We start from the raw sequence: 42,769 nt of genomic DNA, 5'->3' as shown, positions 1-42,769 counted from the left end.
CATTACGAATAAAGTTTTTTTGCACAATTCGGCAAAAATAATTACCTCTTGATGTTTACAAGCTCGTTAAGGATCGCATCTGCCGTAGTTATACTTCTTGAATTTGCTTGGAATCCTCTTTGAGCGATAATCATGTTGGTGAATTCTTCTGCCAAATCCACATTCGACATTTCTAAAGCCCCTGGATTAATACTTCCTCTTCCTCCAACACCAGAGACACCTACTTGTGGAAGTCCACTGTTTGAGCTCATAGCGTACATAGAGTTTCCTGTAGCTGATAAACCTTCAGGGTTGTTAAAAGTGGCTAAGGCTACTTGCCCCAATGGGGCGGTTAAACCGTTTGTGAAAGATCCTATAATCTGTCCATTGGTGTTTATGGCAAAAGAATCTAAGGTTCCTTGAGCGTTTCCATCTTGTTCGGTAACCGCTATGGAATTTTCTGCAAAAAACTGAGAAAGTTCTTGAAAATTAATCGAAACGTTAACAGGGCCTGCACCAGCCGCTGATTGAGGGTCCACGCTTGGATTTAAAGCAGCGCCCAACTCGGCTGGGTCGAACCAGAAACCTGCTGCTCCATCGTCACCATCTCCGATAGTTTGATCTATGGTACCGTCAGGATTGATTTTCCATTGAGTTGCAGCTATGTTACCGTTTGAATCAAAAGCTATTACTCCTTCTGCGGGATCATCGAGTAATTGACCATCGGCGGTAGTTTTATACAATGGGGTGCCGTCTTCTAACTCTGCCTTCCAATACCAAGTGTTAGCATCTATTTTTGTGAATTTTAAATAGACATTGTAAGGGTTACCTAGAGAATCGTATACTACTGTTGATGTTGTAACAGATGGGCTGATATAGTTAGCTTCTGAAAAGTTGGTTGGGTTGTTAAGGTCGGTGAATCTTATAGCTCCACCTGAAGGTGGTTGGACTACCTCTCTGACGGACTGTAAGTTAAGAGGCGTAGTCGTATCATCAATAGTATCAGCATCAGAGGCACCGGTTAAACGTAACCCTGTGAGGGTATGTCCAGACCCATCATCTATTCCCGTTGTTAGTAAATTGTTGAATTCACCAACTGTACTTGCAGGTCCAGTAAAATTTACTGGTGTACCATCGATATTCAAAGTTATTGTTGGATTTCCGGAAGCATCAAAACTAATATCAATATCTTCCGGATCATAATAAACTGCTTCTCCCGCTGAGTCTGTAACCCTAATACTTCCTGTGAGGGTAGCAGTACCTGCCCCTGCATTGATATCTACAGTAACAGAATCACCATATTGATCCACTATTTCACCGTTTATGTCGTATATAGAAATTTTATTTTCTGCTAAAGGATCTCCGTTTCCATTGTAATTAACCCAACTAATTACATTTCCCGTATCGTCAAGCTCTACTTTTCCACTAATTTGGTTAGTTGAAGTTAAATTACCTGAACCATCGTCAACTGCAAATTTGTACTCAGAACCAACTACACTTGCCGTCCAATTATAAACATTTTTATCCTTGTTTTCTTCGCTCATATCCCTTTTGAAAGAGAATTTTACGGGTATATTTTCACCTGTTGTACTCTTAACCACAATTGTCGTGTCCTGAATACCCGCACCTGCGTTTAAATTATGTGCAAGTCTTATAAAAGATGTTTGTTTTGCCGCCATTACTTGTCCGCTTGATATTTGGATATCTCCTATAGGATCGTTGGTGTCAATGGTCCTATTTCCTTCTTGATCAATTTTTGCTGTCCAACCTTGCAATTTCATACCAGATGCAGGATCTACAAAGAATCCGTTGTAATCTCTAGTGAAGTTGCCAGCCCGTGTATAGTATTGACCTATTCCATCTGAGAGAATAAAAAACCCTTCTCCTTGAATCATAAGATCTGTAGCTTTACCTGTAGACATAGGAGAACCTTGTGTCATTAATTTGTCTATAGAAGCTAATTGAGATCCTAATCCAATTTGCATAGGATTTGTTCCACCTAGTTGGTTTTGTGGTGCATTTCCTGCACTTAATGTTTGAAAAAGAGTTGTTTGAAATGTTGCCCTTGAACCTTTGTAACCTACGGTATTAACGTTAGCGATATTGTTTGCAACTATGTCGAGTTGATCCTGAAAGTTCCTTAAACCTGTGATTCCAGAGTACATTGATCTGAGCATGTTATACTCCTCCTATCTAGATCGTATTGATAATCAGAATTTAGGCGCTAATCTCGTTCACTACTGAATAAGGATACATTTCACCATTGATAAGTAGGTAAAGTTCGTTGTCTAAGAACTTCACTGCTTCGACAGTTCCACTTTTTACACCGGTATTTGCTACCATTTGGCCATTTTCTACAGTGTAAATTCCATAAAGATACTCTCCATCAGGCATCATAGTTCCATCGTTGTTTCTTCCGCTCCAAACATATGAGTGTAACCCTGCTTCCTGCACACCCAAATCTTCTGTGTAAACTACTTGTCCCTTTGAATCATAAATCTCTAAATATACTTGGGAGCCGTTGTCTAATCCATAGTTTAGTCCTTCTGCTACCCCACTTTGCAAGTCAACGGTGTTGTCATTCACCACAACGGTTTTTCCTATCAAGCTTGCAGCTTGCAATTTATTGAGCGACATTTGGGAGTTAACCATTTCTTGAATTGCTTGGCTCATATTGGTTATTTGTTCAGTGGAAGATAGTTGAGAAAGCTGAGCTACAAGATCTTTGTTTTCCATCGGTTGAGTCGGATCTTGATTTTGTAATTCTGTAACCAACAGTTCTAAAAAAGCTTCTTTGTCTAATTCTTTTTTTATTTCTCTGTCTTTTTTTGCATCATACGTACTTTGATATATAGAATCCATCGATACTGAGTTAAGCATTCAAATCACTCCTTAAATAATCATCAAAGGTGTAGTAAGTTCCTTCTTCTGGCTGATCGTCATTCTGATCTTCTTCACCGTATTTTTTTTGCTCTTGATCTTGTTGATGTTGTTGATTTTGATCGGCTAAATAATGTTCTTCTTGTGTGACATTCACTTTTATACTGATGGGTTGGTATCCTTCATCTCTTAAATTTCCAACTAAAGACTGTAATGTTTTCGATATAATATTTTTTGCATTTTCGGTTTCTGTTGATATGTTAACAGTTACAGCTTGTCCGTTTTTTAATATTTGAATATCGACTTTTCCTAAGTCTGGAGGAGATATTTTCACTGAGAAACTTTCGTTTAGAAAAGTTTGAGTGTTTTTAGAAATAATTACTTCCTTTATTTGAGCATTTAAATCTTTTAGATTGGTTGTAGGGATACCGTCTTGTATATTATTTTTGTTGATTTGTAGGGATTTTAAACCTATTTCATTAGTGCTTGGATCGGTTTTTAATTGTTCGATATTTAAATTCTTGCTAATGTTTTCTAAATTACTGGTTGGTGCAAGTTTTACTGTATTATCTTTTTGTAATTCAGAGTTTTTATCTTTGCTGACGTTATTTTTTCTGGTTTCATAAGGGTCAAAATACACATTCTTACCAAAGTTGTTTTTTGTATTTAAAAGATCCGCTTTTGGATCAAATTGCATTGCTTTTATAGAATCATTATTCTCATTTTTATTATTCTTTGTTTTATCGATGTTTCCCTTAATCAAGGAATTGGTTATGAGATTTGTTTCTTCAATTATGCTTGATAAAGAGTTTCCCATCTTTGAATTATTGGTGTTAATTATATCCATAGCAGTTTTAATTATATTTAATTCGTCAGGTGTAAATTCTGTTTTAAAAGATGAGAGTATTTTTTGAGCTTGCTCTAATGTATTGATTTCATCTGTGCTTTCTATACTTTTTGAGCCTTTTTCTATTAATTGTAATAATTTTTGAATATCAGCTTGAACAATCTGATTCGTTCCTTGTGAATCTTTTGAATGCAGATTGTTTTGTGACAGAGTGGAGGGACTTTTTTCTATGGGTTTAGAATGCTTAATCAAACCTTCTGAAGATATTTCACTTGTACTCTCTTTATTCTCTTGGCTTTCTTTTATGATAATGTTAAAAGCTTTTTGTAATACCTCTTTATCTTCTTCTGTGAGTTGGGTTTTAGAAGAAGATAATATTTTCTTTGCTTGCTCTAATGTATTGATTTCATTTTTGTTTTTTGTACTTTTTAAGATTTCTTCTATTCTAGAAGATAATTTTTGGATATCAGAGTTGACAATCTGATTGACTTCTTGTGAACCTTTTGAATGGAGGCTGTTTTGTAACATAATATTGGGACTTTCTTCTATGGAATTAGAATACTTGATTAAACCTTTTAAAGGTATTTCACTATTACTACCATTTCTTTCTTTTATAATAACGCTAAAAGCTTTTTGTAATACTTCTATGTCATTCTTTGTAAACTCTGTTTTAGGGGAAGACAAAATTTTTTGAGCTTGAATTAATAATTCCTTTTCATCGATGCCTTTGGCGTTTTTGGTAGAAACTTCTATGAGTAGGAGTAATTGATCGACGTCCAAATGGATATTTTTTGTTTTTTTAGTATTTGAAATTAATAAATCTTTCGAATCAATAGTATTCAGTGTGACCGATAACTTATTATTTGTCACTTCTTTTTCTGGCATAGGAGATTTTTTAAAACCAAGGCTGTCTTCTTCTACATTGTTAAAAATATCTTGAAATTTTTGATCAAAGGATTCTAATTTAGCATTAGATGCATTCGGGGTAAAATTATTAATATTATTAGATTTAGGTAAATTTGTTATAAGATCAGTTAAGGCAACATTCAAAATTATTCGCTCCTTTTTTCTCCCATTTTGGCTATTACTTCAGCAGCTTTTTGTGGGTTAACAAGCGCAAGAGCTTGCAGTATTTCAGCGGCTGATTTTGATTCAAGCGTTGCGAGTGCATCAACTAGTAACTCCACACTTACTTCTTCTCTACTTAAAGCGTTGGCTATTTGTTGAGGGGTTGATCTAGCCAGCCAATTAGCTAGGGTATTTATTCTGGTGTTGTAATCGTTGTATTGGTCAATTTTTTGTTGATATTCTTGATTAAGTTTTTCTAATTCTTCTCTTTGAGCCATTAATTTAGTACTTTCTTGTGAAATTTGGTCTAAAAGTTTTTGTAATTGATTTTGTTCGGCAATTAATTTTTCTCTTTCGTCTTGTATAGCTTTGAGTTTAGTATCTAACAGTTCCTTTTGCAAATAGAAAGGATCTGAAATCTCCAGATATTCATAATTAGATAAATTTCTTAATCCTGGTATAAAATCGATTAAATATGCCATATAACTTCTCCAACTGTTTTGAAGATTCAAATTGAGATACGAAAGCCTATTATATTCGAAGTAGATGTAACCAACTCCAAGTAGAAAAATAGCCACAATCAAGGAAATTAGAATAATTCTTAAGAATTTTTTCCCCGATCTTTTTTTTGGTTTCGGATTTTCTTCTTGTTTTTTTTGCATTGGAAATTTCCTCCTTACACTAATATTTTTCTTTATAATAGTCAATTTTCCTAAACACAAACATCAAAAAATATTTTAGCGCCCCTTCGCCCCGCAGCCCGCCCATTTAAGGAATGTTAGATAATGGTTTCGCCCCGCTCCCCACCCTACATATGGCTGTAAAATTAAGAAAGGCGGTTTACACCGCCTCTTTAAAATGTTCCACAATTTAAATATTTTCTTTGTTTTGTGTTATTTCATTGGGGACTTCTTTTATGTGAAGGTCTAATTGGTTAAAAGGTATTTCAACTTTATTTTCTTCGAATTTTTGTTTAATTGATTTTGCTACATCCATCGACGAATTTATAAAATTTTCTTGTTTTGCCCAGAACCTTACAATGAAGTTTATTGAAGAATCGGCGTAACCATCAAAAACGATTAGCGGTTGATGGTCATCATCTATGTGCACTAATTCGGCTGATCGTACTGCTTCATCTATTACGTTTATTACCTTGTTTAGATCGGATGAGTAAGATACTCCAACTTTTACCTCGTTTCTTCTTATGTTTGTAGGCCAATAATGAATGATCTTGCTTGACCAAACTTCTCTACTGGGAAGGTTGACTCTTCTTCCATCCCATGTTCTTATGACCACATGATTAACGTTTATCTCTTCTACTGATCCAGATATTCCATTTATTTCGACAGCTTCACCATCTACTACAAGATGGTTCAACATTATTAAAAATCCACAGATTAAGTTACCAAGAGGTTCTTGTACTGCAAAAGCGACTATTATACCACCTATTCCTAATCCAGCAAGAAATGCGCTAAGGTTGGTAAAAATTACAGAAATAATGATAAAACCACCTAAGGTATACATAGCTATGTTCAATATCGTCATTAAAGATTTCTTGTATTGAAGCGTTACTCTTCCGCTTTTTTCTGCTGTGTTTATTATGATTCTATAGATAAATTTTGCTAAATACCTCGCGATAAAGAGAATTGCAACACTGATACCAATTCTTATTAGATAATTGATAGTTGTTTGGAGCCATTCTGGCATTTTGAACCCCCCCCTTATTAAATAAATAACCTGTTGTATTCATAGTTAATGATACTCATTGCATATATAGCAGAAGTTTCAAAACGAAAGATACTTTTACCCAAATTAACAGTTTTGAATTCGTTTGTAGAAAAAAAGTCTTTTTCTCTTTTTGAAAATCCATATTCTGGGCCAACAACTAAGTTTATTTTCTGTGCACCCTTTAACTCTTTTAAGACTTTTCCTAAATTGTCATTTGTTCCATCTAAGTCTAGTACTATCGTGTCTTTCTTGGGAATTTCCTCAAATTGTACAAAATTAATTTGAGGGATATGGGCAAAAACAGTTTGTTTGGATGTTTCTATTATAGTTCTTTGGAATTTATTCAAATTTGTATAATTTATATCCGATTTTTCCCCGCGGTAAAGGTAAAAACTATTTGCCCTTAATTCAATCATTTTTTCTAATAGTAAGTGCATTCTATCCCATTTACTCATGCCCAAATATACTGATACATATGGTTTGTAATCTTCTTGTTGTTCTTCTTTGTCTATGATTGTAAGGATCGTTTCTTTTTTACCTATTTTTACTATTGTTGCCGTGAATAATAACCCATCACCCGTTATTACTTTTATTGTTTCTCCCTCGACTTTTTTTGTTATTTTTAAGTGTGCAGTTTCTTCTTCGTTTAGAATAATTTTTTCATTTACTTTTTTCCCGTAAAACGTATTTGGCATCTATAATCAACCTATGAACTCTTTTCCCATGTAAGGAATGAGTTTTTCAGGAATTTCTATCTTGCCATTAGCCGTTTGATAATTTTCCATTATAGCTACTAAAGTTCTTCCAACTGCTAATCCTGAACCATTTAGTGTGTGAACAAAATTTAACTTATTTTCTCTATCCCTGTACCTTATGTTTCCTCTTCTTCCTTGAAAATCTTTTGTATTAGAACATGACGATATTTCTTTATAATCATTGTAGCTAGGTAACCATACTTCCAAATCATAAGTCTTGGCTGCTGCAAAACCTAAATCTCCGGTACAGAGAGCAACAACTCTATAAGGTAAATTCAAAAGTTGCAGCACCTTTTCTGCGTGACTTGTTAATTCTTCCAACGCTTGAGAGGATTCTTCAGGAGTTGTATACCAAAATAATTCTACTTTATCGAATTGGTGTTGTCTGATCATTCCTCTTACATCTTTTCCATAACTACCTGCTTCTCTTCTGTAACAAGGTGTATAAGCAACGTATTTTAAGGGGAGTGAATTAAATTCTAAGGTTTCGTTTCTATGTAAACCAGCCAGAGAAACTTCGGCGGTAGAAATAAGGTACATTTGATCCAAAGAAGTTTTATATAAATCGTCTTCGAATTTCGGCAGTTGACCTGAAGAGGTTATAGTTTCTTTTGTAACTAGATGTGGAGGCAGTATAAAGGTGTAACCGTGATCTTTTGTATGTAAATCGATCATAAAGTTGATTAAAGCCAACTCTAAACGGGCTATGTCACCTTTTAAGATGGTGAATCGAGATCCGCTTAGTTTAGCTGCTCTGTCAAAATCTAAGAGGTTTAATTCTGTGCCTAAATCCCAATGAGCTTTTGGTTCAAAATCAAATTCTCGTGGTTTTCCCCATCTTCTTACTTCGAGATTTTCGTTCTCATCCTTTCCAACGGGTACACCGCTGTCAGGAATGTTAGGCACACATAATAATTTATAATTTAAATTGTCTTCAATATTTTTCAAATCTGATTCCAGATTTTTTATTTGTTCAGAGATTTCCTTTCCCTGGATAATTATTTCTTCGGCCTCATCATTTTTCTTTTGGGCTTTTAATTTAGCAACTAATTTTGAATTTTGATTTCTTTGGGCTCTAAGAGTTTCGATTTGTTGCAACAATTTTCTTCTCTCTTCATCGAAAGAGATAATTTCATCTATTATAGAAGTTTCGTTGTTTCTTTTTGTTAAAGCTTCTTTTATTTCTTGTGGATTTTCTCTGATATACTTTAAGTCTAACATTTTACCCTCCCGAAGTGAATGTTTTTAAAAGTATTATGAAAGTTATAATTAGACTATTTACTTAAACTATCTAATAAAGCTGAATTTTTGACTTGTATTTTACCGTTTTCTAATTCTTTTAAGGCGATGCTTACGTAGTCTTTTTTCTCAGTAATCCCTTTCAATTCATCTAAGTTTTTTAGAGTTTCAGCCCTTTTAGCTGCAATAATAGGAATTACATATTTATACTTCGCTTTATTTAATATTCTATCGTAATTTATTCCCAAATTCATTTGATTTCACCTCTTAATTTAAAATTCATAGTTGTTTTTTAAAAAAAAACGGAGTTTTGTCATCGAACCTTTCTCTCTTAAGTTGTTCTGCCACGAGAACTGATATGAGTTGATTTGTTGATTCTTCAATTTCCTGGTTGACAATAACGTAATCGAAATCTTTCATATGAGAAATCTCCCACTGTGCATCTTTTAGCCTTATTTCCAAAGAATCTTTTGATTCGGTACCCCTTTTTTTTAGTCTTTTTTCTAGATCCTCATTTGAGGGAGGTAAAATAAAAATGTATATGGCGTTCTTATAAATTTTTTTAATATTTAAAGCTCCTTGAACATCGACATCTAAAACAAGGCCTCGACTTTCTTTTAACTTTTCCTCAATAAATTTTTTGGAAGTTGCATAATAATTTCCATGAACCTCAGCCCACTCGAGAAATTCTCCATCTTCTTTCATTTTAAAAAAGGTGCTTTTATCAACAAAAAAATAATCTTTTCCGTCAATCTCTCCTGGTCTTTTTTCTCTTGTGGTATAGGAAACAGAAAATGAAAAGCCAATAATTTTGTCTAAAACATTTTTTATCAATGTAGATTTTCCTGCACCTGATGGTCCACTAACGATGTAAAGTAAACCCTCCATTTTTATAGTACTTCCTTGCGTATTTTATCCAAAACTTTTTCTATGTCATAATAGTTCTGCAAAAATCTATTGGTAATTGTTTCTGGTTGGATTGCGCTGGCTATAACATGGCCAGAGTCGGTTATTATAAATGCTCTAGTTTTTCTTCCGTGGTTTACTTCTAATAACTTTCCTTGCTGTTCGGCGATTTCTTTTAATCTTTTTAAAGGTTGAGAAGTAGGAGAAACAATGGCTATAACCCTATCACCAACAACGATATTTCCAAAACCTATGTTAATTAATCCATACATGAAGAACACCTCCACCAACAAAAAGATTTAGCTAAGATCCATCCTTGCCTTAAACACCTTTAAAATGCAATTTACAAGTAGTTTCCTAACATATTATTAAACGCTTACCATAGTTCAATGAATATTTTGAGCCTGCTCTCGAATTTTATTAACCAGGGTTCTCCCTTCCAAGGAAAGGTTAGTTATATCTAAAATTTTTGACTTGGAGGCGATCGTGTTTAATTCCCTATGCATTTCTTGACAGATAAAATCTAGTTCTTGCCCTATACTGTCGTTATTATTTTCATTTTCTAGAAAATTTTTAAACCTTCTAGTGTGACTTTTTAATCTATCCATTTCTTCGCTAATGTCGGCTCTTTCTGCTAATAAGACTATTTCCATTTCTAACCTATTTTCATCGATGCTATCTATATTACTGATCAAAGAATTAACGTTGTGTTTTAACTGTTCTCTATATTTTTCTTTCATTTGCTGAGCATTTTCCTCTATTTTAATAATGATATCTTCAAGTTCAGTCAAATAGCCATCAAGAAAGTCTTTTAGATCTTTCCCTTCTTCCTTTTGATATTTCAATACGGTTTCGATAACCTCTTTTAAAACTTCTTTCGCACCTTCCCAAATATCATCGATAGTTTTTTCATCAATGGAAATTTTAACAATATCTTTAAATTTTAACAGATCTTCTAAATTAACATCATCTGCTAAATGCAGTTCGTTGATCAAACTGTTGAGGGCGTTGTAATAGGCTTTAGCTAGCCCTAAGTCAACATCGATTATGTCGTCTGTTTTCAATAATTTTATATCTACAGAAATTCGCAAGGTTCCTCTTTTGAAGTATTTTTTCACAAGATTTTGAATATGTAATTCTAATGGAGAAAACAAAGGTGAGATTGAAGTGTTGATGTTTAGATTTTTGGAGTTGAGAGATTTTATTTCTACATTATAGCTATAATCGCCAATATTTTTTGTTAATCTCCCATAACCGGTCATACTTCGCATAATTTCGCCCCCTTTATGTTTATTATACATTAAAAAGTCAATAATTCAAAAATTTTAAGACATTTTTTAACTTAATCACGAATAATTCGGCCTCATCGTCGTTATTCAGGTGAGATAAGATAATTCGGACCATCTTACAGCTGACTCAAAAAAGTCAACGTAAAAGTGCTTCCTTTACCTAATTCAGAATAAGCTTTTAATTCAATATCTAATGCATCAGCTAGTTTTTTTGCTATTGATAATCCTAATCCATGGCCTTTATCGCTTCGAGAAGAGTCCACTTTGTAGAACCTTTCAAAGATATTTTTTAATTTAGTTTGTTCAATACCGATACCATGGTCTTGTATACTTATGCTCTTTTGATCTGGGTCTAATTTTATTGTTATCTCTTTTTGATTTGATGAGTATTTTATTGCGTTTTCAATGAAAATTTTGAGGATTAAAGAGAGATATTCGTTAGAGCTGTTCACTGTAAAACTTTTTCCTTGTATATCTATATTGAATTCGTTCAATTCTAATTTAAAAAGGTTCAAAGTTTCTTCTACTACATTTTTAACATCTATAATTTCCTTTTTAATTTGGTAATCGTTCTTAGTGAGAAGCAGAAGTTTATCAACTAGATCCCTTAAATATTCACTTGATGACTCTATACTGTTCAACGATTCTTCCATAATTTTGGGATCGGTTTTCCCCCATCTTTTAAGCATTTTAATGTAACCATTTATAGAAGTTAAAGGTGTTCTTAGCTCATGTGAAACATCAGATACAAATTGATTTTGTATTTCAAAAGCATTTTCAATTCTATCCAACATAGAATTTAATTTTTGTGCGAAGATATCGAATTCTTGTGATTTTTGTTCTGATATCCTCTTATCTATGGTATTGGCATCTATTTCAGATATTTGTTCTGCCATTTTGACTACTGGTTTTAGTGTGCTTTTTGCTAAAAAATAAGATACCAATAGTGATATAAAAAGACCAGTCGTTATTATGACAAAAACGGCTTTTTCAAAGTTTCTCAAAAGAGCTGTTAGCTCAAGAGATGGTCCGCCGACTATTAAAAGAGATGAACCAAATATAGGAACACCTGCAAAGATGTAGTACATTCCATCAGATTCATAAAGATACGGTAACCTAGGAATTTTGAAATTCTCCTTTATCAAACCATAAGGGTCTGAAATCAACTGTCCGTCTAGAATGACGATCCTGTTTGATAATAAACTTCTTCTCAATACACTTGAATCTTGCATAATTTGGTAAAGCAAATCTAGAGGTTCCTGAGGATTGTTAGCATTTCCCCTATTCAGTCCACTTACATTCAATTGTGCAATATACATGTCGTTGTAACTTTGAAGTGTGAATTGTACAAAAACGATCCTCACTATGCCAACAATTGTCAATACTATACTCATAGTAATGGCTGTAAAAACTATTGTTTGTCTAAAAATTGCACTATGTTTTACTTTCTTTCTCCCTAATAACGTAACCAACACCTCGCACAGTTTCTATATTTTGTGTGGAATCTTTCAATTTTTTTCTTAAATAATTGATGTATACTTCAACTAAGTTGTTGTTCTCTTCATCGTAGTATCCCCAAATCTCTTCTAAGATTTTTTCTTTTGAGACAACTATATTTTTATTGATAGCCAGTAACTTTAGTATGTTAAATTCCGTGAGGCTCAAATGAACATTTTTTTTGTTTACAAGAACTTCCATGTTTTGAGGATAAATCTCAATGTCTCCTACTTTTATTAGTTCTTTAGTTTTCCCCATTCTTTTTAACAAAGCCTCTATTCTTGCCAATATTTCTTCTATTTCAAAAGGTTTAACTACATAATCATCGGCATTTTTTAAACCTTTAACCTTGCTTTCCAACTCTCCTTTGGCTGTGATCATTATTATTCCAATATCACTGTCATAGTCTCTAATTGCCTCAGCAACTTCAAATCCATCTCTTATAGGCAACATTATATCCAATAATATTATATCAGGCTTAAAATTTTCATAGAATTTTAAAGCCTCATCTCCATCTTTTGCTATTTTTACGTTGTAGCCGACGTGAGTTAATTCCAACTCTAAAAGTCTTGAGATTGCTTTATCATCTTCTACCACTAGAATTCTAAACATTTGTAATCCTCCCCAAAATTAAAATTAATGTCTTTAAAAACTTTAATAGTGCCCCTAGTTAAAATTCAATTGATAAACTGATAGTGTGTAAGCTTTGATGGTATAAGTACGAAAGCAAAACACTGCTTTGTTGAAAAGTGAAAGTGTACTGAGATCCGAAATTAAGATATATAGATGCTTGATCTTCTTTACTTATTGAGAGACCAAATCCTGGATATAAAGAGAATTCAGAGGTTTGTTTTTCTCCAATGCTATAAATTTTTGCAGCCACTAAATCGTAGCTTAATTCGTTTATATCTACTAAAATACTATTTAGATCTTCTATCTGACTGTTCACCTGAAGTATACCGTATAAAGCAAAATTATTGAAATCTTCGTAATCGTCGAGTAGAAAAGATACATTTATGAGATTTTCTTGATTTTTCAGTATAGCTCCAATGCTTACATTATCATTCAAGGTTGTTTTATAGGTAAATTTAAAGTTGTTATTGAAGTTGGAAGAGATTTTAAAGTAAGACTTGTTGAACTGCAAAGAAATACTGGATATAATCTCGTTAGAATCAAATTGATAACTTACTCCTATCGTAGTTTCTAGATTTGAGACATTGTTTGCTTTTTCATATACTGTTAGGTTTTCTAGATTAAACTTAGAAGTAACTAAAACAATATACTCCCCATCTTTTTCTACCAAATAATAATTATTAATATTTTCTTTAAACTTAACATCTGCTTGATTTACATCAGAGTTCTCATAAAATTCGACTTTTTCTAGATCCGTAAGAATTGAAAAGTTTGATTCTAAAAATCCGATAGCATCCTTGCTTGCAAGTGGAAAGTCGCCATAGCTTTTTTCTAAACCGATTAAATAATCATAGAGTTTTTTTGAGATTTTATGTGAAGATGAATAGGTGATTATTTTGTTATCTCCTGCGTTAGTATCAAGGAAATTGAAAAAATTTAAAATTTGAGATGACAATTCGTCCTTACCAAACACAATTATACTATTAAAGTTAGAGTCTGGGACCTTTCTAACTCTTTGGTTTAAAAGCATCAGAATATTTGATATTTTTGTTATTTCCAGATTTTTGAAGTTAATCTCTGTTGCATTTTGTACAGATCCTTGAATTATTAAATCAAAATCTCCCACTAAATATAAATTATTTCCTACTTTTTTGTATTCATAATCGGTAGAATATAAGAGAATATCTAAAGCGCTTTCTAAATCTAAAGTATTTATTTCTTTCGTAATTTTTCCTGAAGTATTTGCCTTTGTTAAAATAATACTTCCACTAACTTCCTCAAGTTTTTCTAGTGCCTCTTCAAGCGGTGTTTCGTTAAAACTTAAGTGAATATTTGAAAAGTAAAAAGAGGCTGAAACGACGACAATAATTAATAGCAGTACTTTTTTCAACTTTTAACCACCTTTTTTATTTTATCTATCTATATTTAGTGAGTAATTATCAACTTTAATTATCGCATTGGGATCAGTACCCTTACTTGTAACAATCTCTATAAGAATTTTATCCACTCCTAATTCAGTAACTAATTTCTCTGTCAATTCATCAGTTTGTTCAGGTAATAGTAATTGGTTGGATTTTAAGATAATTTCGTTTCCTACCTGATTGTTGGTAACAGAATTCCATTTTCTCATGTAGATATCATAGTTAACAGATGAGTTACCAGTATTTTCTATTTCAAAATTGATTGTTATGTTGTTATAAAAGTCGCTTAAAATATTGTTCTCTTCAATGTATACTTTTGATTCTGAGTTATATACATTATCTCCAAAATCTATTGTCAATGGAATATTGATTTTACTCTGAATCGTTGTTGTTCCATCGTTACTTTCTCCAATTAGAGTTAAGTTAGTGTAATATTCACCGGTTAATTCGACTAAATTTGATCTTCGATAATCTGCTATTAGCTTTGTTTCCATTCTTTGGTATTTGGTTATTGATAATTCCTTAGGTGTTATAGATAAATATTTATCGTTTGTTTTTCTATTATAAGGGTTTTGTTCGTCACCTTCCGATTCAAAATCCAAAAAAACGCTCATATCTAAAAAATCATTATTAACTACATCCACAAATAATTCTATAGGATTGGTTATATACTCCCTAGGGCTCATTTCTTTAGGTATTTTTATATAAATTTGATTTGGATCTGAATTTACGTTAACTACGTTCCTTTCTTTGTTCACGTCCTCTGATATTTTGAATTCTTTCTCATAAACGTATTTTTCTTGAAAATAATCTTTATATCCGTAGTATACCTCTGCTCTAATCTTGTATTCTTCGGGAGCTAAATATTTTTCAATAAAAATATTACCCTCTTTGTTAGTATGAGGCAAAAGATTTATAGATTGGTCTTTAAAAAGGAATTTTTGAAAGATCAATTGTTCGTTATTTAATTTATACAAAGAAAAAGTTCCCCAAACTTCAACTTCCAAATCGCTATTGTTGTATAGTTGTAATGGGAAATAGGTACCTAATTTATCTTTGCTTGAAAGGAATGGGGTATCACAATACATATTTACAGAAATTTGCATATTCGAAGTATTTATATCTACAACTTTTATAATAATTGGAAGGGTAGTTTTAGAAACTTCTGGCTTGACTGGTAAATTATCCCCAGCTGTTACAGAAAAAGCAAGAACATGTGTACCTAGTGAGGTTTTAGAACCTTTAACTAAAAAATCAACTTTTTTTGTTTCGAATGGGAACAAGCTAATTTCACTTGGATAAGACACGTCAAAAAGGGAATTCTCTGAAAGCGAACTAATGTGTATATTAATTTTACTCTCGGAATCGTTAGTGAAGTAAAATGACACAACGTTTTCTTTGTTGTCTAATAACTCTACAGACTTGAACAATGAATCAACGTTTAAAGAAAACAACAAGTTAAAGATGGCCAAAGATATAAAAATTAGAACTATTTTTCGCAAAAGAAATTCTCCTCTCCTAATTTTATTTATTTATCTCTATATTATATCACTTAAATATGATAAGATATTTTGGAATGACAAAAAATAATCAATATTAAAAGGAGTGAATATGTAGTGGAAGTTTCTTCTTTTATGGATTCAACCTTTTTTTCGCTGGTGATTTTTCCCATTATAATTTTTGCCATGAGGCTTTGTGATGTAAGTTTGATGACTATAAGGATCATATTTATCTCGAAAGGTATCAAGTTTTGGGCATCGGTATTAGGATTTTTTGAAGTATCTATATGGCTTATAGCTATTTCACAAGTTATGAATAATTTGGATAACCCTATTTATGCAATAGCCTACGCCTTGGGATTTGCTACTGGAAATTATCTAGGAACGGTTTTGGAAGAGAAAATAGCTATTGGAACAAATTTAGTGCGAGTGATAACCAATAAAGAAGCTCAACCTTTAGTAGATTATTTGAATAAAGAGGGTTTTGGAGTAACTAGTATAGATGCGAAAGGATCTAAAGGACCTGTGAAAATTATATACAGCGTGGTTAGGAGGAAAGATTTAAAAAAGATTATAGACATAGTTAATGAATTCAATCCAAATGCATTTTACTCAATTGAAGAGGTTCGTGGAGTGAACAAGGGGATTTTTCCAGCGCAAAACGTTAATTTCGAATTTAGAAATAGATTCACTAGAAAAGGAAAATGACTGATAAAAGTAGAGTTTGGATAAAGGCATCAGAAGTGTAGTATTTTTATGGTATAATTATAATGTAAATTTTTAAGTTGTTAGTTGTTTTTAAATTATCGTTTGAAGGAGGGATATTGGTATGACTTTAAAAATTTCCTCACCAGTTTTTAAAAATAACGATTATATTCCAAGCACTTACACCTGCGAGGGTAGAAATATCAACCCCACTTTGTTAATCGAAGGAATCCCAGAAAAAGCAAAATCTTTGGCGTTGATAATGGATGACCCAGATGCTCCGATGGGGACCTTCGTGCATTGGGTGGCATGGAACGTTGAATTAGTTGATGAGATTCCTGAAAGGATCCCAAAAGAATATTCAATAACTCATCCTCTTACATTAAATCAAGGGAAGAACAGTGCTCAGCAAACTGGATACATGGGTCCTTGCCCTCCTGTTGGGCATGGGGTTCATCATTACCACTTTAAACTTTACGCATTAGATACAACTTTAGATTTACCTCAAAACACCACAAAAGAAGATTTATTGAAAGCTATGGAAGGGCATATAATAGAAAAAGCTGAAATTGTAGGATTGTATAAAAGAGATTGATTTTTAGAAATTTTTAGCAATTCCTAAAGATACTATTTCAAAAAAAATAATCAGGAGGCGAAAGATGGATTTAAATCTCGATGTTGTACAGTTAGATATTCCCGAAGATACGAATATAATAGTGGGGCAATCGCATTTCATAAAAACCGTCGAAGATATCTATGAAAGTATAGTTACAACGAATCCTTCTTTAAAATTTGGCTTAGCTTTCAACGAAGCGTCTGGTCCACGCCTTGTAAGATACGATGGGAACGATGATGAGTTGATTAAAGTAGCTATCGATAACGCTCAAAAGATAGGAGCAGGTCATTGCTTTGTGTTAATTATTAAAAACGGGTTCCCAATAAACATAAAAAATCAACTATTGAATGTGCAAGAAGTACTCAATATTTTTGCTGCCACAGCAAACCCTTTACAAATAATTGTAGCTGAAAGTGATCAGGGAAGAGGTATATTAGGAGTAATAGACGGATATCCCCCGTTAGATGTAGAAAAAGAAAGCGACAAAGAAAAAAGAAAGACCTTCTTGCGAGAAGTAACAAAATACAAAAGATGGTAAGATCACAATATATTCTATTCATAACTAGGGAGAAAATATGTGGATATTTTTTACAATTTTAGCTTTATTAATATTATATTTACTTTTTTTCTGGATAATTCCTTTTTCGTTGAAGGGTGCAATCTTTGATCCAAGTAGAAAAAGAGACGTTAAAAAAATGGTTGACATAGCAGAAATAAAGGGGGACGAGATATCGGTAGATTTAGGATCGGGAGATGGCCGTGTTGTTATAGCCTTTGCTGAAAAAGGTGCACAAGCTCATGGTTTTGAGATAAATCCTTTTTTAGTTTTGATTTCAAGGATAAATATTAGAAGAGCCGGGCTAAAAGGAAAGGCATTCATTCATTGGAAAAACTTTTGGAAAGCGGATTTATCTAAATTCGATATTATAACAGTTTTTCAAGTGGATTTTGCGATGAATGAATTAGAAAACAAGTTAAAAAAAGAACTCAAGCCGGGTGCAAAAGTAATTTCAAATCAATGGACTTTCCCGAAATGGAAATATTCAAAATATGAAAATGGTATCTATGTTTATGATTCAAGTGAATTGCCAATAAAATAAAGGATGGTTTTATGGATCTAAATCATGAAGAAAAAGAAAGGGCTCTAGATTTTAGACTTCTTTTTTCAGTTATACTAAATTTTGGAATAACTATAACAGAGATATTAGGTGGAATCTTTTCTAATAGTTTAGCTTTATTATCCGATGCCATACATAATCTTAACGATACTACCGCAATTCTTATAAGTTATATAGCAAGAGTTTTGTCAAAAAAGAAACGAGACTCAAAAAGGACATACGGCTATAAAAGGGTGGAGACACTTGCCGCTTTTGTAAATACAGAAATATTAATGGTTATTGCTGTTTATTTACTTATTGAAGGTATAAATAAATTATCAAATCCATCGATCATACAAGGTAACATTATGTTAATAGTTGCTTTCATTGGTTTAGCAGGTAATTTAGCAACTGCATATTTACTGCATTCTGGTTCAAAAACAAATCTAAATGTCAGAGCTACTTTTGTTCATATCCTTAGTGATACCTTTTCGTCTATATTCGTTATCATTGGGGCATTTTTGATCATTTATCAAAAACTTTATATCGTTGATGCTATATTCACTCTTATGATAAGCGGGTATATATTTGTAGAAAGTGTACCACTACTTAAGAACACTGTAAATATATTACTACAAGGAACTCCAACGGATATTGAAATTGAAAAAATAAAAGCAAAATTGGAGAAGTTTGATTTCGTAAAAGATGTTCACCATATCCACATTTGGACAACCGACGGAAAAGACAAATACATGGAAGCTCATATAAGACTTCAAGAAAGTTTGGACCAAAATAATTATGATTTAGATAATTGCATAGATAAATTAAACAAAGTTTTAAAAGAAGATTTTGAAATCGATCATACTACTTTGCAATTTGAAAAAAATAGATGTTTGGAAGGAGAAAAAGTCACATGAGTGTCTTAAAAATTAGAGGGGGGAATATGCATGAGAATAAAACTAGGTGATGTTTTTACCGAACCGTTTAAAATAGTCGGTAAAAATCCAATCATTCTCATACCAGTCTTTATAGGGATTATACTTACTTTACTTTTCGATGCTATAAGATTTATAGGACCCATTGCTAATTTTTTATCTTCTATTGTTATAGGTATAAGTACAATGTTCTTAATCGCTTGGATCGCTATATTATTTGATCAATATAAAAAAGGGGAAAAAATTGATCTTAAAAATAGTTTCTCTCAAGTTAATCAACTTCTATTAGATATAATCGTGCTTTCTATTGTGGTAGGTTTTCTTATATCTCTTGGAACTTTAGCTTATGTTATCCCGGGTTTAATATTAGCCCTTTTCTTAATTTTTTCTCCGTCTGCATTGGTGGTTGACAAGCTTTCGGTTACCGATTCTCTAAAAAGGAGTTTTTCTTTCGTTTTTAACGGAGAAAACTTCTTACAAATATTTCTGCTTTTACTTGTTATTTTTCTTTTGGGAATGATACCTGTTGTTGGACTTTACTTATCAATTATTTTAGAATTTATTCTTTTACCTTACATTTATGTAGAATATTCAAAATAGTTGACTGTTGGTTGTGTGGCAAAGGGTTTCTAAATCAAATGTTAAAGTTTCTATAGGCAATATAAAACAAATAGTTGGAGGTGTTTTCTTTGAATGAAAAAAAGGCTCTTGGTATATTAGAATATTCTTTATCTAAGGAATTAGAAGGAATGCAATTTTACGAATCAAAAGCAAAAACAGTAAAAATTAAACAAGTTAAGGAAACCTTTGAAGATTTAAGCAGCATGGAGAAAGGTCACGCAGATTATATAAGTAGCCTAATAAAAGATGTAAAAAGTCATGATTATGGACATTTCTCACAACCCACTGATGTGGGCAAATCTTTTTCCAAAAGAGCTACCCAAGAAATAGCTTACCAGGGTGATTTTACAGCAGTAAAATCCGATATTCCTGTATTAAGAATGGCGTATCTTATCGAAGAAGATTTCATGAATTTCTATAACAAAGCTGCTGAAAGTGTTGAAGATGAAGAGTTGAAAAAGATATTGAATCATCTAGCAGAATGGGAAAAAGAACATAGAGATAGAATTTATACGCTCTATCAAAAATTATCCAAAGATTATTGGGAACATATGGATGTAGAACCATTGTATTAAAAAAAGTTGAAAGATAAGGGATGCAACTTGCATCCCTTTTTTAGAATTTGGAGGAAGCTATTATGAAATTTGTTCATACTGCGGATTGGCATCTTGGAAAGATAATATATTCCAACTATATGACTTTGGATCAAAAATATATTTTAGATAACTTTTTGGCATATTTATCCAAAACTCCACCGGATGTATTATTGATAGCAGGAGATTTATACGATAGAGGCATTCCTCCATCAGAGGCAGTTAATCTACTGAACGAAGTACTCTCCAAAATTGTACTCGGATTAAAAATTCCCACACTCATAATCTCAGGAAATCACGATAGCGATGAGAGACTTGAGTTCTTGAATGGTATACTCTCTAATATGAATCTTCATATCGAAGGTACTTTGAAAAAAGAAGTTAAAAAAATCACCTTTAATGACGAGTATGGTCCCGTTAATTTTTTTATGCTTCCATACGTTGATTCTCAAAAAGCCGGTGATATATTCGAGACAAATTTTGAGGATAAAACCCAGCTTTTAAAGCACTACTTAGACAGTATCGATTTGGATGAAGATGAAAGGAACGTATTAATAGCCCACGAATACATAAAGGGTGGATTGAATAGTGAATCCGAAAGACCTCTGACAATTGGAGGAAGTGAATATGTGGATCCAGATATCTTTGAAAAATTTGATTACGTTGCCCTTGGACATCTTCACAGACCTCAAAAGATCAAAAATATTTATTATTCCGGTTCTCTTTTAAAGTACTCCTTCAGTGAAGCAGACCATATAAAAGGAATGAACTTAGTAGAAATGAAAGAAAAGGGAAATATAAAAGTTGAAAAATTGAGCTTTAAGACCGCTAAAGATATGAAAATAATAAGAGGATCATTTGATGACATAATGAAAATGGAGAGTTCAGAAGATTATCTTCAAATCATATTAGAAAACACCAAACCCGTTTATGACGCTATAAACAAATTGAGAGCAAAATTCCCAAATGTTCTATCCCTTGATTTCCCCAATTTAAAAACAAACGATGAAATAAAAACAAGGGATTATAATATAAGGAAAATATCGCCAGTGGATCTTTTCAAATTGTTTTACCAAGAAGTCAAAAACCAAGAACTCTCTTTTGAAGAAAAACAGATAGTGACAAGCATTTTCAACGGGCTACAAAAAACAAGCGGTGATGATATATGAAACCAATAAAATTAAAATTCCAGGCATTTGGACCTTTTTTGGAAGAGCAAGAAATAGATTTTAACAAATTAAGAAACGATACTTTATTCTTAATTACAGGTCCAACAGGTGCAGGAAAAACTACTATTTTCGACGCTATCTGTTATGCCTTATACGGAAATGGTTCGATGGATGAAAGAGGAGATGCGATAGCCAGGTCTCATTTTGCAGATGAAAACACCGACACATACGTGGAATTTGAATTTCAATTTAAAGATAAAATAATCGAAGTCTCAAGAACCCCTTCTTACGAAAGATCCAAAAAAGATGGTGAGGGTACCACAAAGCAAAACAGTCAAGCTAGTATAAAAATATATCAAAATGGTGAATTGATATTACACGAAACTGGGGTTAAAAAAGTAAATAGTAAGGTAGAAGAATATTTAGGCCTTAACTATGAACAATTCAAGCAAATAGTGATGATTCCCCAAGGAGAATTCAGAAAGTTTATAACAGCCAATTCAAATGAAAGAGCGGAGATCTTTAAGAAGATATTTGACATAAGTATATATGAGCGCTTCGAACAAAAAATAGACGAGATTTTTAAAAATATAGAAAAAGGATTAAAAGAACAACAACAAAAAGTCAGAAACATATTAGAAACAATAAACCTTGAATCAGAAGAATACAAACAATTGTTGAAAGAAGAAAATATCGATCCTGAAAATCTAATCGATCAATTAACAAAGGAAATTAAGAAAAGGGAAACTTCAAAAGAAGAAACCGAAAAACAAAAATCTCAAAAACAAGACAAACTGCAAAAACTAAATACAAATCTTGAAAAGATAAAAAAAACCAATGAACTAATCGAAAAGAAAGAGACCCTTAAAAAAGAGATTGAAGAACTCCAACAAAATTCCAAGTATATCCAAGAAAGAGAAGAACTCCTTAACAGGTTAAAAAAGGCAAAAGAGATACTTCCATACGAAGAAAGATACGTAGAGTATTTGAAAGAATTAAACGATAAAAAGAACCAACTCAAAGATCAACAAGATATATTAGATAAAAGTATGGAAGAAAAGCAACGAATAGACGAAAAATTACCAGAAATTGAAAAGCAATATCAAAAGATATCCGCAGTTGAAAAAGAAATTGAAGATCTCAATCAAAAATTAGATAAATACGTTGAGTACAAAAACTTAATAAAAGAATACAATACCAAAAAGAAACTCTTGGATGAAAAGGTTAAAGAAAGCCAAGAAAAGGACAAGGAACTTTCGGAAACTCAAGGAAAATTGGAACAAAATGAAAAATATATATCAGAAAACGAAGATATAAACGTTGAAATACTTAAAAACGAAATTAGTACAACTGAAAAATTATTAAATGCAGCCAACGAATTATCCAAAAACTACTCAGAATTGGCACTCTTACACAAAGATTATAAAAAAGTAAAGAAGCAAAAAGAAGAAATAGAGATAGAAATCCAGAACTTAAGGGAAGAACAAAATAAAAAGACTACCGATTTTATAAAATCACATGCATATCATCTTGCAACTACTTTAAAAGAAGGAGAACCGTGTCCCGTTTGTGGATCTCTTGTTCACCCTTCTCCTGCCAAAAGTAGTGGAAAATTAATAACAGAAAAAGAACTAGAGGAAATCAATCAAAAATTAAATGAAAAAGAGAAAGAAAAGGCAATGATACTAAGAAATTACGAAGATGTATCAAACAAATATTCACAAGAGGTATCTTTATTTAAATCGGAATACAAAAGAATCTGTGAAGAACTACAAATCCCCCAAGAAAGCGAGTATATATACACTCATATACAAAATTTAATAAAAATACTCGAAGATAGATTAAACCAACAAAAACAAGAATATGGCCAAAAAATAAAAATATACAATAAAGTCAAATCCCTAAAAAACGATAATAAAAAGATCAAAGAAGAAATTAAAGAGCTAGAAGAACCAAGAGAAAATTTGAGAAAAATTATTGATGAATCGAGATCAAAAATTATAGAACTAGAAACTAAAATCACAAATCTCAAAGAACAATTAGAGAACAAAACTGAAAATGAAATAAAAAGCGAGATACAAGAAAAAAGAAAATTTATCCATAATATCAAAACTACTTACGAACAAAAAAGAGAAGAAGCTAACAGAATCTCAGAAATAATAAACTCTTCAAAAGGAACAATAAAAACATTAACCGAAGACATAACTAAATTAGACGACCAAGTAAAAAATGCTGAACAAAAATTCGATCAAATGGTAGGAAAAATGGGATTTAAGAACCAACAAGAATATCAAAGAATAAAAGAACAAATTAACTTAATAGAAAGTTTAGAAGATGAAGTTCAAAAATATAAAGAAGAATTAAAGAATAAGCAGACTCTTCTCATCGATTTAGAAGAATCCACTAAAAACCTAAAAAAAACTGATGAAACTCCTATAGCAAATGAAATAGATCAATTACAAAAGGAAATTGAAGAATTAATCAAAAATGAAACAAATTTAGAATATGAAATAAAGCATCTTAAAGGCACAAAAACTAATTTAGAAACTGTCATAAAAGAGATAGAAAAACAAGAAAAAGAATACTCAATTATAAAGAACTTAAGAGATGTCAGTAAAGGTGACAACAACACAAGAATCAGCCTTAGTAAATATGTACTAGCATATTATTTTGAAGAAATATTAGCTCAGGCGAATCTAAGATTAAACAAATTAACAGATGGGAGATATCATTTGCATAGATCTTCTAAAGTACTTGATGCAAGAAAGAGCGAAGGTTTAGAAATCATGGTTTTTGATATCTACACTGGAAAAGAAAGAGAAATAAAAACACTTTCAGGAGGAGAAAGTTTTAAAGCTGCACTAGCTCTTGCTTTAGGATTAGCCGATGTGGTGCAAAGCGAAGCTGGTGGTATTTCTTTAGATACGATTTTCATAGACGAAGGATTCGGCAGCCTTGATACAAACTCTCTTGATAGTGCAATTGAAGTATTAACAGAGCTAAACAGCTCTGGAAGAATGGTGGGTATAATATCTCATGTAAGTGAATTGAAAGAAAGAATTAAATCAAAAATCGAGGTAATACCAGGAAAAACTGGTAGCTACATAAAGTTTTGAAAAAAACGCCCTTTAACTTTAAAGGGCGTCTAAGATTTCTAACTTGCATAAGATATGCTTCTTTTTTCTCTAATTACGGTTACTTTGATTACACCAGGATATTGAACCTTTTCCTCTATTTGAACAGATATATCGTGTGCCAATTTTTCTGCGATTTCATCTTCAACTTTATCTGGTTGAACTATTATTCTCAATTCTCTTCCTGCTTGTATTGCATAAGCTTTATCAACGTATCTGAATGATTTTGCGATCTCCTCAAGTTGCTCGATTCTTCGAATGTAATTTTCCAGAGTTTCTTTACGTGCACCAGGTCTGGATGCCGATAACGCATCACTTGCAGCAACTAAAACAGCTTCGGGTGTCATTGGGTCAACTTCGTTATGGTGATACTGTATCGCGTTAACTACTTCTAATTTTTCTCCGTATCTCTTAGCAATTTGCCCTCCAACAATAGCATGTGATCCTTCAACTTCATGATCAACAGCTTTTCCTAAATCATGGAATAAAGCCGCTCTTTTAGCTAGTTCAACATTCAATCCTAATTCGCTTGCCATCATTCCAGCAAATTGTGATACTTCTATTGAATGCTCTAACACATCTTGTCCATAACTGGTTCTAAATTTTAATCTACCTAGAAGTTTGATTATTTCAATGTTCGGCTGTTTTATACCTACTCGCATTACCGCTTCTTTTCCTACTTCTTTTATGTATTCTTGGATTTCATTTTTTGATTTCTCATAGAGCTCTTCTATTCTAGCAGGATGTATTCTTCCATCGGCTACAAGCATTTCAAGTGTTCTTTTTGCTATTTCTCTTCGTAATGGGTTGAACGATGAGATTACAACTATCTCTGGGGTATCATCAATTATCAAATCGGTACCTGTGAGTTTTTCAAAAGTTCTGATGTTTCTTCCCTCTCTACCTATTATTCTTCCTTTCATGTCATCTGTGGGCAAAGCTACGGTTGAGGTTGTTATTTCGTTGGTGACATCTGATGCATATCTTTGAATAGCAGTAGTGATAACCCATCTGGCGTATTTTTTTGATTCTTCTTCGTAATGATCTTTTATTTCTTTGAACTTTTGGGCAATTTCTCTTTCATATTTATCCCTTGCTTCGTTTATTACTACTTGACGTGCTTCTTCTTCGGTCATTTTTGCAATTTCATTTAATTTAGTTTCTAATTCTTTCTCCAATTTCAAGACGTTTTCATGCTGGACTTCCAATTTTTCTTTTAGTTTTTCTAAATTCTCTTCTTTTTTTGCTAAGCTTTCTTCTTTTCTAATTAATCTCTCTTCATTAGCTTTAAGTTCTTCTCTTTGTTGCTTTGCTTCTGAATCAAATTCTTGCCTGAGCCTATGTATCTCTTCTTTTGCCTCAAGTAATTCTTTTTGTTTTAATGCCTTAGCTTCTTCCTCTGCATTTTTTAACATCTTTTCTATTTCTTTTTGTTTGTTTTTTATTTCAACTTCCAATTCTTCTTTTTTGGTTGCTAGTGTGGAGATCATCCTTCTATTTCCAATATTAATTCCAACAAGCAGAGATAAGATAAATATAGCTATGCCTATAATTATATATACCAGAATTTCCAATTTTAATCACCTCGTATGTCTTCAATAACACAGTTTATAATGTCTGGCTCAAAACCTCTTCTATACAAGTAAGCTTTAGTTTTGAGAGTGTCTTGTGTTTTTTCATAATAATTTTTTGCCAATTCTAAAGCAATTGTATTTATATCTACTTCGCTTTTTACTTTTTCGAGTGCCTCGAGAATTAATCTTTCATCTACTCCCAACCGTTTTAATTCATACTGTATAAACATGGGACCTTTATTGTCTAAAGTTAACTTGTCATATGCATATAAATATGCAAAAAGTTTATCATCTATCAAACCGCTCTTCTTGCATTTTTCTACTACTTTAGCAATAACTTCTTCATCAAAGCCTTTTTCTTTTAGACGGCTTGAGAGCTCTTTTTCTGACCTGGCACGGTACTTTATTAAATTCAACGCAGATTTTTCGGCTGCTTTCTCATCTTTTGGATCAATTTTCTTGTAATTCTTCACTTTTTACTTTTTTCCCTTTTGATGAATTAGACTCGAACTTTTCTATCAAATAATCTGGAATAATTAAATTGTGTTTCTTACGAATCGTATATTCTAAATAATCAAGTATGTCAGGATTTTCCATGAGATAACTAACTGAATTGGTTTTACCCTGTCCTAAACTAATTTCTTCACCATTTTCGTTGATAAAAGAGAACCAAGCACCTTTTCTTTGAATTAATTCTTCCTCTACGGCTATGTTAAAGATGTCATTTTCTTTTGGGATACCTCGTCCAAAGATCATGTCTACATTTGCCTGTTTAAATGGTGGAGCAACTTTATTTTTTACGACTTTTAAGGTTGTTTCATTCCCTATCTGATCTTTTCCTTCTCTTATTGGATTGCCCTTTCTTACTTCTACCCTTATAGTAGCATAAAATTTTAGTGCAATTCCTCCAGTGGTAGTTTCTGGGTTACCATACACCACCCCTATTTTCATCCTTACCTGGTTTATAAATATTACTATAGATTTGGATTTGTTTATACTTCCAGCTAGTTTTCTTAGAGCTTGAGACATCAACCTTGCCTGAAGTCCCATGTGAGAATCTCCCATAGCTCCTTCTATTTCTGCTTTCGGTACCAAAGCGGCTACAGAGTCTACTACAATTAGGTCTACTATGTTAGATCTTACCAGCGAGTCTACAATTTCAAGGGCTTGTTCACCATAATCCGGTTGAGAAACTATCAATTTGTCGACATCCACACCTAACTTTCTTGCATATTCAACATCTAAAGCATGTTCGGCATCAACAAAAGCCACTATCCCATTCAATTTTTGAACTTCTGCTAAGGAATGAAGAGCGAGAGTAGTTTTACCTGATGATTCGTTTCCGTATATTTCTATAATTCTTCCTCTTGGATATCCGCCAACTCCTAAAGCTATATCCAGCGATAAACATCCACTTGGGACAACGGCTAGATTGCTATTATCCAATCCCTTACCCATTAACATGACTGATCCTGTTCCATGATTTTTTTCTAACTCTTTAACAAGCTTTTCTAACAATTCTTCTTTATTTGCGTCTTTAGAATCATTTTTAGCCATTAATGATGACGCCTCCTTCAAAGTCGATAGTGTAAAGTTTTTTATATATTGGACCTTTTCTTGTGAGTTCAGAAGAGTATATTCCGATAGAATTTACGTATACTTGGATTTGATCAAAAGTGACAGAATTAATTAGTTCTTTCCAGTGGTTAGGGAACGATTTAACTCTTCCGACTGTAATATGAGGTAAAAAATTGGTATCTTTAACCTCTAATTCTGAAATCTTTAGTACCTTCTTTATTTCTTCGTACAAACCGATTAAGGTATTGTCTTCTTCTATTCCCAGCCATAAGACCTTTGGCTGAGAATCATTTTCAAAGAAGCCCATCTTGTGGATATTAAAATGAAAAGTGGGAAATCCGGATACTCTTTCGCCAATTTTGTAAGCTAATTGAGCTATCTTTTCCATCTTTTGATCCCCAAGGAAAAACAAGGTTAAATGGACATTTTTTGCATTTGTCCAATTTGCTTTAAATCCCATCCTTTGAAACCTTTCGATTAAATCAGTCAACAACCCTTCTAATTTTTCATTAGTTTCAATAGCAATGAAGGATCTTAATTTGTCGGTATTGTGGTTATTTACATTTTTTAGCTGTGTCATATACTAGGACTCCTTTCTTTTTTAGAATTGTTTGGCGGTTTTGACAGTATAATTAACTCCCGATAATAGACTGATTATAACGGTCAAATAGATCAAAGTAGTAATTAGAAAATTCCATAGCATCAAATATATTACAATAATTAAAGCGATTTCTAAGACGGTTTTTAGTTTACCAAACTTATCAGCAGGGACAACGATGTTTTTATTTGCAGCTGCCATCCTTAAACCGCTGACAAAGGTGTCTCTTGATACAATTATTGCAACAAACCAGGCAGGCAAAACCCCAACGCCTAACATCGCAATAAAAACCGAGTTTATAAGTATTTTGTCAGATATTTGATCAAAAAATTTGCCGATATCGGTAACCTGACCAGTCTTTCTGGCGACATAACCGTCTAACCAATCGGTTAAGGAAGCTATAATAAACAAAACCAAGGCTGCGGTATAAAACTGTTCTCCAAAGACAGTTAGGATGAATATTGGAATGGCTAATATTATCCTAGAAAAACTCAATAAATTTGGTATGTTCATTCAACTATTTCTCCTTCCAGATCATATTCGTATGAACCTGTAATTGTGACTTTGACAAAATTCCCAAAAGTTAGTTCTTTGTCACCAAAATTTTTTATATATACATTCCCATCAATCTCTGGAGCGTCTAAAAAGCTTCTTCCGACATAAACGTTGTCTTCTTTTTCTTCCAAAAGAACTTCTAAAGTTTCACCTATATATTTTTCCATGATGTTTTTAGAAATTTCACTTTGAACAGTCATTAGTTCATTTTGCCTTTGTTTTTTTATTTGTTCATCAATTTGTTCTGGTAATGTGAATGACTTGGTGTTTTCTTCTTTTGAGAACATAAAACTGCCCATTCTTTCAAATTTTATCTCTTTTACAAAATCTACTAATTCTTCAAAATCCTCAGTTTTTTCTCCAGGGAATCCTACCATTAACGTGGTTCTTATGACGGAAGGTTCTTTTCTGATTTTCTCAAATAGTTTAATTAATTCATTTCTTTTTTTATGTCTACCCATACTTTGCAAAATTTTATCAGAGATATGTTGAATTGGAACATCGAAATAGTTTAATACTTTTTCATTTCTATGTATGCTTTCTATAATGTCTTCACTTAAGAAATCCGGATGTAAGTACATCACCCTGATCCAAAATTTTCCTTTTATAGTGTTAAGTTTGTCTAGTAAATCTGGTAGTGCCTGCTTTTGGTAATTGTCTATGCCGTACAAGGTATTGTCTTGGGATACGAGAATGATTTCTTTTACACCTTTGGATACCAAAAATTCAACTTCTTCGTTTATTTCTTCGATACTTCTACTTTTTGGTTTCCCTTTGAAGGTGGGTATAGAGCAAAAGGCACAATTTCTACTACATCCGTCCCCAATTTTTACGTATGCGTAATGTGAGTCTGGAATCGCTCTAATTTTACAATCGTACAAAGTTTCAGGAATCTCCCTTTTAAAAAAATATTCTCCATTTTCAATTTTTTCAACTATGGTTTTTGGAGATAACACACCGTATAATCCATCAATCTCAGGGATGTCTTTAAGAATATCGTCGAAATATCTTTGAGTTAGACAACCTATTGGTATAACTTTTAGGTTTTTGTTATTATCTTTTAGGGATACATATTCAAATATAGCTTCGATGCTTTCTTTTTTAGCTTCTACGATGAAACCACATGTATCGATGAAAATATAATTAGCTAATTGAGGATTACTCTCGTATTTATACCCCTTGCTTTGGAGCAACCCTTTGAATATTTCCATATCTGCATCATTTTTTGGACACCCTAATTTTACGATGTGAAACTTTTTCATTCGATTCCTCCGATGATTTCATTATAATATATTTCTTTTAAAATCTAATTATATAGCGCCCCTTCGCCCTGCTCCCCACCCATAAGGATAAAAGAATTTTAACCCATTTGACCCGAAGCCCACCCATCTAAGGAAGGAAGGAGGATTAAAGCTTCACCCGTGTTCTGCACTTTCTTTTTATCTATGAATGTTTAAATAGTTATTTAGATTATATCAGATTTTCTTGAAAAAATGAAAAAATTTTAATAATTTAATTATACATAATTATAATTATCATTTTTGCCAATTTTTTCCGACACTGATATCTACTTTTAAAGGTATATTCAATTTGACCGCATTTTCCATACAATCTTGAACCATTTTTTTGGTTTCTTCTACGATTTTTTCAGGTAATTCTATTACAACTTCATCGTGCACCTGAAGTATCAATTTTGCTTCTTTTGGAAGTTTTTTGTATAAATTGATCATCGCCAATTTCATGATATCTGCAGCACTACCTTGGATAGGGGTATTTATGACTATTCGTTTCAACTCAGATTTGCCTGTTTTTATGTTTTTCAAAAATCTTTTCCTTCCAAATATGGTTTCAACGTAGCCTTTTTGCGTTGCAATCTTTAAACTTGATTCTTGATATTCTTTGACTTTTTGGTAAGTTTTAAAGTATTTTTCCATGAAATCTTTTGCATCTTCGACAGGTATCTTTAAATTCTCGGCTAATCCATACGGAGATGATCCATACACCAGGGAAAAATTAACTACTTTTCCTACCCTTCTCATGTTGTAGTCAACATCGTCGATTTTTACACCGAATATTGCAGATGCGGTTAAAGCATGTATGTCTTCACCATTGTTAAAAGCATTTATTAAAGTTTCATCGTTAGTTAGATGAGCTAAAACCCTCAATTCAATTTGAGAATAATCAGCACTCAGTAGTACATAATCATCTTTTTGTGCCTTAACGGTGCTTCTTATTCTTTCTCCATCTTCTTCTCGTATGGGAAGATTTTGAAGATTGGGATCGCTGCTACTTAATCTACCGGTAGCTGTTCCAGTTTGGTTGAAAGATGTGTGAACCCTTCCAGTTTTTTTGTTAACTAGTTTTGGTATAGCGATTATGTATGTAGATAGAAGTTTTTGGTATTTTCTGTATTCTAAGAGCTTTTCTATTATTGGATGTTCATCTCTTAGGGCTTCTAAAGAATCTGCATCTGTTGAATATGATCCGCTCTTAGTTTTTCTTTTTCCTTTCAATCCTAAGTTTTCAAAAAGTAGTTCTCCAACTTGTTTTGGGGAGTTTGGATTGAAGTCATAACCGACGATTTTTTTCATTTCATACATTAACGAGTTTAACTTTTTGTTATATTCTTCTTCCAATTTTTGTAGTTCTTTTAAATCAAAATACACGCCGTTCATTTCCATTTCTGATAAAACATTTATAGTTGACATTTCGATTTTTTCAAACAATTCAAATAGTTCAAATTCTTCTAATTTAGGCTTTAATACTTCAAATAATCGATAAGCAATATCAGCATCTTCTCCAGCGTACTCAACAACCCTTTTCTTATCGATGTCTCCAAGGGTTAACAGTTTGATATCTTTTCCCATCACTTCTTTGTATTTAATTGTTTTATAATCCAAATATTCTTTTGCGAGATCGTCCATATTGAACCTTCTGCTGTCCGGATTCAACAAATAAGCAGCTATCATACTGTCAAAATATACTTTGTTTAATTCAATTCCATTTACTTTCAAAACCGTCATATCGTACTTTAAATTTTGGCCAATGATCTTCTTAGTGTTTAAAAGATCGACTATCTCCTTTGTTATTTCCCACCTATCTTTTTCTTTGTACAGATACAAAAAATATCCTTCAAATGGTTTGCAACTTAAAGCGATTCCAACTATATCTGCTTGATATGGATCAAGAGAAGAAGTTTCAAGGTCAAAAGATATTATTTCGTATTTCTCTAAGATTTTTAATAGTTCTTTGTAATCTTGTGCGTTGTATTCGTAATACTTACCTTTCGTCGAATAATCTTTTTTTTCTGCTTTTGTCTCTGCTGTAACTTTAGTTGAGTTAGTAGTTGTATCAGGCATATCTAACTCTTTTAATATTGAATTGAAATCTAATTTCTTGAGAAAATCTCGTAAATTCTCTCTGAATCCTTGATATATAATTTCTTTGTCTTCAAAAATTTCTTCTATGGGGGCATCTACCATCAATTGGACTAGTTTTTTACTCAGATATGCGGTTTCCTTTTCATTTTTTAGCTTGTTTTTTGTTGAACCTTTAATCTCATCCAAATGTTGATAAAGATCGTCTATGTTATCGTAATCTTGCAGCAATTTTTGGGCTGTTTTTATTCCAATACCTTTTACACCTGGAATATTGTCAGAACTATCCCCCATTAAAGCTAGTAAATCTGCAATTTTTTCTGGGGGGACTCCCATTTTTTTTTCTACTTGCTGTGCATCGTATTTCACCATTTCTGTTATTCCTTGTTCTGGTCTTAAGATATATACGTTATCCTTAACAAGTTGCATCATATCTTTATCCGATGTGATTATGTAAACATTATCGTAGTTTCTTTTCTTTTTGGACACTATCGTGGCTATAACATCGTCGGCTTCGTAATTATCCATGGCAACTAATTTTATGCCTAATTTTTCAACCATTTCGTATATGTATGGGATCTGTTGTATATATTTTTCGGGTGTTTCGGGTCTCTGGGCTTTATAACTTTCTAATAATTCATGTCTATATGTGGTGGTTTTTTTGTCCATAACAAATATTATTGAATCTTCACCTTTTTTAACGTATTCTTTGAGTAACTTTAGAAGCATTCTAGCTACACCGTAAATGGCGTTTGTCGGCAAACCATCCGAAGTGCTCATCCAGTCTCCTAACGCAAAAAAGGCTCTATATGCAATTCCTGAGCCGTCTATTAAATATAAATTTGCCATGTGAAGCACCTTCTTTTCTTTTGATTTTTTACTAAATTACAATTAATTTATATTTTCCGGTTTTTTCATCTGGCTTGATATCTTCCACGATTTTTACATCAAAATTGACGTTTTGCATTTTTTTCTTTTCTAAAATATCGTTAAGTTTGTTTCTAACTTCTTCTACAATTTCATCTAAAGGCTCTTTTTGTGAAACGACTATTTTAAAGACAAAAGATGATTGATCTTTTTGAACAAATTGAAACTTAGCCACGCCTTTAACAAAAAATTCAGCAATTACTATGGGGTGAATGAAATCTTTTTCACCGTTTTCGTTAATAAAAAAAGGAATTAACTCGTTTCTTCCCGTAATTTGTTCGATCTTTGTAAAGGGCCATTTCCCTTCGTTATCTTTTGATTTTTTAAGGATATCTGTTAATTCATACCTTACTATAGGTTGAGTGTAATTGTACAAGTTCGTCAAAATTGTTTTATCCTCTTGAATTTCAAGATAAACCGCATCATCGTATATGTACATACCTTTTAAATCTTCCCTAGAAACACCCATCGCCAAAGACTCAGATGTTGCATAACTATCTACTATTTCAGTATCTTTCCAAACATCTTTTAAAAACTGTTTTACATTTTTTAATAAAGGCTCTCCACCACAAACTATCACTTCTGGGTGAATATTCAAAATGCCTTCATTTTGAAACTGTGCCAAAGATCTTATACCAAAGGGATACCCTGTGAGATTATCAGGTTGAAAATCGTTTAGGTCTTTTAAGTAGGATTTGATAGGTTTGTTTATATCCATTACCATATAACCTTTATAGAAAAACTCTTCAGGTTGATTTAGTGGAGAGAGGAACAAGCTTATGGCAGCATAATGTCCATCAACTGCACCTATAAATGCATATTTCTTTCTTTTGAGGCTAAAGTTTGAAAACATTCTTGTTGAAATGGCTTTGATGAAATCCCACTCTTTTTCACTATACAAATAGTATCCTACCGTGCCTGTTGATCCAGAACTGTGTATCACATGATACTTGTTAAAAAGCAAAGAAGTTGGATTCGGGTTATTTTTTAAAAAATCTTCAACTTTGTTTTTAGTAATTTGGTTATCTTTAAAGAACTTATCAAAATTAGCAACCATAAGATTTTTATTGATCGTTGGTAATTCGTATATGGGGATCTCTTCCAGCATGCTTTCTTTTATCCCGTTAGAAGTATAAAAATCTTTATAAAACGGTATTTTTTTATACGCGTACTTTAATAGCTTTCTAAATTTCTCTTCTCTTAATGCTATTATCTTTTTTCTTGAATAATTAAGATTTTTTCGTAGAGAATAATAATAGTGTACAGTTGTTAGAAAACTCATACTCTCAAAATTCTTTCAAAAAATAATCTAAATGGTCTTCGTCATATATTACAAATCTGATTTCTTTTACAAATTGTGGATTGGTATTAATAAAATCATAGACTGCTTTTTTGTAAACGAGAACCGCTTTTTCTATTGGATAACCGTATATACCTGCACTTATTGCAGGTAAGGCTATTGAATTCAATTTTAATTCTTCTGCTTTTTTCAAAGAATTGAAAACTGCATCATACAATAACTTTTCTTCTTGTTGACTGCCCCCTCTCCAAATAGGTCCAACTGCATGGATTATGTATTTACATTTTAACTTTCCTCCAGATGTTACAGCAACATTTCCCGTTTCGACTTTACCGTATTTTTGGATATATTCGTTCGATTCTTTTTGAATATCTGGTCCTCCTTTTCTGGATATTGCTCCAGCCACTCCACCACCATGTTGCAAATGCGAATTAGCAGCATTTACAATAGCGTCTGTTTCTTCGATAGTTATATCTCCAGATACCAATTTAATTTCAACGTTGTTGACTTTTAGTTGTTTTATAATTTTGTTCATACATTAACGCCTCCGTTTAATTTTTGATTTACTCTCTTTAGAAGAAGATCTAAAACTTGTTTTAGCGCCGATCGTTAAGGGGTAAACCCGGACATTGAGGGGTACCCCCCTCAAACTCCCCAAAAACAAAAAATCTCTTTTTTAAAAGATCTTTGTTTGCACAGGTCTGCAAACAAAAGTTTCTTTGCATAAATCAGCAAAAAATCATTTAAAAACATAGTTTGCACAATGCAGCAAACACTCCCTCCCCATAGGGAAAAGGGTCTTTTCAGTCATTATAGTTGATGTTTCTTTTATTATATCAAAAGTTAGTAGACCAACCCAAACAAAATCCAATAATGAGAAAATCAAAGATTTTTGGTTATAATCGCAAATAATTACCTATAATCGATTCTAATCACTAATAATCAGATTTTGAAAATAATATTTTTTTCTGTATAATAAAAACGAAAATTTTCTTTTTATCTTATATTTTTGAAAAAAATTTTTATTCACAATAAGAACCTAAATTGGAGGAGGTGTGTATGGTGAAGAAACTTACAGTGGTTATTTTAGCAGTGTTGGTTAGTGCGATGGTGTTCACTCAAACGATTACGTTTTGGCACACTCAGGTAGAAACAGATAGGCAACAAAGGATAAGAGCCTTAGCACAGATTTTTGAAGCACAAACTGGTATAAAGGTAAACTTAGTCCCTATTGAGGAAAATGAGATCTTAGAACAGATTCCAAGAGCAGTTCAAGCTGGAACTTTACCAGACGTTGTAGAAGGCGGTATCTCTCCTATACTCTTGCTGGGGAGCCAGGGCTTTATGGATACAGAACTGAATGCAAAAATTATCGAAGATTTTGGTGATGTTTATGACGGTGTTTCAAGATTGATGCAGGCACCAGATGGAGGATATTATGGTGTACCTTTCCATGCTTGGGTTCAAGGGATTTGGTATAAGGCGAATTTGTTTGAAGAAAGAGACCTAGGAGCTCCAACATCTTGGTACAATATACTTACAGCTGCAAAAGCATTAAACGATCCTGCTAATGGTTTCTACGGTATAATATTGCCTAAGAAAGCTGACGCTTATACTGAACAGGTATTTTCACAAATTGCTCTATCAAATGGTGCAAGACCAATTGATAAAGACGGAAATATTCTTTTTAATACTCCCGAGATGATCGAATCATTTAGATTTTATAAAGAACTGGGCAAATACTCCAGACCTGGTTTTACTGCTGTTCCAGAAGCATTGAATGGTTATTTGAACAATGAAGCCGCTATGGTATTCTATTCCACTTATATAATGGACGATATTGCGGTGGAAGAGGTACAAAAACAAAGAGTGGAACAGTTTGATCCTAAACTTGTTGAGAATACAGGTTTTGCAAATTTTATGGTTAACATAAGACCTTCTTCATTTGGGGAAGTCGTTGGATTGGGTATACTTAACACGTCCGAAAATAAAAATGCGGCAGAACAGTGGGTAAAATTTCTTATGAGTGGCAGCAATTATATTTACTGGTTACACATGGCACCTGGCGGAATGAATCCAACCAGAAGTTCTATAGCACAGATGGACGAATTTTTAGATAATCCTGTTTTAGAAAGATATGGGAAAGATCAAATAACTACTATTATTTCTGCCTTAGATACTGTAGAAAGATTTGAGTTCATGGAAGGAGAAATCATTGAAGAAATGAGTATCCTGTCTGGTAACTTTGTAATTGGTAGAGCAATAAACAGGATGTTCGCTAACGATTGGACACCACAGCAAACCGCTCAATGGGCACAAGAAGAAGCGGAAAGATTGTTAAGTGATTAAATGCGTCTGAGCTATTGAAAGGGGAATGCTTTATTCCCCTTTTTTACTAAAAATGGGGAGGAGAGAGATATGCAACGATTTCGAGATTTATCTCCTTTAAAGAAGAAAGAAGCAACCTTTGGATGGAAGTTAGTATCACCTGCGGTTATTTTGATAGGTCTTTTTATTATGTATCCAGTTTTATACAATATTTACTTGAGTTTTTTTGAAGTATCTTTGACACCCGGAGCACCAAACAAGTTTGTGGGTTTTCAAAATTATAGAGAACTGTTAACCGATCCTACCTTTTGGAATTCCTTTGGTATAACTATTTTGTATGTTTTGATTACTGTCGTTGGAAGTATTTTAGTTGGTTTAGGGGTTGCTTTGCTTATGAATAAAGAATTTCCCGGCAGAGGTATAGTCAGAGCCCTTATACTGTTTCCATATGTTGCACCGGTTATTTCAACTGTTTTTGCATGGCAATATGTTTTAATGCCTTTAAATGGTCCTTTAACAATACTTTTAAGTAATTTAGGTATCATGGATGTGACAAAAGACCTAGTTAATGATCCAAATAACGCCTTCATAGTTGTTTCATTTTATAGTATTTGGAAGAATTTTCCTTTTATTTATTTGATGATTTTATCGAGGTTACAATCAATACCTCAAGATTATTATGAGGCAGCTGATATTGATGGTGCCAATGGTTGGCAAAAATTCCATCATATAACTTTACCTGAATTATATTATGTAATAGGCTCTTTAGTTCTTTTGAGAGGAATATGGAATTTTTACAAATTTGAAGAGGTATATTTGTTGTCTAAAGAGGCTAGGACTCTACCTATATACCTATATGAAAAAGCCTTCACAGGTTTGCCAGAACTTGGAGTTGCAGCGGCGATAGCAACTGTCCTCTTTGTAGTTATGATGGCGCTCATATCCATCTATGTGAGGAAGGTGTTAAAATGGTAGTAAGAAAAAGATCTTTCATAAAAACATTTTTATTTTGGTTTTTTATAGCTTTAGTTGTAATATTTGTTGCCTATCCTTTTGCATATATGGTTTCGGTTTCCTTCAGGTATGATTCAGACGCGTTTGATCGGGGATTGATTCCTGAGAATCCAACATTGACACAGTATGCTCAACTATTAGGATTTCAGGAGTCAATTAGGCAACAGATGAGTGAAGAAGAGCAACAACTCATGAGACTATTAGAATCTCTTCCAGAAGAACAAAGAGAGCAAGTTCTTCAGAATATACAATCATCAAGAAGGCGTGAATCATTTCCTTTTTTAAGGTGGTTTGGTAATAGTTTATTATTGGCTGGATTAAGCGCTTTGACAAGTTTGATAATAGGTATATTTGGTGCCTATTCTTTCAGCAGAGTTTGGTATCCTGGAAGAACTCTTGTTCAAAGAGGGGTATTGCTGGTATACCTAGTCGGTGGAGTGATATTATCTGTTCCTTTGTATGATTTGTTTGTAAGAATAGGATTAACTAATTCAGGAGGAACCTCAATGTTTGCTTTGTATATAATATATATAATTCAGACGTTGCCTGTTTCGATGTACATGCTTGGTAATTATTTCAGAACGATTCCTGAATCAATTGAAGAAGCCGCCTTAATTGATGGTAGTACAAGAATTGGAACTATTATGAGGATAATTATTCCTCTATCAATGCCGGCTATAATAACAGTTTTCATATATGCCTTTATGATAGGATGGAATGAGTATCTGTTTGCTTCTATTTTCATAAGGCCTTATCCTTCAGCTTATACGCTGCCCGTAGGTTTGAGGGAGATTTTCTTTTCTGAACATGCCGTATGGGCTAAAATGATGGCAGCTTCAGTATTGACGGCCGTTCCAGTCATTGTATTGTTTATGACCGTAGAAAAATATCTAACAGCAGGTTTAACTGCTGGTGGAGTCAAAGAATAAAAGTGAAAAGGTGACAAAAGGGAGGAAGTTGAAATGTCAATATTTTTCGATGATAAAATTTTACAAAATTTACCAAAAAAGGTAAAAGTAGTTGTTGGTATTCCCAGCTATAATAATGCTGAAACGATTTCCTTTGTTTCTAAAACCGCTGCAGAAGGTATAGTTGAATATTTTGATTCAGATGGGATAATTGTTAACGCTGACGGGGGTTCAAAAGATGGAACAAAAGAAGTTTTTATGAAAACAGACACAAAAAGCGTCCCAAAAATCGCTTACGATTATATAGGTTTGCCAGGTAAAGGAAGTGCAATGCTTTCTGTCATAGAACTTGCTAAAAACTTAGACGCAGAAGCGATTGTATTTTTAGATTCTGATTTAAAAAGTGTTCGACCATGGTGGATTGAAAGATTAACTGGACCTATAATGAAGGGACTTTCCGATTATGTTACGCCTTATTATGTGAGGCACAAGTACGACGGTACGATCACAAACCAAGTATGTTATCCTTTGGTTTCTTCTTTATTTGGGCAAGCCATCAGGCAACCAATAGGGGGAGATTTCGGAGTAGGTAAAAATATGATAGATGTTTATTTGAAAGCTGCCTCAAGTGTTGCCAAAACAGAGGTTGCAAGGTTTGGGATAGATATTTGGATGACTATAAATGCCATACTCAACTCCAACAAGAAGGTTTATCAGGCTGCTTTAGGTGCAAAAGTTCACGATCCTAAAGATCCAGGGGCCGATTTATCCCCTATGTTTAAGCAGGTAGTTGGGACCTTATTCGATATTATTGTAGATAGCGCTTCCAAATGGAAAGATATCGGTTCTATTGAAGAAGCCCCAATATATGGTGAAATACCCCAAATTGCTGTTGAACCTATCAACATCAACATAGAAAATTTGAAAATGCAACTTTTAGAAGGTTTAAAAAACGAAGAATCCAAAATATTGGCAAATGATCATTTAGGATTCATAATGGAAAAGAAGAAAGTACCACTTCAAATCTGGGTGGATATCTTATTCAATGCATTAATAGAGTATTCAAAAAACAAAGACAAAAAGTTGGTGGAATCCTTAGTACCTCTCTATTTTGGGAGAGTAGCTGATTTCGCTGAATTGACAAAAGATATGAACGAAGTAGAAGCTGAAAAAGTTATCAAAGATCAAATAAATCTTTTTGCTAATAAAAAAGACGAATTGATAGAAAAGTTATAGTCGATAAGAGGTGAGGAAGTTGGTAACTTCCAAAATCAAAGGGATATACAATTCTTTAACTAATAAAGAAAAGCAGGCAGCTCAGTATATAATCGAAAGGCCTGGCGATGTAATACACTACAGCATCACAGAATTATCCAATTGGGCCGGAACTAGTGAAACTACTATATACAGAGTTTTAAAAAAGGTTGGTTACTCGGGATATCAAAAATTTAAGTTGGAATTGGCAAGGGAATTGAGCACCCCTACACTTGACTCAAAAGAGTCAAAAGATCTTTTTGATATGATTTACAATAGGACTGTAAACGCCTTGACCGATATTCTAAGGCAAGTGGATAGAGATAAAATTACTCATGCCTCCGAAATAATTATGAACAGTAAAAAACTACTATTCTATGCGGTAGGAAGATCTTTTCCTATTGCTTTAGATGCTTCTTTGAAGTTTGCTGCCTTAGGATTTGCCTCCACTGCATATTCTGATCCACATATGCAAGTTATCGTTGCTTCCAATCTTGAAAAAGATGACGTAGTAATTGCTATCAGTCATTCTGGAGTTATCAGAGATACTTATAAATCCGCCCAAGTAGCCAAGGAAGCTGGTGCTTTCACCATAGGCATGACTGCAGGGGTTAACTCACCTTTATCAAAAATAGTTAATCTAGTTTTATATACCTCAGCTGAAATGCCTCAAGAAAGCGAATTTACCGTTAGCAGAATCGGAGAAATGTTCATGGTGGAACTTTTGTACAATTCAGTTGCTTCTAAGATGTCCCTCAAAAACAAAGAAAGTAGAATAAGTCAAGCGATGAAGACAAAAAAATTCAATTAACAAAAAAGGGGGCTAATCCCCCCTTATTTAGTAATAATAGTTCCCGTTTTTCCTTCCAAAGCATCAACCAATTTCGTTAAATCTGTAATTAAAGCTGATCTTCCAGTCTTGAGAACAAAATTTGTGCATGCCTCTATCTTCGGCAACATACTCCCTTTTGAGAAATGCCCTTCTTTCATATATTGTATTGCTTGGTTCACAGTCATTGAAGATATAGCTTGTTGATTGGGTTTATTGAAATTTATAAATACCTTTTCTACAGCGGTTAGAATTATGAACTCATCGGCGTCCAATTCTATAGCTAACAAAGCAGAGGCTCTATCCTTGTCTATAACACCTTCCACGCCTTTTAATTTGTTCTCTTCTTTTACTACTGGGATACCCCCACCACCCGCTGCTATGGTTATATTGTTGTCCTTTACCAATTGTTTAATAGCTTTTATCTCTACAATCTCCAACGGTTCTGGAGAAGGTACTACTCTTCGCCAACCTCTTCCGGCGTCTTCTACCATGCTCCAACCTTTTTCTTTAATGAAAGTGTTAGCTTCTTCTTCGGTGTAAAAGGGTCCAATAGGTTTTGAAGGGTTGTTAAAGGCTGGATCATCCTTATCAACAAGTACTTGGGTAACGATACTTGAAACATCTTTTTCCATATGTTCTGCTGTTAAAACATTTTTTAACATTTGGGAAATCATGTATCCTATATATCCCTGAGTCATAGCTCCGTTAACATCTAAAGGAAATGGAGGAATAACCTCTTTGGCTATATCTTGTTGAACTAGAATGTTTCCTACTTGAGGGCCATTTCCGTGAGTTATAACTATTTTATAATTTTTTTTTACTAGCTCAACTAGGCATTTTGCCGTGTTCTCTAAGTTTTTTAGCATATTTTCAGCGGTAGGAGATTCTTTTGGTTGGGATAAGGCATTTCCTCCTATTGCTACAATTGCAAGTTTTTCAGCCATTCCTATCAACCTACCAACGTTGCTACCATAACTGCTTTTATGGTATGCATTCTATTTTCTGCTTGGTCAAAAACTTTTGAGTACTTACTTTGAAACACTTCATCCGTAACTTCCATTTCTTTAATACCGTATTTCTGGTAAACATCGTATCCCATATCGGTTTTTGTATCATGAAAAGAAGGCAAACAATGAAGGAAAATAACTTCAGGATTGTTAGCCTTTTTTATCAATTCCATATTTACTTGGTAAGGTTTAAGTAATTTGATCCTCTCTTCAACTTTACTTTCTTCTCCCATAGAAATCCAGACATCAGTATAAATCACATCCGCGTTAGCAACAGCATCAACTTTGTCTGTGATGGTGATTTTTCCACCGTTTTCACTAGCTGTCATTTCCATTTCGCTTATCAGTTCTTTACTTGGAAAAAGTTCTTTTGGAGAAATAATTACAAAATCCATACCCATTTTAGAGGCACCAATCATGAGTGCGTTTGCCATATTGTTTCTTCCATCACCAACGTACACAAACTTGATCTTATTAAGAGGTTTTTCAAAGTTTTCCATAATCGTTAGGAAATCTGCCAACACTTGGGTGGGATGATCTTCATCTGTCAAACCATTCCACACGGGAACACCTGAATATTTTGCTAAAATTTCTACCGTTTCTTGCTTGAAGCCTCTAAATTCTATACCATCGTAAAATCTTCCTAAAACTCTTGCCGTATCTTCTATTGACTCTTTCTTACCCATTTGACTGTTAGTTAGAAATGTAACGTTTGCCCCTTCATCGAAGGCAGCTACTTCAAAGGCGCATCTTGTTCTAGTTGATGTTTTTTCAAATAGCAAAACTATGTTCTTACCTTTTAATAAATCGCCCTTAATACCCATTCGCTTTTTGGCTTTTAGATCTTTTGAAAGCTCCAAAAGATACTTTATCTCTTCTGGTGTGAAATCTTTCAACGTTAAAAGG

Annotated in this window: 40 protein-coding genes (1 of these 40 only partly in view); 14 read left to right on the top strand and 26 right to left on the bottom strand. The window is 33.0% G+C overall.

All coding sequences use genetic code 11. The annotated features are described in order from the left end of the window. Nucleotides 1-41 precede the first annotated feature (41 nt). The 15 genes from X925_RS03815 to X925_RS03745 form a co-directional block, all read right to left on the bottom strand. A complete protein-coding gene (locus X925_RS03815) occupies nucleotides 42-2,156 on the bottom strand; it encodes a flagellar hook protein FlgE (RefSeq protein ID WP_121959165.1) in 2,115 nt (704 codons plus the stop codon). A gap of 40 nt (nucleotides 2,157-2,196) precedes the next feature. Continuing rightward, complete coding sequence (locus tag X925_RS03810) at nucleotides 2,197-2,859, bottom strand: flagellar hook assembly protein FlgD (protein WP_121959164.1); 663 nt, start codon at nucleotides 2,857-2,859, stop codon at nucleotides 2,197-2,199. After that, the gene (locus X925_RS03805; RefSeq protein ID WP_121959163.1) at nucleotides 2,852-4,756 is read right to left on the bottom strand and encodes a flagellar hook-length control protein FliK; all 1,905 of its coding nucleotides are present in this window, start codon (nucleotides 4,754-4,756) and stop codon (nucleotides 2,852-2,854) included. The genes X925_RS03810 and X925_RS03805 overlap by 8 nt, the downstream gene beginning before the upstream one ends. Nucleotides 4,757-4,758: 2 nt before the next feature. After that, nucleotides 4,759-5,436, bottom strand: coding sequence for a hypothetical protein (locus tag X925_RS03800; RefSeq protein ID WP_121959162.1), 678 nt, complete (start codon nucleotides 5,434-5,436; stop codon nucleotides 4,759-4,761). Nucleotides 5,437-5,644: 208 nt separating this feature from the next. Further along, a complete protein-coding gene (locus X925_RS03795; protein WP_012207960.1) occupies nucleotides 5,645-6,481 on the bottom strand; it encodes a mechanosensitive ion channel family protein in 837 nt (278 codons plus the stop codon). Between the two features lie 17 nt (nucleotides 6,482-6,498). Next, nucleotides 6,499-7,197 (bottom strand): 16S rRNA (uracil(1498)-N(3))-methyltransferase, encoded by a 699-nt coding sequence (locus tag X925_RS03790; RefSeq protein ID WP_103065312.1) that lies wholly within the window; start codon nucleotides 7,195-7,197, stop codon nucleotides 6,499-6,501. 6 nt (nucleotides 7,198-7,203) lie between these two features. Further along, entirely contained in the window at nucleotides 7,204-8,478 is a 1,275-nt protein-coding gene (gene serS, locus X925_RS03785; RefSeq protein ID WP_012207958.1) for a serine--tRNA ligase, read from the bottom strand. Nucleotides 8,479-8,531: 53 nt separating this feature from the next. Then, nucleotides 8,532-8,750, bottom strand: a complete 219-nt coding sequence (locus tag X925_RS03780) for a DNA-directed RNA polymerase subunit omega (protein ID WP_012207957.1) — start codon at nucleotides 8,748-8,750, stop codon at nucleotides 8,532-8,534. A 25-nt stretch (nucleotides 8,751-8,775) separates the two neighbouring features. Continuing rightward, nucleotides 8,776-9,384: a guanylate kinase gene (gene gmk, locus X925_RS03775; protein ID WP_012207956.1), complete on the bottom strand. Its 609-nt coding sequence runs from the start codon at nucleotides 9,382-9,384 to the stop codon at nucleotides 8,776-8,778. 2 nt (nucleotides 9,385-9,386) lie between these two features. Then, complete coding sequence (locus X925_RS03770) at nucleotides 9,387-9,674, bottom strand: DUF370 domain-containing protein (protein WP_012207955.1); 288 nt, start codon at nucleotides 9,672-9,674, stop codon at nucleotides 9,387-9,389. A gap of 114 nt (nucleotides 9,675-9,788) precedes the next feature. Then, nucleotides 9,789-10,673, bottom strand: a complete 885-nt coding sequence (locus X925_RS03765; protein WP_103065310.1) for a YicC/YloC family endoribonuclease — start codon at nucleotides 10,671-10,673, stop codon at nucleotides 9,789-9,791. Between the two features lie 134 nt (nucleotides 10,674-10,807). Next, the gene (locus tag X925_RS03760) at nucleotides 10,808-12,166 is read right to left on the bottom strand and encodes a cell wall metabolism sensor histidine kinase WalK (protein WP_121959161.1); all 1,359 of its coding nucleotides are present in this window, start codon (nucleotides 12,164-12,166) and stop codon (nucleotides 10,808-10,810) included. Then, complete coding sequence (locus X925_RS03755; protein ID WP_012207951.1) at nucleotides 12,126-12,800, bottom strand: response regulator transcription factor; 675 nt, start codon at nucleotides 12,798-12,800, stop codon at nucleotides 12,126-12,128. The genes X925_RS03760 and X925_RS03755 overlap by 41 nt, the downstream gene beginning before the upstream one ends. A gap of 58 nt (nucleotides 12,801-12,858) precedes the next feature. Then, nucleotides 12,859-14,211 (bottom strand): hypothetical protein, encoded by a 1,353-nt coding sequence (locus X925_RS03750; protein ID WP_103065308.1) that lies wholly within the window; start codon nucleotides 14,209-14,211, stop codon nucleotides 12,859-12,861. A 21-nt stretch (nucleotides 14,212-14,232) separates the two neighbouring features. Continuing rightward, on the bottom strand, nucleotides 14,233-15,744 hold the full coding sequence (locus tag X925_RS03745) for a hypothetical protein (protein ID WP_103065307.1): 1,512 nt from the start codon (nucleotides 15,742-15,744) through the stop codon (nucleotides 14,233-14,235). Between the two features lie 114 nt (nucleotides 15,745-15,858). Here X925_RS03745 and X925_RS03740 point away from each other — a divergent pair, with 114 nt between their 5' ends. From X925_RS03740 to X925_RS03700, 9 genes are all read left to right on the top strand, one after another. Beyond that, the gene (locus X925_RS03740) at nucleotides 15,859-16,449 is read left to right on the top strand and encodes a DUF2179 domain-containing protein (RefSeq protein WP_103065306.1); all 591 of its coding nucleotides are present in this window, start codon (nucleotides 15,859-15,861) and stop codon (nucleotides 16,447-16,449) included. 121 nt (nucleotides 16,450-16,570) lie between these two features. Further along, entirely contained in the window at nucleotides 16,571-17,041 is a 471-nt protein-coding gene (locus X925_RS03735) for a YbhB/YbcL family Raf kinase inhibitor-like protein (RefSeq protein WP_103065305.1), read from the top strand. A gap of 64 nt (nucleotides 17,042-17,105) precedes the next feature. Further along, nucleotides 17,106-17,600 carry an adenosine-specific kinase gene (locus tag X925_RS03730; RefSeq protein ID WP_012207946.1) on the top strand — a complete coding sequence of 165 codons (495 nt, stop codon included), beginning with the start codon at nucleotides 17,106-17,108 and terminating at the stop codon, nucleotides 17,598-17,600. A 37-nt stretch (nucleotides 17,601-17,637) separates the two neighbouring features. Further along, nucleotides 17,638-18,162, top strand: a complete 525-nt coding sequence (locus X925_RS03725; RefSeq protein WP_012207945.1) for a class I SAM-dependent methyltransferase — start codon at nucleotides 17,638-17,640, stop codon at nucleotides 18,160-18,162. Between the two features lie 11 nt (nucleotides 18,163-18,173). Continuing rightward, nucleotides 18,174-19,076, top strand: coding sequence for a cation diffusion facilitator family transporter (locus X925_RS03720; protein WP_012207944.1), 903 nt, complete (start codon nucleotides 18,174-18,176; stop codon nucleotides 19,074-19,076). A gap of 30 nt (nucleotides 19,077-19,106) precedes the next feature. After that, nucleotides 19,107-19,694, top strand: coding sequence for a hypothetical protein (locus tag X925_RS03715; protein ID WP_012207943.1), 588 nt, complete (start codon nucleotides 19,107-19,109; stop codon nucleotides 19,692-19,694). Between the two features lie 89 nt (nucleotides 19,695-19,783). Then, nucleotides 19,784-20,290 carry a ferritin family protein gene (locus X925_RS03710; RefSeq protein ID WP_012207942.1) on the top strand — a complete coding sequence of 169 codons (507 nt, stop codon included), beginning with the start codon at nucleotides 19,784-19,786 and terminating at the stop codon, nucleotides 20,288-20,290. A gap of 62 nt (nucleotides 20,291-20,352) precedes the next feature. After that, nucleotides 20,353-21,477, top strand: coding sequence for an exonuclease SbcCD subunit D (locus tag X925_RS03705; RefSeq protein WP_012207941.1), 1,125 nt, complete (start codon nucleotides 20,353-20,355; stop codon nucleotides 21,475-21,477). Further along, complete coding sequence (locus X925_RS03700) at nucleotides 21,474-24,593, top strand: AAA family ATPase (RefSeq protein WP_103065304.1); 3,120 nt, start codon at nucleotides 21,474-21,476, stop codon at nucleotides 24,591-24,593. The genes X925_RS03705 and X925_RS03700 overlap by 4 nt, the downstream gene beginning before the upstream one ends. Nucleotides 24,594-24,631: 38 nt before the next feature. Here X925_RS03700 and rny read toward each other — a convergent pair whose 3' ends face one another. The 9 genes from rny to X925_RS03655 form a co-directional block, all read right to left on the bottom strand. Then, the gene (gene rny, locus X925_RS03695) at nucleotides 24,632-26,179 is read right to left on the bottom strand and encodes a ribonuclease Y (protein WP_369973679.1); all 1,548 of its coding nucleotides are present in this window, start codon (nucleotides 26,177-26,179) and stop codon (nucleotides 24,632-24,634) included. Nucleotides 26,180-26,187: 8 nt separating this feature from the next. Beyond that, nucleotides 26,188-26,658: a regulatory protein RecX gene (locus X925_RS03690; protein ID WP_012207938.1), complete on the bottom strand. Its 471-nt coding sequence runs from the start codon at nucleotides 26,656-26,658 to the stop codon at nucleotides 26,188-26,190. Further along, entirely contained in the window at nucleotides 26,636-27,742 is a 1,107-nt protein-coding gene (recA, locus tag X925_RS03685) for a recombinase RecA (protein ID WP_012207937.1), read from the bottom strand. Before recA ends, X925_RS03690 begins: the two co-directional genes overlap by 23 nt. Next, nucleotides 27,735-28,343: an RNA 2',3'-cyclic phosphodiesterase gene (thpR, locus tag X925_RS03680; protein WP_012207936.1), complete on the bottom strand. Its 609-nt coding sequence runs from the start codon at nucleotides 28,341-28,343 to the stop codon at nucleotides 27,735-27,737. Before thpR ends, recA begins: the two co-directional genes overlap by 8 nt. Before the next feature lie 21 nt (nucleotides 28,344-28,364). After that, complete coding sequence (gene pgsA / locus X925_RS03675; protein WP_103065300.1) at nucleotides 28,365-28,874, bottom strand: CDP-diacylglycerol--glycerol-3-phosphate 3-phosphatidyltransferase; 510 nt, start codon at nucleotides 28,872-28,874, stop codon at nucleotides 28,365-28,367. Further along, nucleotides 28,871-30,178 (bottom strand): 30S ribosomal protein S12 methylthiotransferase RimO, encoded by a 1,308-nt coding sequence (gene rimO, locus X925_RS03670; RefSeq protein WP_121959160.1) that lies wholly within the window; start codon nucleotides 30,176-30,178, stop codon nucleotides 28,871-28,873. Before rimO ends, pgsA begins: the two co-directional genes overlap by 4 nt. A gap of 273 nt (nucleotides 30,179-30,451) precedes the next feature. After that, nucleotides 30,452-33,142 (bottom strand): DNA polymerase I, encoded by a 2,691-nt coding sequence (gene polA / locus X925_RS03665; RefSeq protein WP_121959159.1) that lies wholly within the window; start codon nucleotides 33,140-33,142, stop codon nucleotides 30,452-30,454. A gap of 31 nt (nucleotides 33,143-33,173) precedes the next feature. After that, nucleotides 33,174-34,502, bottom strand: a complete 1,329-nt coding sequence (locus X925_RS03660; protein ID WP_121959158.1) for a phenylacetate--CoA ligase family protein — start codon at nucleotides 34,500-34,502, stop codon at nucleotides 33,174-33,176. Between the two features lie 4 nt (nucleotides 34,503-34,506). Then, on the bottom strand, nucleotides 34,507-35,055 hold the full coding sequence (locus X925_RS03655) for a macro domain-containing protein (RefSeq protein ID WP_121959157.1): 549 nt from the start codon (nucleotides 35,053-35,055) through the stop codon (nucleotides 34,507-34,509). A gap of 524 nt (nucleotides 35,056-35,579) precedes the next feature. Between X925_RS03655 and X925_RS03650 the strand changes: the two genes are divergently transcribed. The 5 genes from X925_RS03650 to X925_RS03630 all read left to right on the top strand — a co-directional run bounded on the left by X925_RS03650 (nucleotide 35,580) and on the right by X925_RS03630 (nucleotide 40,835). Then, complete coding sequence (locus X925_RS03650) at nucleotides 35,580-36,869, top strand: ABC transporter substrate-binding protein (RefSeq protein ID WP_012207930.1); 1,290 nt, start codon at nucleotides 35,580-35,582, stop codon at nucleotides 36,867-36,869. Nucleotides 36,870-36,938: 69 nt separating this feature from the next. After that, nucleotides 36,939-37,823, top strand: coding sequence for a carbohydrate ABC transporter permease (locus X925_RS03645; RefSeq protein ID WP_103064797.1), 885 nt, complete (start codon nucleotides 36,939-36,941; stop codon nucleotides 37,821-37,823). Further along, nucleotides 37,817-38,791, top strand: a complete 975-nt coding sequence (locus X925_RS03640; RefSeq protein WP_121959156.1) for a carbohydrate ABC transporter permease — start codon at nucleotides 37,817-37,819, stop codon at nucleotides 38,789-38,791. Before X925_RS03645 ends, X925_RS03640 begins: the two co-directional genes overlap by 7 nt. A gap of 33 nt (nucleotides 38,792-38,824) precedes the next feature. Next, nucleotides 38,825-40,006, top strand: coding sequence for a glycosyltransferase (locus tag X925_RS03635; protein WP_012207927.1), 1,182 nt, complete (start codon nucleotides 38,825-38,827; stop codon nucleotides 40,004-40,006). Nucleotides 40,007-40,025: 19 nt separating this feature from the next. Beyond that, complete coding sequence (locus X925_RS03630) at nucleotides 40,026-40,835, top strand: MurR/RpiR family transcriptional regulator (RefSeq protein WP_012207926.1); 810 nt, start codon at nucleotides 40,026-40,028, stop codon at nucleotides 40,833-40,835. A gap of 23 nt (nucleotides 40,836-40,858) precedes the next feature. Here the strand turns inward: X925_RS03630 and arcC are convergent, their stop codons facing one another. Next, nucleotides 40,859-41,800, bottom strand: coding sequence for a carbamate kinase (gene arcC / locus X925_RS03625; RefSeq protein WP_121959155.1), 942 nt, complete (start codon nucleotides 41,798-41,800; stop codon nucleotides 40,859-40,861). A 5-nt stretch (nucleotides 41,801-41,805) separates the two neighbouring features. Continuing rightward, nucleotides 41,806-42,769, bottom strand: the 3' portion of a protein-coding gene (gene argF / locus X925_RS03620; protein ID WP_121959154.1) for an ornithine carbamoyltransferase. Its footprint extends 26 nt past the window's final position; 964 of the gene's 990 nt are visible here — the last part of the coding sequence; its start codon lies off the right edge, out of view; it ends in the stop codon at nucleotides 41,806-41,808.

Source organism: Petrotoga sp. 9T1HF07.CasAA.8.2, from assembly GCF_002895585.1.
In the GTDB taxonomy this organism is placed as follows: domain Bacteria; phylum Thermotogota; class Thermotogae; order Petrotogales; family Petrotogaceae; genus Petrotoga; species Petrotoga mobilis.
The sequence above is the reverse complement of the archived record's forward strand: the minus strand, read 5'-3'. Positions and strand labels throughout refer to the sequence as shown.

Coding starts and splice junctions, on each gene's coding strand:
- X925_RS03815 (WP_121959165.1), bottom strand. CDS start 2,156: ATGCTCAGATCAATGTACTCTGGAATCACAGGTTTAAGGAACTTTCAG.
- X925_RS03810 (WP_121959164.1), bottom strand. CDS start 2,859: ATGCTTAACTCAGTATCGATGGATTCTATATATCAAAGTACGTATGAT.
- X925_RS03800 (WP_121959162.1), bottom strand. CDS start 5,436: ATGCAAAAAAAACAAGAAGAAAATCCGAAACCAAAAAAAAGATCGGGG.
- X925_RS03795 (WP_012207960.1), bottom strand. CDS start 6,481: ATGCCAGAATGGCTCCAAACAACTATCAATTATCTAATAAGAATTGGT.
- X925_RS03790 (WP_103065312.1), bottom strand. CDS start 7,197: ATGCCAAATACGTTTTACGGGAAAAAAGTAAATGAAAAAATTATTCTA.
- serS (WP_012207958.1), bottom strand. CDS start 8,478: ATGTTAGACTTAAAGTATATCAGAGAAAATCCACAAGAAATAAAAGAA.
- X925_RS03780 (WP_012207957.1), bottom strand. CDS start 8,750: ATGAATTTGGGAATAAATTACGATAGAATATTAAATAAAGCGAAGTAT.
- gmk (WP_012207956.1), bottom strand. CDS start 9,384: ATGGAGGGTTTACTTTACATCGTTAGTGGACCATCAGGTGCAGGAAAA.
- X925_RS03770 (WP_012207955.1), bottom strand. CDS start 9,674: ATGTATGGATTAATTAACATAGGTTTTGGAAATATCGTTGTTGGTGAT.
- X925_RS03765 (WP_103065310.1), bottom strand. CDS start 10,673: ATGCGAAGTATGACCGGTTATGGGAGATTAACAAAAAATATTGGCGAT.
- X925_RS03755 (WP_012207951.1), bottom strand. CDS start 12,800: ATGTTTAGAATTCTAGTGGTAGAAGATGATAAAGCAATCTCAAGACTT.
- X925_RS03735 (WP_103065305.1), top strand. CDS start 16,571: ATGACTTTAAAAATTTCCTCACCAGTTTTTAAAAATAACGATTATATT.
- X925_RS03730 (WP_012207946.1), top strand. CDS start 17,106: ATGGATTTAAATCTCGATGTTGTACAGTTAGATATTCCCGAAGATACG.
- X925_RS03725 (WP_012207945.1), top strand. CDS start 17,638: ATGTGGATATTTTTTACAATTTTAGCTTTATTAATATTATATTTACTT.
- X925_RS03720 (WP_012207944.1), top strand. CDS start 18,174: ATGGATCTAAATCATGAAGAAAAAGAAAGGGCTCTAGATTTTAGACTT.
- X925_RS03715 (WP_012207943.1), top strand. CDS start 19,107: ATGAGAATAAAACTAGGTGATGTTTTTACCGAACCGTTTAAAATAGTC.
- X925_RS03705 (WP_012207941.1), top strand. CDS start 20,353: ATGAAATTTGTTCATACTGCGGATTGGCATCTTGGAAAGATAATATAT.
- X925_RS03700 (WP_103065304.1), top strand. CDS start 21,474: ATGAAACCAATAAAATTAAAATTCCAGGCATTTGGACCTTTTTTGGAA.
- recA (WP_012207937.1), bottom strand. CDS start 27,742: ATGGCTAAAAATGATTCTAAAGACGCAAATAAAGAAGAATTGTTAGAA.
- thpR (WP_012207936.1), bottom strand. CDS start 28,343: ATGACACAGCTAAAAAATGTAAATAACCACAATACCGACAAATTAAGA.
- pgsA (WP_103065300.1), bottom strand. CDS start 28,874: ATGAACATACCAAATTTATTGAGTTTTTCTAGGATAATATTAGCCATT.
- rimO (WP_121959160.1), bottom strand. CDS start 30,178: ATGAAAAAGTTTCACATCGTAAAATTAGGGTGTCCAAAAAATGATGCA.
- polA (WP_121959159.1), bottom strand. CDS start 33,142: ATGGCAAATTTATATTTAATAGACGGCTCAGGAATTGCATATAGAGCC.
- X925_RS03660 (WP_121959158.1), bottom strand. CDS start 34,502: ATGAGTTTTCTAACAACTGTACACTATTATTATTCTCTACGAAAAAAT.
- X925_RS03655 (WP_121959157.1), bottom strand. CDS start 35,055: ATGAACAAAATTATAAAACAACTAAAAGTCAACAACGTTGAAATTAAA.
- X925_RS03650 (WP_012207930.1), top strand. CDS start 35,580: ATGGTGAAGAAACTTACAGTGGTTATTTTAGCAGTGTTGGTTAGTGCG.
- X925_RS03645 (WP_103064797.1), top strand. CDS start 36,939: ATGCAACGATTTCGAGATTTATCTCCTTTAAAGAAGAAAGAAGCAACC.
- X925_RS03640 (WP_121959156.1), top strand. CDS start 37,817: ATGGTAGTAAGAAAAAGATCTTTCATAAAAACATTTTTATTTTGGTTT.
- X925_RS03635 (WP_012207927.1), top strand. CDS start 38,825: ATGTCAATATTTTTCGATGATAAAATTTTACAAAATTTACCAAAAAAG.
- arcC (WP_121959155.1), bottom strand. CDS start 41,800: ATGGCTGAAAAACTTGCAATTGTAGCAATAGGAGGAAATGCCTTATCC.